Here is a 57,179-nt window from a genome sequence, read left to right on the forward strand (position 1 = left end):
CCGCACCTGCTGTCCGAGACGGGGACAGCTGAGCTGTCGATCGCCGATGCCTGGCGCACGGAAGGCGCGATCATCCTGCACGTCCTGATCGATCAGCAGGTCGCCGGAGCGCTGCGGCTGGCGGATGAGATCCGTCCGGAGTCCCGGCAGACCGTCGATGCGCTCCGTGCGCGCGGCGTCGAGGTCGTCATGATCACGGGTGACGCTGAGGCCGTCGCCCACCATGTCGCGGATGAGCTCGGTGTGACCCGGGTGTTCGCCGGCGTCCGACCGGAGGACAAGGCTTCCAAGGTGCGCGAGCTGCAGGCCGAGGGACGCAAGGTCGCGATGGTCGGCGACGGTGTGAACGACGCTCCGGCACTGGCCCAAGCAGACGTGGGGCTGGCGATCGGCGCCGGAACAGATGTCGCGATCGCGTCCGCCGGGGTGATCCTCGCCGGCGACGATCCGCGCAGCGTGATCTCGGTGATCGAGCTCTCCACATCGAGCTACCGCAAGATGACACAGAACCTCTGGTGGGCTGCCGGATACAACCTGCTCTCGGTACCGCTCGCCGCCGGGGTCCTCGCCCCGATCGGCTTCGTGCTCCCGATGTCGGTGGGTGCGGTACTGATGTCGCTCTCCACGATCGTGGTCGCTCTGAATGCGCAGCTGCTGCGTCGGATCGACCTCCGGCCCGAGTCCGTGCTCCGTCGGCACTGAGCGGAGACGCTCGACCGGGAGCCCTAGACTGACGAGGTGTCACTCGCGGTCTGGTTCTCGCTGCTCACCGCGTCCGTGGTGATCAGCTTCACGCCCGGCGCTGGGGCGATCAACACGATGTCGAACGCACTCAATCACGGGTGGCGCCGCTCCATCTGGGGCATCGTCGGCCAACAGCTTGCGCTCGTGGTGCACGTCGCCATCGTCGCCGCCGGCGTCGGGCTGCTCGTCTCGCGGTCAGAGATCCTCTTCAACGGCATCCGCTATGCCGGCGCGGCGTACCTCGTGTTCCTCGGCATCCGCCTGATCCTCGCGAAGCCCGCCGTCGCTGGCCCTGCGGAGCTGCAGACCGTCGAATCTCGCGAGGGTGCCTGGTCGATGGTTCGCCGCGGCTTCTGGGTCAATCTGCTGAACCCGAAGGCCGTCGTGTTCTTCCTCGCATTCATCCCCCAGTTCATCCGCCTGGATCAGCCGCCGCTCCCCCAGTACCTCGTCCTCATCGTGACGGTCATCGTGGTCGACGTGCTCGTGATGTGGGGATTCTTCGCCGCGGCCGCTCGCCCCTTCCGGCGGCTCACGCGATCGGCTCAGGGCCAGCGCGCCCTCAACACGGTGTTCGGGGTCCTCTTCATCGCTGTCGCGGCCATCCTCGTCTTCCTGCACTGACTCGCTCCGAGCGCGGCGCGTCTAGGCTGGAGAACGATGGAGATGGATGCCGCAGCCTTCGAGGTGCTCGTGATCGATGAACTCGACCGTCTGCCTGACGACATGGTGGACGGGCTCGACAACGTCGTCTTCGTCGTCGAGGACAGGCCGGAAGACGGCAGCCTCGACCTGCTCGGCATGTACGACGGGCTCGCGCTGACGGAGCGAACCCAGTACGGGATGGGTGAGCTTCCCGACCGCATCGTGGTCTTCCGCGAGCCGCACCTGGCGCAGTGCGACGACGCGGATGAGCTCCGCGACGAGATCCACACCACGCTGGTGCACGAGATCGCGCATTTCTACGGCATCGACGACGCGCAGCTGCATGAGATGGGATGGGCATGAACGCGCCACTCGCGACCCCTGACCTCGACGAGACGACGCTGCTCGAGGCCGCCCCGCTCGAGCCGTGGGAGGTCGTGGTCTGGAACGATCCGGTCAACCTCATGAGCTACGTCGTGCGTGTCTTCCGCACGTATTTCGGGTACTCGACCGACCGGGCCACCACGTTGATGCTCGCGGTGCACCACGACGGGCATGCGATCGTGGCGACCGGCCCCAGAGAGACCATGGAGGTGCACGCGCAGGCGATGCACGACTACGGGCTCTGGGCCACCGTCAGGAAGGCGACGCCATGACCGCTCGTGAGATCGTCTCCACGCTCGCACTCGTGGAAGGACTGCACCTGCTGCAGCTGATCGACGACTTCCGCGAGCTCGTCGGCGCCGAACGCGATGCGGCGGATCCCGCTGTGCAACGCCTCACACCGAGTCCCTACCCGGATGATGTGGATGCGTCCAGGGCGTTCTCCGAGGGAACCCGCGACGATCTGCTGGACCGCAGGCTGCTGGACGCCGACACGGTACGGCTCTCGCTGCGGGACTTCGACATCGACCCGGATGCCGTGACGGAGGATGCCGCCCTTGCGCCCGTCGACGTCGTCATCGCCGAGTCCCAGGTCGACGCCTGGTTGCGGACACTGACTGCGATCCGGCTCGTGATCGCGCAGCGTCTCGACATCACCTCTGATGACCAGCACGACGAGGACGACGCGCGCTTCGGCATCTACGACTGGCTCGGCTATCGCCTCGAGGTGCTGATCCAGGCTGCGGACGAGCTCGACGGCTGACGACGTTCGACCAGCATGGGGATCGGAGTCTCGGCTGCCGCTGTTCCCGGCGTCCCTATGGGATCTCGATCACACGTGTCGCGTGCGACCGAGGCGCATCGCGCTCAGCGTGGCGCTGCTCCTGCGCCGCCCACCGATCCCAGTGCGGTCGGTAGGCGTCACCGTCGCGGGCGAGCGCACGCGACTTGCGGCCCGGTTCAGCCGACTCGAGCCAGACGCGGATGTCGGCGAGTCCTGCTGTCTCCGGACGAATCACGCCGCTGCCCTCGAGAATCACGCCGAGTGCAGGGTCGACAGCATGCGTCTCGGCCTCTTCATCAGTGGTCCAGTCCCAGCGGCGCCAGCTGCCGAGATAGCCACGCCCGTGCGGCTTGAGGATGCCCTCGATGGCCTTCGCCACGCCGGCGTCGAGCCCGTCCCACCCCGGGTAGAGCGAATCGAGTGCGATGATCTGCACCCGACCGGTGAACGGCCATCTGGCAGCGAGCAGAGACGCCAGCGTCGACTTCCCCGCGCCGCTCCCACCGTCGATCAGGACCACAGGGTTGGCAGCGGCCAGAGCGCGGACGTCCGCTTCGATCAGGGCCGCGGCGCGTGCGAGCGCGATCGCGACCTGGTCGTCACTTCTTGAGGGCACGGATGATGCGAGAGAGCGCCCGACCGGCGACCCAGACGAACGGAATCCCGACGGCGAGCAGCGTCACGATGTTCGGCTCGAAGCGGAGACCTTCCTCGCGGCGCACGTAGACGCCGACCGGAACGGAGACTCCCCCGCCTCCGCCGCCCTCTGCGCCGTCGCCACTCCCTCCGCCGAAGCCGGAGTACGTGAACGCCACCGGAGTGATACTCACGCCATCGATGTCCTGCGGCTCTCCATAGGCGCTCTTGACCCCGAAGGACGCGGCCTGTTTTCCGAGTTCGAGTGCAATGTTCGGCATGCTTCCACGGTAGCCGACCGGAGCGGTCGAGTGCCATGGCTCGAGTCGGGTTCGCCCGACGCGTCAGATCAGTCGAGACCGTGCGCCTTCGGATGTTGTGCTGCCCCGCGCCCGGCACCTCGGCCGATATGACGTGCGCGCGTGATCGTCGAGTTGCCGAAGCGGGCGACGGCATCGTCCATCGCGCCTTCGACACGGCGCCAGTCCTCGTCGTCGTCCCACAGCCCGATCCCGCCACCGCCGGCCGGCCGCAGCTTCTCGGCGCGCACACCGACGAGCCGCACGGGGTCGTGCCGCTCGATCTGCTCGAACAGGGCCTGGGCGGCCTCACCGATGCGCTGGCCGACCGCGGTCGGCTCCGGCAGTGTCTGGGAGCGGCTGAGCGTGCGGAAGTCATCGAAGCGGATCTTGATCGACACGGTGCCGGCCTCCCACTGTGCGCGCCGCAGACGTGCGGCCACACGGTCGGCGAGCCGCAGCAGCTCGGCACGGAGGAAGACACGATCGGCCGTGTCCTGCTCGAACGTCTCCTCATGCCCGACGCTCTTCTCGATCCGATCGGTCTCGATCGCTCTGGCGTCTTCCCCATTCGCCAGCTGCCGCAGCCGCGCACTGAGCGCAGGCCCGACAGCGCGCTCGAGCATCGCCGTCGACGACTCCCTGATGTCGCGAATCGTGCGGATGCCCCGCGCCTCGAGCGACTCAGCGGCCTTGGGCCCGACGCCCCACATCGCCCTGACCGGTCGCGGCGAGAGGAAGTCGATGGTGTCTGCCGCCGCCACGACGAGCATCCCGTCCGGCTTCGAGATGGTGGAGGCCATCTTCGCGACGTGTTTGGTCGCGGCGACACCGACGCTGCAGCTGATCCCGACCTCCGCCTGGACACGTTCACGGATCAGGACCGCGATCTGGGCGGGACTCCCCCACAGACGGCGCACCCCCTGCACGTCGAGGAATGCCTCATCAACGGACAGCGGCTCGACGAGCGGGGTGAACGACTCGAAGATCGCCATCACCTGCCGCGAGACCTCCTGGTATCGCTGGAAGTTCGGCAGCACGATGCGCGCGGAAGGACACAGCCGGATGGCCTGCGCCACCGGCATCGCAGCACGCACGCCGTATCGACGTGCTTCGTAGGAGGCGCTCGACACGACGGAACGCCCGTCCGGCGCTCCGATGATCAGCGGGAGGCCGCGCAGGCTCGGATCGTCGAGCACGGCGACGGCGGCGTAGAACGCGTCCATGTCGACGTGGAGGATTCGGGTGCCGGTGTCGTCGGCGTCGGCCGCGGAGACGATCCGCCCACTGCCATCACCACGACCCATGACACCATTCTCTCTCGGACCACGGACACAGCGAGGGGCTCAGCGATCATCGATCGCTGAGCCCCTCGAGGACGTCCTACTGCGCTGCGCGCTCGAGGATCAACTCGCGCACGCGGGCCGCGTCGGCCTGCCCCTTCATGGCCTTCATGACAGCGCCGATCACGGCGCCGGCCGCCTGGACCTTGCCGTCCTTGATCTTCGCGAGCACGTCGGGCTGGGCGGCGAAGGCATCGTCGATCGCCGCGATCAGCGCGCCGTCGTCCGACACGACGGCGAGACCGCGGGAGGCCACGACCTCTTCCGGGGTGCCTTCCCCGGCGATGACGCCCTCGAGCACCTGACGCGCCAGCTTGTCGGTCAGCGTGCCGGCATCGACGAGCCGCTGCAGCGCCGCGACGTTGGCAGGAGAGATGAGCTCGGCGGCTTCTTTCTCCTGCGCGTTCGCGAGGCGCGCGATCTCGCCGGTCCACCACTTGCGGGCGGCGGCGGGTGCCGCGCCTGCCGCGATGGTCGCCTCGACCTCATCGAGGATGCCGCCGTTGCGGACATCCTGGAACTCGAGGTCGGTGAAGCCCCACTCGGTCATCAGACGACGACGACGGGCCACCGGCTGCTCAGGCAGCGCCGCACGCAACTCTTCGATCAGTTCGCGTGCCGGCTCGACGGGAAGCAGGTCGGGCTCCGGGAAGTACCGGTAGTCATCGGCATCCGACTTCGGGCGACCGGGCGACGTGGTGCCGGTGTCCTCGTGCCAGTGCCGCGTCTCCTGCGTGATGGTGCCGCCGTCGGCGAGGATCTGCGCCTGGCGCTGGATCTCGTACTTCACAGCACGCTCGACGGACCGCATCGAGTTGACGTTCTTCGTCTCGGTGCGGGTGCCGAGCTTCTCGGTGCCACGCGGACGCAGCGAGACGTTCGCGTCACAGCGCAGGTTGCCTCGCTCGAGTCGCGCTTCCGAGATGCCCAGACCGCGGACGATGTCGCGGATCGCCTGCACGTACGCCTTCGCGACCTCCGGGGCACGGTGCTCGGTGCCGTAGATGATGTTCGTCACGATCTCGACGAGCGGCACGCCCGCACGGTTGTAGTCGACCAGCGAGTACTCGGCGCCCTGGATTCGGCCGGTGGCGCCACCCATGTGGGTGAGCTTGCCCGCGTCCTCCTCCATGTGCGCCCGCTCGATCGGGATCGTCACGACCGTGCCGTCCTCGAGCTCGACCTCGACCGAGCCGTCGAAGGCGATCGGCTCGTCGAACTGCGAGATCTGGTAGTTCTTGCCGAGGTCGGGATAGAAGTAGTTCTTGCGCGCGAACCGGCTCGATTCCGCGATAGAGCAGCCGAGCGCGAGGCCGAGGCTGATCGACGAACGGATCGCCGTCTCGTTCACGACCGGGAGCGAGCCGGGCAGACCGAGGTCGACCGGAGCGATCAGCGTGTTCGGCGCGGCGGCGTGGTACGCCTCGTTCGCCGGGTTCGGAGCATCCGAGAACATCTTCGTGTTCGTGTTGAGCTCGACGTGCACTTCGAAACCGAGAACCGGTTCGAAGAGCTCGAGCGCCTTGTCGAAGTCCATGAGCTTGGCGGTGGCCATCAGCGGTTCCCTCCTGCGAGCTGGGGTGCGCGGGTGAGCAGCGGAGCACCCCACGAGTCGACGAGCAGCGTCTCGAGTGCAGCACCGACGCGGTAGAGGCGTGCGTCTTCCCGTGCAGGGGCGAGGAACTGGATGCCGACCGGAAGGCCGTCCTCAGCCGCCAGACCGCTCGGGATCGAGATACCGGGCACGCCGGCGAGGTTCGCCGGGATCGTGGTGATGTCGTTGAGGTACATCTGCAGCGGATCGTCGATCTTCTCGCCGATCTTGAACGCCGTGGTCGGAGCGGTCGGGGTCGCGATCACGTCGACGTTCGCGAAGGCGGCGGCGAAGTCCTGCTGGATCAGCGTGCGGACCTTCTGCGCGCTGCCGTAGTAGGCGTCGTAGTACCCGGCCGAGAGGGCGTAGGTGCCGAGGATGATGCGGCGCTTGACCTCATCGCCGAATCCGGCGTCGCGCGTCGCGGACATGACATCCTCGACCGTCGGGTTGCCATCCGGTGTGACGCGCAGACCGAAACGCACCGAATCGAACTTCGCCAGGTTGCTCGACGCCTCGGCGGGGAGGATCAGATAGTACGCGGCGACGCCGTACTCGAAGTGCGGGGCGTCGATCTCGACGATCTCAGCTCCCTGCGCCTCCATGAGCGCGAGCGAGGCGCGGAACGACTCGGCGACGCCGGCCTGGAAACCGCTGTCGGGGAGTTCGCGGATGACGCCGACCTTCAGTCCCTTGAGCACATCACCGCTGGCACCCTCGCGGGCGGCTGCGGCGAACGACGGCCACTCGTCGCGGAGCGAGGTGGAGTCCTTCGGGTCGTGGCCGCCGATCGCGTCGTGCAGCAGACCTGCGTCGAGCACCGTGCGGGTGACGGGTCCGACCTGATCGAGGCTCGATGCCAGCGCGATCGCGCCGTAACGGCTGACGCCGCCGTAGGTGGGCTTCACGCCGACGGTTCCGGTGACGTGCGCGGGCTGACGGATCGAGCCGCCCGTGTCGGAGCCGAGCGCGAGCGGCGCCTCGAAGGCGGCGACGGCTGCGGCAGAACCACCGCCGGAGCCGCCGGGGATCCGGTCGAGGTCCCAGGGGTTGCGGGTCGGGCCGTACGCGGAGTACTCCGTGGAGGAGCCCATGGCGAACTCGTCCATGTTCGTCTTGCCGAGGGGGATCAGCCCCGCCGCGCGCGAACGGGCGACGACGGTGGCGTCGTACGGCGACCGGTATCCCTCGAGGATGCGGGAGCCGCTGGTCGTGGGCTGGTCGTTCGTGACCAGCACATCCTTGATCGCGAGCGGAACACCGGCGATCGGGCCGAGCTGCTCGCCGGCGGCACGCTTCGCGTCGACGGCTGCTGCCGCTTCGAGCGCATGCTCGTTGACGTGCAGGAATGCGTGCACCGAGCCGTCGACCGTCGCGATGCGGTCGAGGTGAGCCTGGGTCGCCTCGACGCTGGAGATCTCTCGGGCCTCGAGCTTCGCGGCGAGCTCCGCCGCGGTCAGTCGGATGATGTCGCTCACTGCTCTTCTCCCAGGATCGCGGTCACGCGGAAGCGTCCGTCAGCGGCATCCGGTGCGTTCTGCAGCACCTGCTCGTGGGTGAGGGTCTCGCCGACCACATCAGGACGGAAGACGTTGCTCAGCGGGATCGGGTGGCTCGTCGCGGCGATGTCGTCGGTTGCGACCTCAGACACCTTCGCGATGTTGTCGACGATCGCGTCGAGCTGGCCGGTGAGCCGTGACACCTCGTCGTCGTTGAGCTGGATGCGCGCGAGCACGCCGAGATGACGTACTAGATCAGGGGTGATTTCAGACACACTCCGAGTCTAGTTGGCGCGTCCACTCCGACCGGTCCCGCCCGCGTCCCAGCCGCGGCCTATGCTGAGCGGGTGAACGCGTTCCAGCCTCCGCGCCCGTGGGTCGCCAGCTATGCCGCCGGCGTCCCGGAAGACCTCGACCCGGTCTCGGGCTCGCTGATCGACATCGTCGCCGCATCGGCAAGGGACTACCCGGATGCACCCGCGCTGCAGTTCTTCGAGAAGGAGACGAGCTACGCGCAGCTGCAGGAGGCGATCGAGCGCGCAGCATCCGGTCTCCGTGACCTCGGCGTCCGCGCCGGCGACCCGGTCGCCATCGTGCTGCCGAACTGTCCGCAGCACATCATCGCCTTCTACGCGGTGCTCCGTCTCGGCGCGGTCGTCGTCGAGCACAACCCGCTCTACACGCCGCGCGAGCTGCGCAAGCAGTTCGAGGATCACGGCGCAAAGCACGCGATCGTGTGGAACAAGGTCGTCGCCACCGTGCAGGACTTCCCAGCCGATCTCGCCGTGACGTCGCTCGTGTCCGTCGACGTGACCCGGGCGATGCCGTTCCTCACCCGTGTCGCGCTCCGGCTGCCGGTCGCCAAGGCCAGAGAGTCGCGTGCGGCGCTGACCGAGAAGGTGCGCGGCACCGTCACCTGGGATGCCCTGGTGACCTCGACTCCACTGCCTGCCTCGCACCCGTCCCCGTCGACCGATGACCTCGCGATCATCCAGTACACCTCTGGCACTACCGGTACCCCGAAGGGTGCGGCGCTCACGCACCGGAACCTGCTCGCCAACGCCGCGCAGGCGAGGGCGTGGGTGCCGTCGATCCAGCGCGGCAAGGGCTGCGTGGTCTACGCCGTGCTGCCGATGTTCCACGCCTACGGCCTCACACTGTGCCTGACGTTCGCCATGTCGATGGGCGCGCGGCTCGTGCTCTTCCCGAAGTTCGACCCCGATCTCGTGCTGACGGTGATGAAGAAGCATCCCGCCACCTTCCTGCCGCTGGTCCCGCCGATCGCGGATCGCCTGCTCGCCGCCGCGACTGCGAAGGGCGTCTCGTTGGAAGGCGTCGAAGTCGCGATCTCCGGCGCCATGGCGCTGCCGCACGAGCTCGTCGTGCCCTTCGAGGCCGCGACGCACGGCTACCTGGTCGAGGGGTACGGGTTGAGCGAGTGCTCACCGGTGCTCATGGCCAATCCCGTCGCAGCGCACCGTGTGCCTGGCACGGTCGGGCTCCCGATCCCGGGCACCGAGTGTCGCGTGGTCGACCCCGAGAATCCGACGCAGGATGTCGCGCAGGGATCTCCGGGTGAGCTGCTGGTGCGCGGCCCCCAGGTGTTCGCGGGCTACTACGGGAAGCCCGAGGAGACCGAGGCGGTCCTCGTCGGCGACTGGTTCCGGACCGGCGACATCGTGACGATCGACGAGGCCGGATTCGTCCGCATCGTCGACCGCATCAAGGAACTCATCATCACGGGCGGCTTCAACGTGGCACCGACCGAGGTCGAGAACGCATTGCGCCAGCATTCGCTGGTGTCAGACGCCGCGGTCGTCGGTCTTCCCAGCGAGCATTCCGGCGAGGAGGTCGTCGCAGCGATCGTCGTGGACGGCGCGAGCGACCTCGACGTGGAGCAGATCCGGGAATTCACGCGCACGATCCTCACGCCGTACAAGGTGCCGCGCCGCATCTTCGTGGTCGACGAACTGCCGAAGTCACTCATCGGGAAGGTGCTGCGGCGACAGGTCAGGGAGAAGCTCCTGTCCTTGACGACCGGTGCGTGAGGACGCCCTCACAGGCACGAACAGGCCGAGAGCGCTACCCTTGGGTAGTGACTCCTGAAGATGCAGTACTGACCGACGCCCCCGAGGACTCCCCCGCGACCCCCGGATTCGAGGAACTCGGCATCTCCGGGCCCGTCCTCAAGGCGATCCGTGATCTCGGATACGAGACCCCTTCCCCCATCCAGGCCGCGACGATTCCGACGCTGCTCGCCGGACGCGACGTCGTCGGCATGGCCCAGACCGGAACCGGCAAGACGGCCGCGTTCGCCCTCCCCGTGCTCGAACGGCTCGACGTGTCGCAGAAGTCGCCGCAGGCGCTCGTGCTCGCGCCGACCCGTGAGCTCGCGCTCCAGGTGTGCGAGGCCTTCGAGTCCTACGCCTCGAAGATGAAGGGCGTGCACATGCTGCCCGTCTACGGCGGACAGGCATACGGCGTGCAGCTCTCCGCACTGCGCCGTGGCGTGCACGTGGTCGTCGGAACTCCCGGCCGCATCATGGACCACCTCGCCAAGGGCACGCTCGACCTCTCGCAGCTGCAGTACCTCGTGCTCGACGAGGCCGACGAGATGCTGAAGATGGGCTTCGCGGAAGACGTGGAGCAGATCCTCGCGCAGACGCCCGTCGAGAAGCAGGTCGCGCTGTTCTCGGCGACCATGCCCCCGCAGATCCGTCGCCTCGCGCAGCAGTACCTGCGCGATCCGGAAGAGATCAGCATCAAGTCGAAGACCGCAACCGGCACGAACATCACGCAGCGGTATCTCGTGGTGTCGTACCAGCAGAAGGTCGACGCGCTCACGCGCATCCTCGAGGTCGAGAACTTCGACGGCATGATCGTCTTCGTCCGCACGAAGAACGAGACCGAGACGCTCGCCGAGAAGCTCCGGGCCCGCGGATACTCCGCAGCGGCCATCAACGGTGACGTCCCCCAGGCGCAGCGCGAGCGCAGCGTGAACCAGCTGAAGGACGCCAAGCTCGACATCCTCGTCGCGACCGATGTCGCCGCTCGTGGTCTCGACGTCGAGCGCATCAGCCACGTCATCAACTTCGACATCCCCACCGACACCGAGTCGTACGTGCACCGCATCGGCCGCACCGGTCGCGCTGGACGGAGCGGTGACGCGATCAGCTTCATCACCCCGCGCGAGCGCTACCTGCTCAAGCACATCGAGAAGGCGACGCGTCAGGTTCCGACCCAGATGCAGTTGCCGACCACCGACGATGTGAACACCACGCGTCTCGCCCGTTTCGACGATGCGATCACCGCTGCGCTCGGCGACGCCGCCCGCGTCGACAAGTTCCGCGACGTCATCGCCCACTACGTGCGCAACCACGACGTGCCCGAGGCCGATGTGGCCGCGGCTCTCGCCATCGTCGCGCAGGGCGACAGCCCGTTGCTGCTCGACCCGGCCGATGACCGCCTCGCCAGGGCGGTCGAGGCCGATGGCCGTCCGCCGCGCGAGCGTGCCGCCCGTGAGCCCCGCGAACCGCGCACCGAGCGTCGCGGGCGCGGCGACTACACCGCGTACCGCATCGAGGTCGGCCGTCGCCACCGTGTCGAGCCGCGTCAGATCGTCGGCGCGCTCGCGAACGAGGGTGGACTGGGACGTGACGACTTCGGCGTCATCAACATCCGTCCGGACTTCTCGACGGTCGAACTGCCCTCGAACCTGAGCCCGTCGGTGCTGGAGAAGCTGCGTGACACGCGCATCTCCGGACGCCTGATCGAGATCAAGCCGGACCGCGGTCCGGCGGGTCGTCGCCCGCGCGACACCGACGGCGGTGACCGTTTCGAGCGCCGCGACCGGGATGACCGTCCTGCTCGCACGGATCGCGACGAGAAGCCGTTCCGCAAGCCCCGCCACAAGAGCTGAGGCTCAGCACGACATTCGAATGAGCGGGGCCGGTTCGCCGGCTCCGCTCATTCGTCTTCTCCGGAGCCTCACTCCGTCGGACGCAGGACTTCGCGGCCTCGTGTCAGGCCGTGCCGCGGGTGAGCTGTGCGGCCACGTCGACCAGCTGCTCCGGGTGCACCAGGAGTGCGCGTTGCTCGGGATTCTCGATCAGGTGCGCCAACAGACGGCATCTGGAGTGAGGCGCAGGTGGTGTCAGCCAGGATCTCCGACCGCAAGCGCCTCAGGAACGGCGATCAGCGGCCCGTAGCGCTTCACGATCCGTCTGACGCGACCGGCGGCAGCGCATCGGGCCCTTCGGTCACGAGGATGTGGAACTGCGCGGCATCGAGGATGCGCAACCCCAGCTCCTCCGCCTTCGCGAGCTTGGAACCCGCGCCCGGCCCGGCAGCCACGAAGTCGGTCTTCTTGGACACGCTCGATGCGGCCTTGCCCCCGGCCTGGATGATCGCCTCCTGAGCACCATCCCGCGTGTAACCGTCCAGCGAACCCGTCGCCACGACGGTGAGCCCGTCCAGCACTCCTCCGGCAGCCACAGCCGCCCCCGGCCCGGGGTGCCCCGGCGTCGACCACTGCACACCGGCGTCCGCCCACGCCTGCACGATCTCCTGATGCCAGTCGATCTCGAACCAGTCCAGCAGCGAATCGGCGATGATCCCACCGACGCCCTCGACAGCCGCCAGTTCTTCGCGGGAGGCCGCGCGAATGGCATCGAGCGAGCCGAACCATTGCGCCAGCGCACGGGCAGCGACCGGACCGACGTGCCGGATGTTCAGCGACACGAGCAGCCGCCACAGCTCCTTGGTCTTCGCCTTCTCGAGCTCGGCGAGCAGTGTCAGCGCCTGCGACGACGGCTGAGCCGTGTGCAGGCCGGACTTCTTCTCGGCGGCCGTCGCGTTGCGGCGGAACGGCGCTCTGGTCTTGACGACACCATCATCGTCCTCCTTCGGCAGCCCCGTCTCGGCATCCCGCACGAACAGCTCGATCGGCACCAGCTGATCGAGCGTCAGGGCGAACAGACCGGCCTCGGTGACCAGCGGCGGCACCTCGGGCGTCGTCGGTTGCGTGAGGGCCGCCGCAGTGACCTCGCCGAGCGCCTCGACATCGAGCGCGCCACGGGATCCGATGTGCTCGACACGCCCGCGAACCTGAGCAGGGCACGACCGAGCGTTCGGGCAACGGAGGTCGATGTCGCCCTCTTTCATCGCCCGCAACGGCGTGCCGCACTCCGGACACTCCGCCGGCATCACGAACTCGCGCTCGGTGCCGTCGCGGCGCTCGACGACCGGGCCGAGAACCTCCGGGATCACATCGCCGGCCTTCCTGAGCACCACCGTGTCGCCGATCAGAACGCCCTTCGCCTTCACGACGTCCTTGTTGTGCAGGGTGGCCTGACGCACGACCGAGCCGGCGACCTGCGCCGGTGCCATGACGGCGAACGGCGTCGCGCGTCCGGTGCGGCCGACCGACACCACGATGTCGAGCAGCTTCGTCTGCACCTCTTCCGGCGGGTACTTGTACGCGATCGCCCATCGCGGTGCCCGGCTCGTCGCACCCAGCTCGTCGTGGAGCTCGAGCTCGTCGACCTTCACCACGATGCCGTCGAGCTCATGCTCGATGTCGTGCCGGTGCTCACCGAAGTACTCGACGAAGTCGGCGACCTCGTCGATCGTGGAGCACACCTTGGTGTGCGGACTCGTCGGCAGGCCCCACTCGGACAACAGCGCGTACACCTCGCTCTGCGAGGCGACCGGCGGGTTCTGCCACGCGCCGACGCCATGGACGTAGAGGGCGAGCGACTCGATGCGCAGCAGACCGGCCTCGAGCTCGAGCCCGTCCTTCTTGTCGATCTGCTGACGCAGTCCGCCGCTGGCGGCGTTCCGCGGGTTGGCGAAGGAGGGGAATCGTCGAGCGGCAGCAGTACGAGCCTTCTCTTCGTCGAACGGCCGCTTCGCCCCTCCTCTGGCTTCCCAACGAGCGAGCGCATCGGCATAGGCGCGCTCGCGGAACTCAGCCTGTGCCGCGTTGAGTCGCTCGAACGCCGCGACCGGGATGAAGACCTCGCCGCGGACCTCCACGATCGACGGATGACCCTCGCCCAGCAACTGTTCGGGAATCTCCGGCAACCGCAGCGCGTTCTCGGTCACGATCTCGCCGACCCGGCCGTCGCCGCGGGTCGCAGCAGAAGTGAGACGGCCCTTCTCGTAGCGGAGGTTGATCGCGAGGCCGTCGATCTTCAGCTCGGTCAGCCAGGCGACATCGCGACCTGCCGATGCGCGGGTCTTCGCGGCCCATTCCCGCAGCTCCTCGATCGAGAAGACGTTGTCGAGGCTCAGCATCCGTTCCGCATGCTCGATGGTGGCGAGACCTGTCGCCTCGGCGGCACCGACCATCTGCGTCGGGGAATCCTGTCCCTGCAGCTCGGGGTGCAGGCGCTCGAGTCCTTCGAGCCGATGCATCCAGCCGTCGTATGTGGCGTCGTCGACGATCGAGGTGTCGCGACCGTAGTACGCGTCCTTCGCCTCGAGGATGCGCGTCGTCAACGCCTCGGCTTCGGTTCGGGCGTCTTCCAGCGAGATGTTCTCCGGCACCCGGTCAGTCTACGAGCGGTCGCCGACATGACACCGGTGCGACGCCGACGAGGCGGGAAGCCCAGCAGCAGTGCGACTCAGACCGCCGCGGGAACCGCCGAGACGGTGCGGTCGATCGTGAACTGACCGAGTACACGGGTCGAGATGTAGAGCACGGCGGTCTGACCGGGAGCGACGCCGTCGAGCGGCTGATCCGGAACGACCCGCACGCCGTCGGTCGAGACGTACGCGGTCGCCGGAACAGGCTCGGCGTGCGCCCGGATCTGCACCTCGCACGCGAACTCGTCAGCGGTCGGCGCGGCTCCCGCCCAGCTGAACCGCTCCCCCGAGATCTCACCGATCGCGAGTGCTTCCTTCGGCCCGACGACGACCGTGTTCGAGACCGGACGCACTTCGAGCACGAACCGCGGCTTTCCATCAGCTGCCGGGACCCCGAGCTTCAGTCCGCGGCGCTGGCCGACGGTGAACGCGTGGGCTCCCTCGTGCGAGCCGACGACCGATCCGGCTCGGTCGACGATCTCGCCAGTGGCCGTGCCGACCTTCTCGGCGAGCCAACCACGGGTGTCGCCGTCCGGGATGAAGCAGATGTCGTGGCTGTCGGGCTTCTGCGCGACCGTGAGACCGCGCTCGGCGGCCTCGGCGCGCACGACGGCCTTCGACGGCGTCGTGCCGAGCGGGAAGTAGGTATGCGCAAGCTGCTCAGCGGTCAGGACGCCGAGCACATAGGACTGATCCTTCGCGTTATCGGCAGCGCGATGCAGCTCGAGTCCCTGCTCACCATCGATCAGCGTCGCGTAGTGACCGGTGCACACGGCGTCGAACCCGAGTTCGATCGCGCGCTCGAGCAGCGCAGCGAACTTGATCTTCTCGTTGCATCGCATGCATGGGTTCGGAGTGCGCCCGGCCTGGTACTCGGCGATGAAGTCGTCGATCACGTCGTCGCGGAACCGCTCAGAGAAGTCCCAGACGTAGAAAGGTATCCCGAGGAGATCCGACGCCCTCCGGGCATCCATCGCGTCCTCGATCGTGCAGCAGCCGCGGCTGCCGGTACGGAGCGTCCCTCCGGCACGCGAGAGCGCGAGGTGCACGCCGACCACATCATGACCGGCATCCACCGCGCGGGCAGCGGCGACGGCGGAGTCCACTCCCCCGCTCATGGCCGCAAGAATACGCATGAGTCCAGTCTACGAGCGAGAAGCTGGACCGGACCCGGATGCCCTGAGGTACGCGTCTCCGATCGCCGCGAGCACGGCATCCACATCGGCATCCGTCGAGGTGCGGCCCAGCGTGAAACGCAGCACACTCCTGGCATCGGCCTCGTCGCGACCCATCGCGATCACGACGTGCGAGGGCTCTGCGACACCCGCCTGGCAGGCTGACCCGGTCGAGGCTGCAACGCCTGCGACGTCGAGCAGGAACAGCAGGCTCTCCCCGACCGCGCCGGGGAACAGCACGTGCACGTTCCCCGGCAGACGGTCGACGGGATCGCCGAGCAGCACGGCGGTCGGGACCCGTGATCGGATGCCGTCGGCGAGCCGATCCCGCAGCGCGCGGAGCCGGACGCTCTCCGACACCCGCTCACGCTCCGCGAGTTCGAGCGCCGTCGCGAACGCCACAGCGCCGGGAACGTCCTGGGTACCCGCGCGCAATCCGCGCTGCTGGGCACCGCCGCGGAGCAGCGCCTCGAGACGAGCGGTCCGAGCCACCACGAGCGCGCCGATGCCGACGGGCGCCGCGATCTTGTGTCCCGCCACGCTCAGCGCGACCAGGCCCACGCCCGCTCCGGCGTCGCCGCGGAGCCGACGGAACGACACCGGGACATGTCCGAGGGCCGATACGGCGTCCAGATGCAGCGGGACGCCGGCCGACGCCGCGGCGGCGGAGAGCGTCGCGGCATCGTTGATCGTGCCCACCTCGTTGTTCGCGATCAGTGCGGTCGCCAGTGCCGCACCGGGGAGTCGCTCCGCGAAGAGCAGCGGATCGATCCTCGCCTGCGTAGACACGGGCACGGAGCGAACGTTCGCGCCGCGAGCCGCGAGTGCGGCGACCGTGTCCATGGTCGCGTGATGCTCGGCATCCGGCAGCACGATCGCATCGGTTTCATCTGCGCGTGCACTCCACAGCCCCTGCAGCGCGAGGTTGATCGACTCGGTGCCCCCGGAGGTGAACACGACCTCGATCGGGTCGGATTCGAGCACCGCTGCGACGCGTTCACGTGCCTCTTCCAGCACCCGGCGGGCGTCCTGCCCTGCACCGTGCGTCGACGATGCGTTCCCGACCGTGTCCGACGCCGCGAGCCAGGCGTCTCGCACTTCGGGGCGCAGCGGAGTCGTCGCCGCGTGATCGAGGTAATGCCGCATGTTCCCATGCTCTCTCATTTCGACCGGGTCACGGCGTGCACGTCTGTGCATCCGCCGTCCGTCCGGGCGTTCCGCGCCCTCTAGGGTGTATTCATGCCCGCGACCCGAGACTTCACCGCGCCCGGCGGAACCGCACTCGACAACCTCGGCGTGCGTCTGCACGACGGAGTCGGCACGCTCCGCGTCTGGTCGCAGAACGCCGCATCCGTCGAGCTCGTCGTGTTCGACGCCACAGACCTCGACTGGGCGACCGATCAGATCGCGCTCGATCGGCTGCCAGGCGGCATCTGGGAGGTCACCACTCCCCTGCTGCAGGCCGGTACCAGGTATGCGATCCGCGTGGGCGGCCCGCACGGGCCGGGCAACACCTTCAACCCGGAGACCATGCTCCTCGACCCGTACGCGCGCGGTCTCGCACAGGGCGACGGCTACGAGGAGTGGCGCAGCGTCGTGATCGTCGACGGCTTCGACTGGGGCGACTCGCAGAAGCCTCGCGTGCCGCTCGACCGCACGATCATCTACGAGGGTCACCTCAAGGGGCTCACGAAGCGGCATCCCGGCGTTCCGCCCGCGCTGCACGGCACCTATGCGGGGCTCGCGCATCCCGCGATGATCGAGTACTTCCATTCCATCGGCATCACCTCGGTCGAGCTGCTCCCGGTGCATGCATTCGTGCCGGAGCCGCGGCTCCTCGAGCGCGGGCTCACCAACTACTGGGGCTACAACACCCTCAACTTCTTCACACCGCACACGGCGTACGCGACCGATGAGGCCAGGAAGGAAGGCCCGGAGGCGGTGCTCGCCGAGTTCAAGGGCATGGTGCGGCTGCTGCACGAGGCCGGGCTCGAGGTCATCCTGGATGTGGTCTACAACCACACCTCCGAGGAAGGCATCGGCGGACCGCGATCGAGCCTGCGCGGCATCGACAATGCGAGCTACTACCGGCAGGACGACGCGGGCATCTACATCGACACCACCGGTTGCGGCAACACACTGAACACCTCGACGGATGCCGGCGCCAGGCTCGTGCTGGACTCGCTGCGCTACTGGGCGCAGGAGATGCAGATCGACGGATTCCGGTTCGACCTCGCGACCGCGATCGCCCGCGACGGGGCGCACACCTACACTCCAGAGCACCCGCTGCTCACGGCGATCGCGAACGATCCGGTGCTGCGCGACACCAAGCTCATCACCGAGCCATGGGACGTCGGCCTGGGCGGCTGGCACACCGGGAACTTCCCTGCCGGCTGGCATGAGTGGAACGACCGCTACCGTGACCGCGTCCGCAATTTCTGGCTCAGCGACATCGACTACGCGCGGCGAGCGTCCGCACCGGTCGGCATCGGCGGGTTCGCGACCCGGCTCGCGGGATCGTCGAACACGTTCTGCGACGAACGAGGGCCGCTCGCGAGCGTGAACTTCGTCACCGCCCACGACGGCTTCACACTGCACGATCTGGTGGCGTACGACGTCAAGCACAACGATGCCAACGGCGAGCAGAACCGCGACGGCGCCGACATGAACCGCTCGTTCAACCACGGCGTCGAGGGTCCGACCGACGACCCGACGATCCTGGCCGCACGGCGCAAGGCGATGCGCAACCTGCTCGGCACGCTGCTGCTCTCCGCCGGCATCCCGATGCTGACCGCGGGCGATGAGGTCGGACGCACGCAGCGCGGGAACAACAACGCTTACGCCCAGGACTCGGCGCTCACCTGGCTCGGTTGGGAGTTCGAGCCGTGGCAGGACGACCTCCGAGCCCACGTGACGCGCCTGATCCAGCTGCGCGCGGAGAATCCGGCCCTTCGGCCCAGTCGGTATGCGCGTCTGGGAGAGCACATCCCGAACGCTTCGGTGATGGACTGGTTCGACCAGAACGGCGAGACGATGGAGAGCAGCCGCTGGAACGATCCGCGAAATCGGACGCTGCAGTACGTAGCCGCCTCCACGCCGGAGAACGAGGACTACAACCGCATCCTCCTGATCGTGCACGGCACCGAGTCGCCGATCGACGTCACCCTGCCGGTGGAGATCGAGGACGCGACCCGATTCGTGTCGCTCTGGTCGAGCGCCGATGAGCGCCCATCGGATGCCGGCGGCGTGTTCGCGCCCGGCGATGTCCTGCCGATCCCCGGCACCTCGATGCACCTGTTCCGGGTGGAATGACACCGCTGCCGTCGAATTGACTTAAGGGGTGCCGACGCACCCTGTCAAGTCGTTTCCGCAGCTCGCCACGGACGGTACATTCGGGGTGTGGCTGCACGCAGTGGTACCCGATCCTCAGTTCTCCGGAGCTCCGCCCAGATCCCGACGCGCCCCCTGGGCGGCGCCGGCAACCTCGTCGCCGACGGCATCGACACCAGAGCGGGGCGCATCCCGCTGCTCGACGGAACCCCCGCGGTCCCGGGCGGCTACCCCGCCAAGGCATTCGTCGGCGAAGTCGTCCCTTTCACCGTCGTCTCGTTCCGCGAAGGACACGACTCGATCGGCGTGCACCTGCGGTTGACATCGCCTGAGGGCGAAGAGGCCCTGCACCGCCTCAGTCCGCGCGCCGATGGCACGGATCGGTGGGCTGTCGAGGTCTTGATCGACCAGCAGGGCACCTGGACGTATCGCTTCGAGGGCTTCGCCGACGACTTCGCCACGTGGGCGCATGCCGCGTCGCTGAAGGTCGCTGCCGGCGTGGATGTGCCTGTGATGGGCGCTCTCGGCGCAGAGATCCTGACGCGCGCGGCGGCAGAGACCGATCGACCCGCAGCGCAGCGCAAGCGGCTGAAGGCGGATGCCGAGGCCCTCAGTCGTGGCGAGGCCGACACGACACTCGCACTCTCGCTCGACCCGACCCTCGCCGCCGTCTTCGCTGAACGCCCCGTGGCGTCGCTGCGCTCCGCGGGCGAGGAGCAGCGGCTGCTCGTCGACCGCACGGCCGCCGGCGTCGCGGCCTGGTACGAGTTCTTCCCGCGGTCGGAGGGCGCCAAGCGTCTCAAGGACGGCACGGTGAAGAGCGGCACGTTCCGCACCGCGGCCAAGCGCCTGCCCGGCGTCGCCGCGATGGGCTTCGATGTCGTCTACCTCGTGCCGATCCATCCGATCGGCACGAGCAACCGCAAGGGACGCAACAACACGCTCACCACCGAGCCCGGTGATCCCGGATCGCCCTATGCGATCGGTGCCGCCGACGGCGGGCACGACGCGATCCATGCCGATCTCGGCACGGCGCAGGACTTCCGGGCGTTCGTGCGCGCTGCACAGAAGGTCGGCCTCGAGGTCGCGCTCGATCTCGCGCTGCAGGCGTCACCGGATCACCCGTGGGTCGCCGAGCATCCGGAGTGGTTCACGACTCTGCCTGACGGCTCGATCGCATACGCCGAGAACCCGCCGAAGAAGTACCAGGACATCTATCCGCTCAACTTCGACAACGACCCCGCTAGCATCTACGCCGAGATGTTGCGCATCGTGCAGCACTGGGTCGCCCAGGGGGTGAAGATCTTCCGTGTCGACAACCCGCACACCAAGCCGCTGCAGTTCTGGGAATGGCTGATCGCGACGGTCAACGCGCAGGATCCGGACGTGATCTTCCTCGCCGAGGCCTTCACACGACCTGCCGTGATGCGCTCGCTCGCAGCAGTGGGATTCCAGCAGAGCTACAGCTACTTCACGTGGCGCAACACCAAGGACGAGCTCGAGGAGTTCCTCACCTCGGTGTCGCAGGAGACGAGCGACTACATGCGCCCGAACCTCTTCGTGAACACCCACGACATCCTCACCGAGTACCTGCAGTTCGGCGGCCGCGCGGCGTATCGGATCCGGGCGTGCATCGCGGCCACGGCGGCTCCGCTCTGGGGCGTGTACGCCGGCTACGAACTCATCGAGAACGTCGCCCGTCCCGGCTCGGAAGAGAACATCGACAACGAGAAGTACGAATTCAAGTTCCGCGACTGGGAGGGTGCGGAGGAACGCGGCGAATCGCTCGCTCCCCTGCTGCGACGCCTCAACGCCATCCGTCACGAGCATCCGGCCCTCCGACAGCTGCGCAACTTCCGTGCGCACTGGAGCGACGACGATGCAGTGCTCGTCTACAGCAAGCATCTCGACGCGGCGTTCACCGGAACCGGCACGGCCGACACGATCATCGTCGTCGCCAACGTCGATCCGCACTCCGTCCGAGAGACCACGGTCCACCTCGACACGACTGTCTGGGGTGTACCCGAAGGGACCTCGTTCGAGGTCGAGGATCTGCTCACCGGCGACGTCTGGACCTGGGCGGATCACAACTACGTACGGCTCGACGCGTTCGCCGAACCCGTGCACATCCTGAAGGTGAGGGAACGAGCATGAGTTCCATCGAGGACATCACGGCATCCACCGAATGGGAGGCCGTCGCAGGCGGCTCCCATCACGAGCCCCATGCCGTGCTCGGCGCCCATCCGGTGACGGATGCCGCCGGCCGCACGGCCACCGTCGTCCGTGCCCGGCGTCCGCTCGCAGCATCCGTCGCAGCGGTGTTCGCCGACGGGACCCGTCTGGAGCTCGAGCACGCCGCGCACGGGATCTGGGAGGCACGTCACGACGGTCCGCCGGTGCCCTACCGTCTGGCGACCGCCTACGGCGACGACGCGGAGACGACCGCTGGAGACCCGTATCGGCACCTTCCGACGCTGGGAGAGCTCGACGTCCACCTGATCGCCGAGGGACGCCACGAGCGCCTCTGGGAGGTCCTCGGGGCCCATCCGCGCACCTCGGGCGGCGAAGACGGCGTCGCGTTCACCGTGTGGGCGCCCAACGCCACAGCCGTCCGCGTGGCGGGCGATCACAACGGCTGGAACGGCGAGGCCCACGCCATGCGTTCGATGGGCGTGAGCGGACTCTGGGAGCTGTTCATCCCCGATCTCGCGGCTGGCAGCAAGTACAAGTTCCAGATCCGCACGCGCGACGGCAACTGGATCCTGAAGGCCGACCCGATGGCGCTGAGCGCCGAGGTTCCGCCGGCGACAGCCTCGGTCGTGGCGAGCTCGACCTACGAGTGGTCCGACGGCGCGTGGATGACCCGCCGCGCAGCGACCCATGCCGTCGCCCAGCCCCTGTCGATCTATGAGATCCATCTCGGCTCCTGGCGTGGCGGGCTCGGATACCGCGATGCCGCCGATCCGCTGATCGAGCACGTGCTCGAGACCGGCTTCACGCACGTCGAGTTCATGCCGCTCGCCGAGCACCCCTTCGGCGGATCCTGGGGCTACCAGGTGAGCGGGTACTACGCGCCGACGAGCCGCTTCGGCGGTCCGGACGACCTGCGGTACCTGATCGACCGTCTGCACCGGGCAGGCATCGGCGTGATCATGGACTGGGTCCCCGGGCACTTCCCGAAGGACGCGTTCGCGCTCGCCCGCTTCGACGGTCAGCCGCTGTACGAGCACCCGGATCCGCGGCGCGGTGAGCACCAGGACTGGGGCACGCTGATCTTCGACTACGGCCGGTCCGAGGTGCGCAACTTCCTCGTGGCGAACGCGCTGTACTGGTTCAGCGAGTTCCACGTCGACGGGCTCCGCGTCGACGCGGTGGCGTCGATGCTCTACCTCGACTACTCCCGCAACGCCGGCGAATGGGAGCGGAACATCCATGGCGGCCGCGAGAACCTCGAGGCCATCCGCTTCCTGCAGGAGGTCAACGCGACCGCCTACCGGCTGCACCCCGGCATCATGATGATCGCCGAGGAGTCGACGAGCTTCCCCGGCGTCACGGCGCCGACCGATCACGCCGGTCTCGGCTTCGGCTTCAAATGGAACATGGGGTGGATGAACGACTCCCTCCAGTACATCGAGCGCGACCCGATGTACCGCGCGCACCACGAGGGTGAGATGACGTTCTCCTTCGTGTACGCCTTCGGCGAGAACTACCTGCTGCCGATCAGCCACGACGAGGTCGTGCACGGCAAGGGAAGCCTCATCTCGAAGATGCCGGGCGACCACTGGCACAAGCTCGCCAACGTGCGCTCGTACCTGGCCTACATGTGGGGGCACCCCGGCAAGAAGCTGCTGTTCATGGGGCAGGAGTTCGGCCAGCTCGCCGAGTGGTCGGAAGGGCGCGAGATCGACTGGTGGCTGCTCGACCAGCCGTCGCACCGTCAGCTCCAGAGCTTCGTGGGGGCCTTGAACCAGACCTACCGTGCACAGGCGCCCCTCTGGGTGCGCGACAACGAAGCGTCCTCGTTCACGCGCCTCGGCGCGCCGAGCTGGGACCCGACCGTCATCGCGTTCGAGCGTCGCGACGCGCACGGCGGGCGCCTTGTGGTGATCAGCAACTTCGCTGGCGTCGAGCACGCCGGATATCGCCTTGCACTCCCCCGCGAGGGCGTGTGGGAAGAGATCCTCAACTCCGACGCCGGCGAGTACGGCGGACGCGGCTCAGGCAACCTCGGCATGGTGATCGCGCACCAGGAGGGCGATGCTGCGGTCGCCACGCTCACGTTGCCTGCGCTGTCGACGCTGTGGCTGCGCTACCAGAGCGACCCGCACGTGCCGACGATCAGCCACGGCTGACGCGGGGCGCACGCCGAACGACACCGCCGCCACGCTCTCAGGCGTTGCGGCGGTGTCGTCGCCGGGAAGCCTGCGCGACGTCCTCTGTCAGAACAGCAGCGACGTGAGTCGGTTGCGCGCCGCGATGACGCGCGGGTCGGTCGCACCGATCAGCCCGAAGAGCTCCACCAGTCGCTCGCGCACCGGAGTGCGCTCATCGACGGGAAGCTGCGGGAACAGATCGAGCAGCCGCCCGAACGCATCCTCGACGTGGCCGCCGGCCAGGTCGAGGTCTGCGACGTCGAACTGCGCCTGCACGTCGAGCGGTGCGGCGGCGGCAGCGGCACGCGCTGCCTGAAGCTCGAGCCCCTGCACGCGGTGCAGCAGCCGAACCTGTCCGAGACCCGCGATCGCGTCCTCGTCACGCGGGTTCTCGGCGAGAGCCTTCTCGTAGGCGGCGATGGCAGCGGCGTAGTCGCCGCTCTCGATCGCGGCGAACGCCTCGGCATGCAGCGGCGGCAGCTCCGGTTCGGCGGGTGCCTCATCGGCGACGGCATCCGCTCCGCCGATCGGCAGGGTCCCGGAGACGCCGTTCTGCGCGGCGACCTGCAGCAGCTGGGCGAAGACCTCGCGCACCTGCTCCTCTGGGACGGCGCCCGTGAACATCGGAACCGGCTGTCCGGCGATCAGCGCGACGACCATCGGAATGGACTGCGCCCGGAAGCTCTGCGACAGCTGCGGGTTCGCGTCGACGTCGACCTTCGCGAGCAGCACACGTCCGCCGTACTCGCGCGTGACCTTCTCGATGATCGGGCTGAGCTGGTTGCACGGCCCGCACCATTCGGCCCACAGATCCACGACGACCGGAACCGTCCGGGAGATCTCCAGGATCTGTCCGAACGTCGCATCCGTCGCATCGACGACCACGTCGCCGACGGGCTGCTGCGGTGTGCCTGCAGCCGCAGCGGGCGCACCGGGGGCCGGGCGGTTGCGGAGGCTCGAGAGGTCGACGGCGCCGCGGAGGGCGGCTGGGGAGATATCGGTCACTTGATCACCTTCACGGAGATGAGGTCTTGATGGACGGCGAGCAGTCGGATCGACTCGGACGAGCCCTGAGCGGGGACTGCGAAGAACATCTGGAATTGGTAGGTCGTCTCGACGCCCTTGGCTGACTCCGAAGCACCGGTGAGCGCCTTCGCCAGCGGGTTTTCGCCGTACCGGATCACGACGTCAGCGCTCGTCGGCGTGACGGTCTCGGTGTCGGTCAGCGACACCGCGACGACCGCGCCACTGTCGAGCGTCGTCATCGCGATCGGCGACTCGCTGGTCGGCGCCATGTCGAAGGCAACACTCGAGGTCGTCGACGCTCCCTTGTCGGCGAGGTTCTGCACGATCACCTGGCGGCTGTCCTTCACGGACTGTGCGTACTTCAGCGCCTGCTCGTCGAAGAGTCCATAGGAAGCGCTGGTCTCACCGGCATCAACGACATCGGCGAACGCTGCCGCAAGGTCGGCGGGAGGCACGCTGAGGAACGCCGAGTCCGCCGGCACCAGGGACGTTCCCAGCCATGCGGCCGCGACCTCGGGAAGCGCGACATCGGCCGACATCTCGGCGATGTTCGAGACCTTGTAGTTCGACCACGGATCCTGCTGCGTCGCGGTCAGGATCACGGGCGGCACCGTGTCATCGCTCGTGCTCTTCGACAGCAGCAGCACTGTGCGCGGCCAGCGGTCGGTCGCTTCGGGGAGCACGACCTCGACCTTGTCGGTCGGGATCGCCGCCGGCGGCGTGGTCTCGGGCAGCGCGGTGCGCAGAGCGTACTCGGTCGTGCGAGCCGTCAAGGCGGGGCCATCGAGACGCGTGGCCGCGAGGTCGATGTCCATCTTCGTGTCGGCCTCGACGAGCGTGGCGGAGATGTCGTTCAGGATGCGCGTCGCCTGCGATTCGGTCACAGCCGGCGGCTTCTGGTTGTCCGGCGCGATCACAGTCGGCGTGGGCGAGGGCGTCGCCGCAGGGTCGGTCAGCTGCGGCCAGGACTCCGCCGAGCATCCGGCCGCGAGCAGCACGGTGAGGCCGAGGGCCGGAAGCGCGAGCAGACGCAGCCGTCGGCGCTTCGGACGAGCCGCCCGCACCGAGCGCTGGGTCCCGGCATCCTTCTCCTCGTCCACGATCTCTGCATCCTCCGCGTCGGCCGGCGCCTGTGCGGGCGCATCGTTCTTCGGGGCGTCGAGTGCGGCTCGCTCGCTCGGCGGCAGCGCCGCGACGTCGATGGGCTCTGTGACCGGCAGCGGTCCCGGGCCCTTGCGACGCGGACCACGGCCGCGGCGCTGGTGACGGATCCCGAGGACGTACAGGATCAAACCAACGAGGAGCACTGCGCCACCGGCAGCCATGAGCGGGCCGGCGAGTGGAGTGCTGGTGTCGAGGGGCCAGGAGACCACGACGTCGTCGGGGGCGCTCTTCGTGCCGTCGTAGGCGACGAGGACGCTGACGCCCTCGGGAAGCTGCATGTTGTCGGCGATCAACCTGTCGGTGTCGCTGAACGAGTCGAGCCAGAGGTCGGAGCCGATGGGGTTCCGGGCGACGGGATCATCCGCCGGCGCGTCGGTCCCCTCGCTCGGTGCCGCGGTCTCGGTGTCCGCGGGCTGCTGCTGCGCGGCGACATGCTCGACATCGAGCTTGTCGTCATCCCCGACCGTCACGTGGTTGTAGTCGGAATCGGCGAGCCACGCCTGCATGTCGGCGGTGCGACCGTACGCCGCGAAGATGTCCCCATCGCCACGGATCAGCAGGGTCTGCGAACCGGGGTGGCTGCGCAGCACATCGCCGTCCATCAGCAGGAACGGTGCCGGCTCTGCGACCTCGACCCTCGTCTGCTCGGAGGACGGACCCATGAAGATGGTTCGCTGAGCGATACCGGCTCCGATGAGCACTGCAGCCAGCACGAAGGCCACGACGGCCCATACGAAACGCACGAATAGTCTCCTCACGCGTCACGGACTGCCGTCCAGACGCAACACTCGACGTTCCAGACTAGCGAAAACCAGCTGTGTGTTGCCCACAAGATGGTTCGCGTCACCTTCGCACGGCACGTCGCAGGGTGCCACGCCTACCTCCTCGGTAGCCTGGCAGCAGCCGTATCGAGGAGCTCAGATGAAGATTCACAACCCCTTCCGCACCGCCCTCGTGGCGACGCTCGGCGTTGGTCTGGGCATCCTGCTCATCGGCAGCGTCGAGAACCTCTCGACGGTGCTGCTCTACGTCGGTACAGCGCTGTTCCTCAGCCTCGGACTCGACCCGCTGGTCACATTCCTCGAGCGACGCAGGCTTCCGCGTTGGCTCGCCGTCCTGGTCACGATCCTCGGCGTGCTCGCCGTTTTCGTCGGCATCATCCTGATCGTCATTCCCGTCCTGGTCGAGCAGATCTCGCAGCTGGTGACCGAGATCGCGGCGATCGTGCAGCGGCAGACCCTGCTCGACGACATCCGAGACTGGATGGTCGGCACCTTCCCCAACCTCAAGGTGGACGAGGTCTTCGCGTACGTGTCCGATTGGCTGACCACGAATATCGCATCGATCGGCGGGTCGATCGGCCAAGGAGTGCTGGCAGCGAGCGGCGCGGTGCTCTCCGGTATGTTCGGCGCCTTCATCGTGTTGATCCTCACGATCTACCTCACGGCGTCCACGCCGTCGCTCAAGCGCGCGGTCTACCAGCTCGCGCCGGCATCGAAGCGCGAGCGCTTCATCGACCTGGCCGATCAGGTCACGGACTCCGTGGGCTACTACGTGATGGGTCAGGTCTCGCTCGGCGTCATCAACGGCATCCTCAGTGCGATCTATCTGTCGATCATCCAGGCTCCGTTCCCGGCGGTGCTCGCCGTGATCGCGTTCTTCTTCTCGCTGATCCCGCTCGTCGGCACCCTGACCGGGTCGACGCTGATCGTGCTCATCTGCCTGATCCCGGGCCTCGGCTCACCGCAGACCGCGCTGGCCGCAGCGATCTATTACCTGATCTACATGCAGATCGAGGCGTACGTCATCTCTCCGCGCATCATGAGTCGGGCCGTGTCCGTGCCCGGCGCAGTCGTCGTCGTGGCAGCTCTCGCCGGCGGCAGCCTGCTCGGACTCCTCGGCGCGCTGATCGCCATCCCTGTGGCGGCCAGCATCCTGATCATGTACCGCCAGGTGCTGATCCCGCGGATGAACGAACTCTGAGCGGGATGCTCAGTCCGCGGCCGGCCAGTGGGTTGCGAGCGGCAGGGCAGTGGGGTTCACGGCTGCGACGATCTCCGTGAGCACGCGGCGCGTCTGGTTCTCGCCGACCCAGAGGTGCTTCCCGCCCTCGACCGCGATCACCGTGGCGTGCGGGATCGAGGCGAATCTCTCGGTCGCCTCCGCCGGACGCAGGTAGTCATCGAACTCCGGCACGAGCACGACGACCGGAACGTCGGTCTCAGCCCACGCCGCGACCTCCTGGTCGGTCGCTCGATGCAGTGGCGGAGAGAGCAGGATCACTCCCTCGATGTCGTGCTGCCGTCCGTACTTGAGTGCGAGCTCAGTGCCGAATGACCAGCCGAGCAGCCACGGCCGCGGAAGGGACCGGTCCTTCACGAACGCCATGGCGGCGGCGACGTCGAACTGCTCGGCTGCTCCCCCATCAAAGGCACCATCGCTGGTGCCGCGCGGCGAGGTCGTCCCCCGCGTGTTGAAGCGAAGAACCGCGAGGTCTGCGAGCGCGGGAAGGCGACCGGCGGCCTTGCGCAGGATGTGCGAGTCCATGAATCCGCCGGCGGTGGGGAGCGGATGCAGCGTCACCAGTGTCGCCACCGGTGCATCGCTCTCCGGCAGGGCGAGCTCGCCGACGAGGCGCAGCCCGTCCGCCGTCTCCAGGACGATGTCCTCACGCTGAGCCGGAAGCTCGATCGGTCCGCGGATCTCGATGCTCACGCCATCCTCCAACAGTGTGTGTGCCAATGTCTGCGAGCTGCCAGGTCGGCGGCGTCACCCAGGACACCATCGGCCCTCCACGCGACGAGATGCGCGGTGGCTTCGGCGATCTGCCTGCCGCAACCAGGGCAGAGGTACTCCTTCTGCGCCTGCGCTGCAGAAACCGGCTGCACGATCCATTCCGTACCACGACGGGTCTCGGTGCGCTTCCATCCGGCGATCAGCCGATCGAGCGAGTCTTCGGCGTCAGGGCGCACCTGAGGCCGGCGTCGGGAGCGGGGCATGACGCCGGCTCACCACCAGTGGTTGTTGACCCAGAAGTTGTACGCGCCGGCCCAGCTGCCGTATCGGCCTGTGGCGTACCCGGTCGCCCAGCGAAGGTTGTCGACCGGGTCGTAGCCGTTCCCGGGAACCTTGCTGCACGGGAGCGCCTGCACCAGACCGCACGCACCGGACGACTTGTTGGTCGCGTTCGGATTCCAGCCGCTCTCGCGCGACACGATGTAGTCGACGTAGCCCTGATCCGCGGCAGCGATCCCGGCTGCGGACATCCACTCACCCGGGGCACCTCCGCCCGTGTAGAAGAGCGGTCCGCCCCCGCCGGTGCTGGTGCCTGAGTTCGACTTCTTCGTGGTCGAAGCGGGCTCGGGTGGCGGCGTCGGCTTCGGGGTCACGTAGACCTCGAACGTGCCTCGGACGATGGGCGCGATGTCGGCGCCCTCCACGGTGACGGTCAGGTTCTGGGTGTCATCGAGCGCAGCGGAGTACGCCGACTCCGGGGAGTCGGGTGCGACCGGATCTGCCAGTGCGATACCGGCCGGAGCGACGATCGCACCGGCGAATCCGACGACCGCGAGAGACGCGAAGACGGCGACCACACCTCGGCGACGGGACCAGCGGCGAGTACCGGAGCGCGATGGACGAGCCGTCGCTGTCGGCACCAGCGCGGCATCGATTCGTTCAGGAGTCATGTCGTTTCGGGAGTTCACGATGAAGGACAGTCTACGCAATGCCGCCTGAGACGGCCATGGGAGCGGTCAACGGACCGCCAGGATGACGTCGATGGTCGCATCGAGCAGGGCATCGACCTGCTCCTCGCGGTATCCGCCGCGCTGCATCCTGAAGGCCGCTGAGCGCAGCTGCTCTGCCGAGAGCGGCTCGCCGTCGCGCAGGTACCGAAGGATCCTGGTGGTCACGTGGTCGACCTCGTCGATCCGGTATCCGAAGGTCAGGACACCGGTTCGCGCGAACCGGTGGCGGCGCGGGCGGGTCAGGTGATCGAGGATGACCTGCGCGTCCTCGCGTGCTTCCTCGACCCAGGCATCAGCACCACGCGTGCGGACGACGCGCTCACGCTCGCGCGCGGCGAAGGCATCCTCCACGCGGCCGAGAGCCGCATCGACATCGCTGACGACATAGCCGTTCTTGACGAGAGGGAACGATGCCGTCCGCACGTCCGCAGCGTCGAGCTGCTCTCCCCCGGTCTCGAACTCGCGTCGCGCGGACGCGAGGAACGTGTCCACCGCGGCGCGGTGGTACCCCAGCGTCCGCCCGCTCGTGAGCGCGAACGCCGGAGGCGCCTGCGGTTCGGTCTCGTCGAGTGATCGTTCTGTCATCACAACACCACCCAGGGTGAGAAGAGGAAGTAGAGAGCCAAAGCGGGAATCGTCGACGGCAGGATGCTGTCCAGACGGTCGAGCAGGCCACCGTGTCCGGGGAGCCAGGAACTCATGTCCTTGATCCCGATATCGCGCTTCAGCATCGACTCGCCGAGATCGCCGAGCGTCGCCGTCAGCAGGATCGATCCGCCGAAGACGAGTCCCATCCACCACGGCAGATCGAGCAGGAACAGGGCGAGCAGGACGCCGGCGATCAAGGATGCCGCGACCGCGCCGGCGAAGCCCTCCCAGGTCTTCTTGGGGCTGATCTTCGGGGCCATCGGATGGCGGCCGAACGCGAGACCTGCCGCGTATGCACCGGTGTCAGCGGCGACGGCGACCGCGATGAATCCGAGCACCCACCACTGGCCGCCTTCCTGCTTCAGCAGGATGAGCGCCACGCCGGCGAGGAACGGGACATAGATCTGGACGAATCCGCCGACGATCGCATCCGCCAGGACGTCGCCGTAGGTGCGACCGTCCTTCTCGATCATCTGCGACATCAGACGCCAGACGATCACGAACGCGACCGCGAGGAACAGCATGATCCAGCACAGCCAGATCTCGGCGAAGTAGGCCGAGAGCACCAGCAACGTTGCAGCGATCAGTTGCGGGACGACGTCGACACGACGACCGGCAGTGCGCAGTGCACGTGACAGCTCCCAGACACCGAGCAGCGCAGCAGCGAGAGCGAAGGGCACGAACAGGATCTTGATGAACAGCAGCGACCCGAGGAGCGCCGCCCCGAAGGCCAAGCCGATCAGGATGGCGAGGATGAGGTCGCGTCCGGTGCGCTCCTTGATCCGCTCGTTGGCCTGGTCGAGCTGATCTCGGGCATACGACACGTGGGTCCCGAGCTCGTCCCTGGCAGCGCGCCACTGCTCGCGGATCGCGTTGTGATCCGCGGTGTCGAGCAGATCGATCGCGGGCCCCTCGGCGCCGCCGGCGTTCACGGTGCTCGCCGGCATGGGCGGACGCGGCGGGATGCTGGTGGTGTCGAACCCGGGGAACGCAGCATCAGCCAGCGGCGCACCCGCATCGGGGACGGCCTGCTGGCGCGAGTCTCCCCGCGCCGGCTTGCCCTCCTCAGGGTCTCGCGTGTCGTCGGACATCGCCATTACACCTCGAGGAGTTCGGCCTCTTTGCGCTTGAGCGCGTCGTCGATGAGGTCGACGTGCTGGCGGGTCAGAGCGTCGAGCTCCTTCTCGCCGCGGGCGATCTCGTCTTCGCCCAGCTCGCTCTTCAGCGCGTCCAGTTCGTCTTTCGACTTGCGACGGATGCCACGGACGTGCACCTTCGCGTCCTCCGCCTTGGTCTTGACGAGCTTCACGTACTCCTTGCGGCGATCAGCCGTGAGCTCAGGCATCGTCACGCGCACCAGGTTGCCATCGTTCGTCGGATTCGCACCGAGGTTCGGCATGTCGCGGATGGCCTGCTCGATCGCCTTCAACGCCGACTTGTCGTACGGCGTGATGATGAGCGTGCGGGCTTCCTGGTTCGCCATCGAGGCGAGCTGTCCGATCGGCGTCGGCGTGCCGTAGTAGTCGACGAGCACCTTCTGGAAGAGCTGCGGGTTCGCACGACCGGTGCGCACCGTGGAGAAGTCCTCCTTGGCAGCTTCGACCGCCCGGTTCATACGAGTGGTGGTTTCAGCGAGGACGTCCGCGATCACGGTGGCTCCTATCGTCGGGGTGTTCTGCAAATTCTATCGGGCGAAGTCTTCTCCGCCGCGTCACACGCTCAGGCGGTGACGAGTGTGCCGATCGGCTCGCCGAGGAGCGCACGGGTGACGTTGCCCGCCGGCTCCATGCCGAAGACGCGCATGTCCATGCTGTTGTCCATGCACAGGCTGAAGGCGGTCGAGTCGACGACCTTGAGGCCGCGCTGCAGCGCATCGCGGTAGGTGACCCGCTCGATGCGCTCCGCGTCGGCGTGCTTGTTCGGGTCGGCGGTGTAGATCGCGTCCACGCCGTTCTTGGCGACGAGCACCTCATCCGCACCGATCTCGAGTGCGCGCTGCGCGGCGACCGTGTCGGTCGAGAAATACGGGAGACCGGCGCCGGCGCCGAAGATCACGACGCGGCCCTTCTCGAGGTGCCGCTCGGCCCGGCGCGGAATGTACGGCTCGGCGACCTGGGTCATCGAGATGGCGGACTGCACGCGGGTCGCGGCTCCGGCCTGCTCGAGGAAGTCCTGCAGGGCGAGGGCGTTCATGACGGTGCCCAGCATGCCCATGTAGTCGGCGCGACCGCGGTCCATGCCGCGCTGGCTGAGCTCGGCGCCACGGAAGAAGTTGCCGCCGCCGACGACGATCGCGACCTCGACGCGATCGACCGCTGCTGCGATGTCACGCGCGATCTGAGAGACCACATCGGGGCTGACCCCCAGCTGACCTGCTCCGAAAGCCTCTCCGGAGAGCTTGAGAAGGACGCGGCGGCGTCCGGTGCGTTCAGTCATATCAGGGGGTGTCCTCTCGTCCCGATTCAAGATAGTGCCTTGTGGGCATGAAGAAGGGGTTCGGATCTCGACGATCCGAACCCCTTCGACTCTGCTACGCGCCGACCTTGAAGCGCGCGAAGTCCGTCACGGTGATACCGGCGTCCTTCGCCACCTGGGCGACAGAGAGCTTGTTGTCCTTCGCGTAGTCCTGCTCGAGCAGGGCGACCTGCTTGATGAACGCAGACACGCGACCTTCGACGATCTTCGGGAGAGCCGCTTCCGGCTTGCCCTCGTTGCGGGAGATCTCGGTGACGATCTCGCGCTCCTTCTCGACAGCCTCGGTCGGCACGTCCTCACGGGACAGGTACGACGGGTTGGCGAACGAGATGTGCTGCGCGATGCTGCGAGCGGTCTCGGCGTCGTCACCCGTGTAGGCGACGACGACACCGATCTGCGGCGGCAGGTCCTTGCTCGTGCGGTGCAGGTAGACCTCGACCTTGTCGCCGGTCACCGTGCGAACACGACGCAGTTCGACCTTCTCGCCGATGATGGCTGCCTCTTCCGAGATCAGCTGCTCGACGGTCTGGCTGCCTGCCTCGGCGGCGAGGCCTGCCTCGACGGAGTCCGCCTTGATGGCGGACACGGCGTCGGCGACCTTCTCGGCCAGCGTGATGAAGCGGTCGTTCTTCGCGACGAAGTCCGTCTCGCAGGCGAGCTCGATCAGCGTCACTGCGCCGTCCTGCTCACGAGCGACGATCAGTCCTTCGCTGGTCGAACGGTCGGCACGCTTCGCGTTGCCCTTGGCACCCTTGAGACGCAGGATCTCGGTTGCCTTCTGGACGTCGCCGTCAGCCTCCTCGAGCGCCTTCTTGGTGTCGACCATTCCGGTTCCGAGCTGCTCACGCAGCGCCTTGAGGTCGGCGATGGTGAAGTTGGCCATGTGTGGTGGCTCCTTGCTTGGTTGAAAAGTGTGTACGAGGTGATTACTTGGCGTCTGCGGCTTCGGCGGCGGCGACCTCAGCGGTCTCCTCACCGGAAGCAGCGGCGACGGCCTCGTCGTGAGCCTCGGCACCGGCCGCGTCAGCAGCGGTCTCGTCGGCGGCGGGCGTCTCGACGACAGCAGCCTCGTCGGCAGCGGCCGGCTCGACGGCGGCCGCGTCAGCGGACTCCTGGACCGGGGTCTCGAGAAGTTCCTTCTCCCACTCGGCCAGCGGCTCTGCGTCGCCCGACTCCGGGTTGTGCTTCTGCTGCAGGCCCTCGGCAGCGGCGTCGGCGATGATGCGCGTCAGCAGCGAGACGGAGCGGATCGCGTCATCGTTGCCGGGGATCGGGTACTGGAAGTCATCCGGGTCGGCGTTCGTGTCGAGGATGCCGATCACGGGGATACCGAGCTTCTTGGCCTCATCGATCGCGAGGTGCTCACGCTTGGCGTCGACGACCCAGATGGCCGAAGGCGTCTTGGTGAGGTTGCGGATACCACCGAGCGACTTGTGCAGCTTGTCGAGCTCGCGCTTCTTGAGCAGGAGCTCCTTCTTCGTGAAGCCGCTGTTCGCGGGGACCTCGTAGTCGAGCTCCTCGAGCTCCTTCATGCGTGCAAGACGCTTGGAGATCGTCTGGAAGTTGGTGAGGAGTCCACCGAGCCAGCGCTGGTTCACGAACGGCTGGCCGACGCGGGTCGCCTGCTCGGCGAGAATCTCCTGCGCCTGCTTCTTGGTGCCGACGAAGAGGATCGTGCCACCGTGGGCGACGGTCTCCTTGACGAAGTCGTAGGCCTTGTCGATGTAGCCGAGCGACTGCTGCAGGTCGATGATGTGGATGCCGCTGCGCTCGGTGAGGATGAAGCGCTTCACCTTCGGGTTCCACCGGCGAGTCTGGTGTCCGAAGTGCACGCCGCTGTCGAGCAGCTGGCGGATGGTGACCACAGCCATGGTCGTCTCCTTGTTCTGGCGCGTCGTGCGCCGTTGAGGTTGTTCAAGCCGATCAGAGGATCGGACTTCCTGGTGCCCGGCGCACACCCGCCTTCTCACGAAGGACCTGAGGGAGTGGATGCCACGACCGAAGTCGCTCTGGGCACGCGTAGTCACCCCGATTTCGAGGTGCTCCCCCAGCATACAGGATGCGGCGGCCCTCGCTGCCTGGGTGCGGCGTGCACCCTGCCTGCACATGGAGCCGGTCTCAGTGGCTCTCCCCCACTCCCGTCAGCGAGTTCGCGCGGGGAACCCGATGGCCGATTCGACCGTCAGGATGCCGGAATGAAGAATCATCTGCGCGCTCTCGGCATTCTCGGCGGGCTCCTTCTGACAGGGCTCGCCCCACTTCCGGCCGCCGACGCCGCTCCGGCTCCGACGCACGTACTCTCGGCCACCGATGCGCCCGCATCTGCTGCTGCTCCTGCTGACACCGAAACCGACACCGAAACCGAGCAGTGGACATGGCCCGGGCCGGGCGCACGTGTGATCCTCGAACCGTTCCGCGCACCCGCCCACGCCTATGGTGCCGGCCATCGAGGCATCGACATCGAGGCGCCGATCGGCTCTCCGGTGGTCGCGCCGGCGCCGGGCACCGTCATGTTCCGCGGCGTCGTCGTCGATCGCGCGCTGCTCACGATCGAGCACGACGGCGGCCTGGTCACGACATTCGAACCTGTCGACTCACCGCTGAGGCCCGGGGATTCAGTCGCTGCGGGCGATGCGATCGGCATCGTCACGACCGGAGGTCACAGCGAGCCGGGCGCGATGCACCTCGGCGTCCGGCTGGAGGGGGTGTACATCAATCCCCTGCTGCTCTTCGGAGATGTCCCCCGTGCGGTTCTGCTGCCGTGCTGCACGTGAGCGAGGTCACGGTGTCACGCGCGCGGGTGCGCCAGGCGGTAGGTGGTGGTGAGTCGCTCCGCCGACACGTGGGTGTAGATCTGGGTCGTGCCGAGGCTCGCGTGCCCCAGGATCTCCTGCACCGCCCGAAGATCCGCTCCGCCGTCGAGGAGATGGGTGGCCGCGGTGTGCCGCAGCGCGTGCGGGCCGACGGTGTCCTCGCCGACCAGGGGTGAGAGCACGCGCGCCACGAGATCGTAGACGGCACGAGGCCCGATCCGCGCGCCGCGCGAGCCGAGGAACAGCCCAGGTGTCGCCGATGCTGCGCGAGCGATGAGCGCAGTTCGACCACGGGTGAGGTACGCGGACACGGCGTCACGGGCAGGCGCACCGAACGGGACGACCCGTTCCTTCGCTCCCTTGCCGAGCACTCGCGCGGTACCGCGGTCGAGGTCGAGATCATCGACATCGAGTCCGCACAGTTCTGAGACTCGGATGCCGGAGCCGTACAGCAGCTCGAGGATCGCATGGTCGCGGAGCGCGACGGGATCTCCGGACACGGCGGCATCGCGGTGCGCGTCGAGCAATCCCGCCATCGCGTCGCGCGACGCGACCGTCGGCAGGGATCGGCCACGCTTCGGAGCGATCAGTCGGAGACTCGGGTCGTGGTCGATGAGCTCGTTCTCGTGTGCCCAGCTGAAGAACGAGCGAGCCGCCGCGGCCCGCCTGGCGAGCGTCGATCGTGCATCACCGCGCTGCGTCGCCTTCCAGAGCCAGTCCCGCAGCGTCTCGAGGTCGACTGCGCCGAGATCGATGTCACCGGCTGCGGTGTGGAGGTCCTGCAGGTCTGAGCGGTACGCCCGAGCGGTCGCCGGGGACAGTCGACGCACCTGCTCCAGGTGCTCGATGAATGCCTGTGCGGCTTCCCCGAGGTCCATTTCTCCAGCATGCCGTCGACCGTCCGTCTTGAGACGATGCCTCGCCGCCGTGGACGAGCCCCGCGCCGGGATCGACGCGGGGCTCTCGACAGGCGGCGCCCGTGCCCACCCGCCTCAGCCCTTCGAGCGCCCCCTGCCGACGCGCCGCCATCCCTCACCCGCTCGCTCGACGATGCCCTCCAGTTCGAGGAGACCGAGCATCGACCTGATGGTGTCGGCAGCAAGACCGGATCGCCGAGAGAGTTCGGCTGATGTCACGGCGACGCGAGCACCCAACGCGTCGAGGAGTCTGGTCCGTCGAGGGTCGTCGCTCGCCTCGGTCGGACCGTTGCCTTTTCCCAGCCCACACAGCTCGCGGACGTCGGCGGAAGAGGTCACGCACACGGCGTCGTACTCGCGGAGCAACCGGTGACAGCCCGCCGAAGCGGCCGAGGTCACCGGCCCCGGCACCGCACCGAGCGGACGACCGAGCGCCGAGGCATGTCCTGCGGTGTTGAGCGATCCGCTGCGCCACCCGGCCTCGACCACGACTGTGGCGTCTCCGAGAGCAGCGATCAGCCGATTGCGTGACAGGAACCGCCACTTCGTGGGTGCCGCGCCACAGGGCAGCTCACTCACGACCGCCCCCTGCTCGGCGATGCGGCGGAACATTGAAGCGTGCCCTGCGGGATACGCCCGATCCACCCCACCCGCGAGGAAGGCCACCGTCGAACCGTCGACGCCCAGAGCCGCACGATGGGCCGCACCGTCGATGCCGTACGCGCCTCCTGACACGATCACCGTGCCGGAATCCGCCAGGTCGCCGCTGATCTCGGCGGCGATCAGCTCGCCGTAGCTGCTCGATGCGCGCGCGCCGACGACCGAGAGGTGCGGCCCGGGCGCGAGGAGTCGTATGTCGCCGCGCACCCAGAGGGCGCTCGGCGCATTCGCGCCGAGATCGTCGAGCGACGTCGGCCAGCTCGCGTCGCCCGGCAGCAGCAGCGACGCCCCCACGTCTCGCGCACCCTCGAGCGCATCGCGGACGGTCTGGGTCGATGCACGAGGACGCCACCGCTCTCTGGCCTCCTTGAGGGCCCGTTCTGCGCGCGGGAACGACTCTCCGCCGACCGATCCGCCGTGCCAGCGGTCATCGAGCGCGAAACGCAGCGCCTCCACCGCTCCGAATTGGCTGATGACCGATCCGGCGACGCCGTCACCCGGTTCAGCGATCACACTCCACGCAGCCCTGGCGATCGCGTCGTCCAGCTCAGAGCCGTCGGCGCGGACGCTCGATGCAGCGGCGATGACACCCGAATCGTGCAGCAGTTCGTCGATCACGGTGTCCACCCCCGGCGCAGGTGCAAGGCACGACCGACCTCGTCGAGTCCTGGACGCTCGCGCTCTGCGAGATCAGCCATCGTCCACGCCAAGCGAAGGACTCTGTCATACCCGCGGAGCGTGAGGAGCCCCCGTTCGAGCGCGCGATCCAGGGGCGCGCGGTCAGCGATGCTGAGCCGGAGCGATCCCTGACGCATCCATGTGCCGGGTATCTCCGCGTTCCGGCGCCACGGCGTCCCTTTCCAGCGTTCGGCGGCCCTCCCGCGCGCTGCCAGCACCCGAGTCGCCGCATCAGCGCTCGAAGTGCGAGCCGAGTTCCCGGCGGTGGCCGTCCGTGCGGCCACCCGTGCGACCTGGAGGTCGATGTCCACCCGGTCACGCAATGGCCCGGACAAGCGGGTCGCGTAGCGACGGATCGCCATCGGCGGGCACATGCACTCGGCACCCCGTACGCCATGATTCCCGCACGGACACGGGTTCATCGCGAGCACGAGCTGGAATCGCGCGGGGAACCGGGCGGTGAAACCGGCACGGTTGATCTCGATCGCACCGGACTCCAACGGTTGCCGCAGCGCATCGAGCGCGACGCGCGAGAACTCCGCAGCTTCGTCGAGGAACAATACGCCCCGGTGTGCCCGGGCGATCGCACCGGGACGTGCCGTCCGCGATCCACCACCGACGAGCGCCGCGACCGATGCACTGTGATGCGGCGCCTCCAGCGGCGGACCGGTGTCCAGGCGCACAGGGGCTCCCCCACTCAATGATCGGATCGAGGCGACCTCGAGCGCTTCATCCTCCGACAGTCGAGGAAGGATCCCGGGAAGTCGGCGCGCGAGCATCGTCTTCCCCGCCCCGGGCGGACCGCTCAGCAGCAGGTGGTGGCCACCCGCCGCAGCCGTGATGAGCGCCTCGACTGCTTCATCCTGACCGACCACATCCTCGAGATCGAGCAGCTCCTCACCCGCGTGCTCGACCGCAGTGGCTCCCACCGGCTCGACGTCCGGCACCTCCACGTCAGCGCCGTGCCACACCGCGACCTCAGCCAACGAACCGGCCGCCTTCACCTCGACACCCGGCACCAGCCGCGCTTCCGCCTCGTTCGCCTTGGGGACGACGACACGTTGGAATCCGGCACGCGCGGCCGCGAAGACCGCGGGCAGCACACCCGGTACGGGACGCACCCTGCCATCGAGCCCGAGCTCTCCGATATGCACGGTCTGGGCGATCGATCGCGGACTGATCGAACCGCCGGCGGCCAAGGTCGACACCGCGATACTGAGGTCGAAGCCCGAGCCGTGCTTCGGCAGGCTCGCCGGGGACAGGTTCACCGTCAGACGTCGACGTGGCAGATCCAGCCCGGCGTTCTTGCAGGCGTTGTGCACGCGCTGCACGGCCTCGCCGAGCGACTTGTCCGGCAGGCCGATGATCCGGAACTCGGGAGTCTGATTCGAGAGGTCCGCCTCGACTTCGACGAGGTGTCCGTCGACGCCGGTCAGGGCCACCGCCCAGGTGCGGGCCGTGGTCACGCGATGTCCTCGAGGTGCTCGATCTCGGCCGACGCGGGGTTCGATCCGGTGATGCCGATCGCCTCGAGGCGCACCGTGCGTCCGCCGACCTGCTCGCGATGCGCGTCGCACCAGGCATGGGCGAGCTGCCACAGCCGTCGGCGCTTCCGCTGGTCGATCGCTTCGAACGGGTGCCCGAACGCAGACGACCGACGAGTCTTGACCTCCACGATCGAGAGGAGCTCACCGCGGATCGCGACGATGTCGATCTCGCCCTGCGCGCAGCGCCAGTTGCGATCGATCACGGTGTAGCCATGTGCTGTCAGGTACCGTGCTGCACGTTCTTCGCCCGCACGACCGAGGATGTCTTTCGCTGCCATATCGACAGCTTCGCCACAGTCGCCCTCACGAGACGGCGGCGGTCATCGAAACGACCGACGTGCGCTCAGAACCCGAAAAGACACGCGCCTGTGCAGAACGAGATCCGGTCAGACCGCAGCCGGGAGAGAATCACTCTCCGTCGAGCGAGAGCTCCTGCGGGATCTCGAACTCGCGGCGCTGCAGCTCCTCGACGTTCACGTCCTTGAACGTCAGCACCCGCACGGCCTTCACGAAGCGATCGGCGCGGTAGATGTCCCACACCCAGACGTCGCTCATCGAGATCTCGAAGTAGAAGTCATGCTCCGTGTCGCGGCGGACAACGTTGACCTCGTTCGCGAGGTAGAAGCGGCGTTCGGTCTCGACGACGTACTGGAACTGCGACACGACATCCCGGTACTCCCGGAACAGCGCCAGCTCGAGTTCGCGGTCGTAGTCGTCGAAGGCTTCCTCATCCATGATGTCTCCATCCTAGAGTCGCGACGACCCAGTGCAGCACTCAGAAGAGCGTAGGCGCCGATGCGATGACCCAGGAAGCACGGTGGAACGGAGAGAGACCGCGCTCGCGGATCGCGTCCTGATGCTGCGAACTGGCATAGCCCTTGTTCCGATCCCACTGGTACGCGGGGTGATCGAGGTGCAGCTCGGCCATGTGCGTGTCGCGTGCGACCTTGGCGATCACAGATGCCGCCGACACCGAGGCGCAGTCACGGTCTGCCTTGATCACCGGGCGAACGCGAAGCGGATCGGGATGCACGGCGGAGACATAGTCGTGGTTGCCATCGAGCAGCACCAGCGCTCCCTCCGTCGACACGCCCTGCGCGGCGACGGCGAGCACGGCGCGCGATGCCGCCAGACCCAGCGCGCGCATGATCCCGACGGCATCGACCTCGGCTGCGGTCGCCCAACCGACAGCCGATGCCTGCACCCACGCGGCGGCGCGCGCCGCGACGTCCGGTCGGCGCTTCTCCGTCACGAGCTTCGAGTCGCGCAGGCCTTCCGGCACACGACGCCGAGCCCCCGCGGCATCCATCACGGCAGCGCCGACCGCGACCGGCCCTGCCAGCGCTCCGCGACCGACCTCGTCGAGCGAGATGATCAGCTCGCACTCCCCCAGCAGCCGGCGCTCCAGGGTGAGCTTCGGTGCGACGACGGTCATTCGGGGTCCGGGACGCCGTTGAACGTCTGGTGGTGACCGTCGATGGTCCCCATCCGGTCGAACGGCCAGGTCGTGAGGAACGCCTTGCCGACGATGTTGCCCAGCGGCACGAATCCACCGCTCGGGAGATCCTGATGCGCGCGCGCGTCGCGGGAACGGTCGCGGTTGTCGCCGAGCAGCCAGACCGACCCCTCCGGGACGACGACGTCGAAGGGTTCGTTCGATGCCTGGGTGTCGCCGTCCGGCAGGTTCAGATAGCTGAGTTCGTCGATCGGGGCTCCATTGATGGTGATCTGCCCGAGCGCGTTGCAGCAGATCACGTGATCGCCAGGCAGTCCGATGACCCGCTTCACGAGGTGGTCCTGGGAATCGGATGCCGAGATGCCGACGAAGTTCAGCACCCAGTCGAGTGCTTCCACCAGCGGCGGACCCGCCGGGGTCTGCGGCATCGCATCCAGCCATCCGCCGGGATCCTTGAACACGACGACGTCACCCCGCTCGTAGCCGGTCCACCGCGGGGTGAGCTCATCGACCAGGATGCGGTCGTTGACGAGCAGCGTGCGCTCCATCGAAGCGGAGGGGATGTAGAACGAGCGGACGACGAAGGTCTTCACGACGAAGGAGACGACCGCAGCGATCAGCACGATCACCAGCACATCGCGGAGGAAGACGAGCAATCCGCGGCGGCGCCTGCGCGTGGTGGCCGCCGGAGTGTCAGTCGTCATCAGGTTCCTTCGAGAATCATGCACCGCGTGCCGGCGGCAGTACCAAGGTTCGCACACCCAGGGGGAAACACAGCACCCCGGGACATCGTGTCCCGGGGTGCTGTGGAAAAGCTGCGACTCAGCGGTCGCGCTTCTCCTTGATCTTCGCCTTCTTGCCACGGAGCTGGCGGAGGTAGTAGAGCTTCGCGCGACGCACGTCACCGCGGGTGACGACCTCGATGTGGTCGATCACCGGGGAGTGCACCGGGAAGGTACGCTCGACGCCGACCTGGAAGCTGATCTTGCGGACCGTGAAGGTCTCGCGCACGCTGTCGCCCTGGCGGCCGATGACGATGCCCTGGAAGACCTGGATACGAGAGCGGGTGCCCTCGGTGATGTTGACGTGCACCTTGACGGTGTCGCCGGGGAAGAAGTCGGGGATGTCCGACCGGAGGGAAGCCGCGTCAACGGCGTCGAGGATCTGCATGATCGTCTCTCTCTGCACTCGCCACAGGTCGCATGCATGATGATGGAAGGAACAAGAAAGTGTGTGTGCCGTACGGCGCTGATGCGTCCGCGGGCTCCCCTGTGGCAGAGCCGGTCACGGCACAAAGATCTATTCTGCCACGGATGGGACCGCCGGACAAAACGCCGTGGCTCAGTCCCTGGTATCGGCCTCTCGCACGACGATGATCTCGTGTGCTCGGGTCGGCGGCGCCTGTTCCTCGGCCGTGGGGATCGTCTGCCAGGTGATGGTCTCGCGCAGACGCGCACCGCTTCCCTTCGCCTCGTTCCACAGCTGCCACAGCTGCAGCCAGAACAGAGCGAGCCCCGCGACGATGGCGGCGGTCAAGAGCCATCCGAAAGCGCCGTCGATGAAGCATCCGACGGCGATCGTGAGACCATGCCAGACCGTGAAGCCGGCGACATCCCACCACGAGACCGCGCGTTCGGCACGCACGGACGGTCGTGAACGGGTGAGCAGCGTGAGCAGGAGCTGTCCGACGAGTACCGAGGGGATCGCGATGAACAGCACCCAGAGGATCGCCCAACCGCCTTGGAACACGCCCCAGCCGACCAGGAGCCAGAGCGGCAGCAGGAACGCCGCCGGGAGAAGCCAGCGGAAGAACGCCTGTCGCAGCCACATGGTGAAATCGTACGACGCGGGGCTGTGGAGCGCCCCGGTGTTCGCTGTGAGCGCTCGGCGGCCGAGGCCCCGCACATCGGGGAGAATGGTCACGACGAGAGGACACCCGATGATCGAATTGCGCACCCCCGCCGAGATCGAAGAGATGCGCGCGGCCGGACGCTTCGTTGCCGAGACCCTGGCGACGCTTCGCGCCGAGACGAAGGTGGGCACGAACCTGCTGTCGATCGATCGTCACGCGCACGACCTGATCCGCAAGGCCGGCGCCGAGTCCTGCTACATCGACTACCACCCCTCCTTCGGAGCCAGTCCGTTCGGCAAGGTCATCTGCACCTCGGTCAACGATGCAGTGCTGCACGGACTCCCCCACGACTACACGCTGCGCGACGGGGACCTCGTCTCACTGGACTTCGCGGTCTCCGTCGACGGGTGGGTCGCCGACTCCGCCGTCTCGTTCGTCGTCGGCACTCCCCGTGACGAGGATCTGCGCATCATCGACACCACAGAGCGCGCGCTCGACGCCGCGATCGCCGCGGCCGTGGTCGGGAACAGGATCGGCGACATCTCCGCCGCGATCGCCGAGATCGCGCACGCAGAGGGCTACTCCATCAACACCGATTTCGGCGGCCACGGCGTCGGGCGCACCATGCACGGGGACCCGCACGTCGCGAACGACGGCCGCGCGGGCCGCGGCTTCCCGTTGCGGGACGGCCTCGTCCTCGCGCTCGAGCCGTGGTTCCTCGCGACGACCGACGAGCTCATCACCGATCCGGACGGTTGGACCCTCCGCAGCGTCGACGGCTCCCGTGGCGCGCACTCCGAGCACACGGTCGCCATCACGGCCGATGGACCGATCGTCCTGACGGATCGGTCGTTCCTCGGCGTGGACTGAGCCGCGGCCCTCCGGGGTCCGGTGCCTCGACGGCTTCAGAGGCGTCGATACACGAAGACGTCAGTGACCTGCGGCACATCGAATTCGGCGCGCCCCCGGGTCTCGTCGGACGCATCGAGCACGGTCTCCACGGCCTGGAGCATCTCAGCCCGACGCTCCTCGTCCGCGACGAGGAAGCTGCTGACCGTGCCCCAACGGCGGACGTACGTCATCCTGGCGATCCGCTCCCGCCACCGCACCGTCTCCTGACCCACGAATTCGAAGCCAGGAAGCTCATCGGCCGCACTCGATGTGGTGGCGTCCGCATCGCCGACGGCAGGGTGCGCGATGCGATGACACGCCCGGTCCCACGCGCACGACGGATCCGAGTGGTTCCAGAGCAAGCCGAGTGCGCCGCCAGGGGCGAGGACCCGTGCGATCTCGCGGCACGCGGGATCACGATCGAACCAGTGGAACGCCTGCGCGACGGTCACGGCGTCGATCGAGCCGTCCGCCACCGGGATGCGTTCCGCTGATCCGAGCATCGCCTCCGCCGTCGGCAGCTTCCGACGGAGCACATCGAGCATCGCCTCCGACGGTTCGACCGCCACGACGCGTGCAGCCCGTTCGGTCAGCAACTCCGTGAACTTTCCTGTCCCTGCCCCGAGGTCGAGCACTGCGTCGACCGCTGTCGGCAGAATGATCTCCGCGGCACGATCGGGGAAGCCCGGGCGATAGCGGTCGTAGTCCGCGCCGATCGACTCGAAGGAGCGTGCGAGCGCGTCATCCACCATGCCTCGACCGTACCAGCGCACGAAACCGGGCTCGAGGACCTCGGTTGTGCCATCCTGAGCACATGATTCCGCAGGATCGTCACGTACCGGAACGCGTGTTCCTGGTGCGTCATGGACAGACGGTCTGGAATCTCGAGCACCGGTTGCAAGGACAGCTGGACTCAGCGTTGACCGCGGACGGCATCGCGCAGGCGACTTCGATGGCCGATCGCCTCGCAGGACTCGGCATCCGCACCGTGTGTTCGAGCCCGCTGGGCAGGGCGCTGCGGACCGCGGTGATCATCGCCGAACGGCTCGGCGCTGACCTCGTCGAGGTGCCGGAACTGGCTGAGGTGCATCATGGCGAGCTCGCCGGAATGACCTGGGACGAGATCGATGCGGCGTACCCGGGCATCCGCGAGGAACGGGCATCGAACCGCTATGGCTGGGCGTTTCCGGGCGGCGAGAGCTATGCGCAGGCGCGAGCGCGCGCACGGAAAGCGCTCTCGAGCTGCGGATGGGCATCAGCGGGCCTGCCGTTGCTCGTCAGTCACGAGATGATCGGTCGGATGCTGCGCGCGGAACTCCGCGGACTGGATGCTCCTGGTGCGCTGGCGCTCCGGCATCCGCACCAGGTGGTCTTCGAGATCGACCACGGCATCGAGACGATGCGTTGAGGCGACGCCGGTCGTCCATCGGTCTTGCTGCTAGACCGACTCGTTCTCCGGCGGGAGGAGGTCGGGGCGACGGCGACGCGTGCGCTCGATCTGCTGCTCGTGCCGCCAGGCGGCGATCACGGCGTGGTTGCCGCTGAGCAGAACATCCGGCACCGCATGATCGCGCCAGACCGAGGGCTTGGTGTACGACGGGTACTCCAGCAGGCCGTCCTCGTGCGATTCCTCGACGAGGCTCTCCGGGTTGCCGACGACCCCGGGGATCAGACGACCGATGGCCTCGATCATCGCCATCGTGGCCACCTCACCACCGTTGAGCACGTAGTCGCCGAGGCTGATGAGTCGAACCTCGCCGAGCGTCGACGCATAGTCGAACACGCGCTCGTCGATGCCCTCGTACCGCCCGCAGCCGAACACGAGATGCTCACGCGTGGACAGGTCACGAGCCGTCGCCTGCGTGAAGACCTCACCGGCAGGAGACGGGAAGATGATCGTCGGGCGGGAGTCCGCGCTGATCTCATCGAGTGCGAGGCCCCACGGCTCGGGCTTCATGACCATACCGGCGCCGCCACCATAGGGCGTGTCGTCGACGGTGCGATGACGGTCCGTCGTCCACTCGCGGAGGTCGCGCACACGCAGATCGATGAGACCCGTGTGCTGCGCCTTGCCCAGCAGGGAGAGCGTCAGACCGTCGAAGTACGACGGGAAGATGGAGAGGACATCGATACGCACGAGGGAACCGTACCGGCGGTCACTCGGATGCAGCAGCAGCGTCGGAGGGTGCCGCATCCTCGTCGTCCGTCGCGTCCGGGAGCTCCTCGAAGAGTCCGGGCGGCGGGGTCACGATGACCTGCCCGAGGGCGACGTCGACCTTGGGGACGATAGCCTCCACGAACGGGACCATGACTTCGCGATCGCCGGACTTCACGATCAGCAGATCCTGGGCCGGGAAGTGATCCACGCGGACCACTCGACCGACGACGGTGCCGTCACGGACCACATCGAGGCCGACCAGCTGGTGGTCGAACCAGGCGTTGTCCTCGACTTCGTCATCGTCCTGATCGATCCAGAGGATCGCCCGGACAAGGCTCTCGGCGGCTTCGCGATCGTCGACATCGTCGAAGAAGACGACGGGATTGCCGTTCATCACCCGGTATTCACGTACGGTGACGTCCTTGCCATGCCACGGAGATGCCTCAGGCACCTGCAACGTGAACTCGGCCCCGGGGTGGAATCGCCGCTCCGGGTTGTCGGTGTAGAGCTCCAGCTTGAGCGCGCCCTTCAGGCCGTGAGCCTTGACGAGGCGTCCGACACGCAGCTGGTTCTTGCCGTTGGTGCTGTCCTGCTGCACCACGGTCAGTCGTCCGCGACGTCGACGCGGACGCGACGCCCATCGGCGAGGGCCGTGACGAGCGTCCGCAGCGCTTTCGCGGTGCGGCCGCCGCGCCCGATCACACGTCCACGATCATCGGGGTGCACACGCACCTCGAGGAGGTCGCCTCGCGGCGATGTGGATTCGTTGATGCTGACATCTTCAGGGTGATCGACGATCCCCTTGACGATGTGTTCGAGCGCGGCGGCGAGCACGACGGATTACTCCGAGTCGGCGGCGGGAGCCTCAGCGGCCTCCGCGTCAGCGGCGGGAGCCTCCTCAGCGGGGGCCTCCACCTTCTTCTCGACCTTGGGCTTCACGACGGACTTCTTGGAGCCGTCGATCTCGAAGGGAGCCTTGGGCTCCTTGACCTTGAGCGTGGACTTCGCGTCGGCGTCGCCCTTGAACTTGCCCCAGTCGCCCGTGATCTTGAGGATCGCTGCGACCTGCTCGGTCGGCTGCGCGCCGACGGAGAGCCAGTACTGCGCCCGCTCGGAGTCGACCTCGATGAACGAGGGCTCCTCGGTCGGGTGGTACTTGCCGATCTCCTCGATGACGCGGCCATCGCGCTTGGTCTTCGAGTCGGCGACGACGATGCGGTAGTACGGCGCGCGGATCTTGCCCAGGCGCTTGAGACGAATCTTTACAGCCACGATTCTCCTGAATTGTGTGGAAGGAAGGAACTGGTCGCCTGGAGCGTGGGGTGCACACCCGGCGGAAGCTCAAAGGGAGGACAACTGCTGGATAGAGGGTCGAGCAGGTCGTCCGACCTTCTATTCTGCCAGATCCGAGGGCCAGGCGCGAAACGTGGCGACACGGCGGTTGCCGCGCGATCCGAGCTGCGTGTCAGACTGTGCTCGTGACGCTCGACTTCGCTCCGTCTGCCCGCTCGACCGTCGGCCTCGAGTGGGAGATCATGCTCGCCGATCCCGTGAGTGGCGACCTGGTCGGTCGCGCGCCGGAACTGCTCGACGCCCTCGAGGCCGAGAGCGAGAGCGAACGGCACACCGTGACCGGCGAGTTGCTCACGAACACCATCGAGGTGACCAGCGGCATCGGCGACTCCGTGGCGCACGCGGTCGACGACATCGCGCAGGCGATCTCCGCGGTGCGTGCGGCGACGGATCCGGCCGGCATCGAACTGCTCTCGGCCGGAAGCCATCCGTTCGCGCAGTGGTACGAGCAGCAGGTCACCGACAAGACCCGCTACCACACCCTCATCGAGCGGACCCAGTGGTGGGGCCGCAACATGATGATCTGGGGCATCCACGTGCACGTCGGCGTCGAGGACGCGACCAAGGTCTTCCCGATCATCAACGCCCTGACCGGCTACCTCCCCCATCTGCAGGCGATCGCCGCCTCGAGTCCCTTCTGGGCCGGAGAGAAGACGGGCTACGCCTCGAACCGCGCGCTGGTCTTCCAGCAACTGCCGACCGCCGGGCTCCCCTGGCCCCTGCAGGACTGGACGCAGTTCGAGAGCTACCTCGCCGACATGGTGACCACCGGCGTGATGGCCGATGCCTCCGAGGTCCGCTGGGACATCCGACCGGCTCCGCGCTGGGGCACCATCGAGATCCGCGCCTGCGACGGCGTCTCGACGCTCCCCGAGCTCGCGGCCATCGCCGCACTCGTACAGGTGCTGGTGGAGCACTTCTCGCGCGAGCTCGACGCGGGACGCACCCTGCCGCAGATGCCTGCCTGGTTCCACCGCGAGAACAAGTGGCGTGCCGCGCGCTACGGCCTGGATGCGCGCGTGATCGTCGACGACAGCGGTTCTCAGCGCGGGGTGCGTGAGCACCTCGCGCAGACGATCGATGATCTGGCGCCGATCGCGGTGGAGCTCGGATGCGCCAGGGAACTCGGCAGCATCCACACCACGCTCACAGAGGGAGCGAGCTATGCGCGTCAGCTGGCGGTGGCGGATGCCACCGGTGGCGACCTCCGTGCCGTCGTGCACCATCTGATCCGCGAGTTCCGTTCCGGTCCTGTCGCGTCGACCGACGAGCCCTGACGACGAGCCCTGACGTCGAGTTCGAACGCGTGTCGTCCCCCTCGAGCGGCGCTCAGTCCTCGAGCAGCTGCCGCGCAAGCCCCTCGTCGAGCACGACATCGGTGACGAGATCGGCTGCGATCGCGGCTCGCAGGCTGACGAGCTTCGGAATGCCGGACACGACGCACACCCGCCGCGGCACACGGCGAAGCCGGTCCAGTCCCGGCCCGGTGGCTCTCGCGTTCACCCGGATGTCCCGCCACGAGCCGTCCGCCCGGAAGAACACCGTCGCCACGTCGCCGATCGCGTGGTCCTCCCGGAGACTCCGGTAGTCATCTCGCCCCAGATACCCGCCGACGTAGACGCGGCTCGGCACCTCCGCGGCCGGTGAGCCGAGGCTGAAGACGGCGATGTCCATCTTCGACTGCAGATCGAGCACGCGTCGGGTGCTGCGCTCCCGCCACATCGCTTCACGAGTCGCCGGGTCGTCGAAGAACGCCGGCACCGGGAACTGCTGCACCTGTGCGCCGAACGCGCTGCCGAACCGCTGCAGGATGTCGCTCGAGTACTCCACGCCACTGGTCTGCGTGTTGCCGGCGCCGTTGAGCTGCACGAACGTCGTGTTGTGCGTCTCCTTCTGCGTGAGTCCACGGCTCACCGCACTGATCGTCGATCCCCAGGCGACCCCGACGATCATGTTCGAGTCGACGAACTGCGACAGCAGCCGGCCGGCGGTCAGTGCGACGCGTTCGAGCCGTTCGACTTCGCTGACGATCTCGGACATCGGCACGACGTGCGCCGCGACGCGATGACGATCTCTGATGCGCTGCTCGAGGATACCGAGCCGCTCGAGAGGCGAATTGATGCGGATGTCGACCAGCCCGCTCTCGCGCGCGTAGCTCAGAAGCCGCGAGACCGATGAGCGAGAGGTGCCGAGCTCCTGGGCGATGACCTCCATGGTCTTGTCCTGCATGTAGTAGAGCTGCGCAGCGGTGAGCGCCGCGATCAGCTTGTCGTCACGGAATTGCGCGCTCACTCCGGTCATGATGACCTCCTCGTTCTCGATCCTTGCACATATGTGCAGTCGACTTGCGCGCAGCCAGAGACAGGTCGATGCTGAGGGCAAGCAATGAAAAGAGGTCGAGGATGATCGAGTCGACACACTCATCACCCGAACGCGCCGCAGTCGGTGCGCTTCGTGAATCCGGACGCACGAGCGTCCTTCTCATCGGCGGCGGGATCAACGGCATCTCGGCGTTCCGTGACCTGGCTCTGCAGGGAGTCGATGTCGTCCTCGTCGAACGCGGCGACTTCGCATCCGGTGCATCCTCGGCATCGAGCCACATGATCCACGGCGGCATCCGCTATCTGGAGAACGGCGAGTTCCGTCTCGTCCGGGAGTCCGTGGAAGAGCGCAACGGTCTGCTGAAGATCGCGCCCCACTACGTGAAGCCGTTGCAGACGACGATCCCGATCTACTCCACGTTCTCGGGCATCCTCTCCGCACCCCTGCGTTTCCTGACGCACAAGAGCGGCAAGCCCCAGGAGCGCGGCGCCTTCCTGATCAAGATCGGTCTCACGATCTACGACACGTTCTCTCGCGACGGCGGCTCGGTACCGCGCCACCGCTTCCTCGGACGCAAGCGCTCGCTCGCGGAGCTGCCGGCACTCGACCCGAACATCAAGTACACGGCGACGTACTACGACGCGTCCATGCACGACCCGGAGCGCCTCGCGCTCGACGTGCTGCAGGACGGACTCGCAGCGCACCCGGGCGCCACGGCGCTGAACTACGTCGAGGCGATCGGTCGCGACGGACGCAACGTCCTGCTGCGCGACCGTGAGAGCGGCACCGAGTTCTCGGTCGCGGCCGACGTGGTCGTGAACACGTCCGGGCCGTGGACCGACCTGACCAACGACGCCCTCGGCGCCGACACCAGGTTCATGGGCGGGACGAAGGGGTCGCACATCGTGCTCGACCACCCCGAGCTGCTCGAGGCCACCCGCGGACGCGAGATCTTCTTCGAGCACTCCGACGGACGCATCGTCCTGATCTACCCGCTCAAGGGCCGCGTGCTCGTCGGCACCACCGACATCGACGCAGACCCGAGCGAGGTCGCCGTGTGCACCGAGGAAGAGGTCGACTACTTCTTCGACCTCATCCACCACGTGTTCCCGCAGATCGACGTCGACCGCAAGCAGATCGTGTACCGCTTCTCCGGCATCCGCCCGCTGCCCCGTCACGAGGACACCGCCCCAGGGTTCGTGTCGCGCGACTACCGCATCGAGGTCGACCAGAAGGGCGCAGTTCCGCTCGTCAGCCTCGTCGGCGGCAAGTGGACCACGTTCAGGGCGCTCGGCGAGTCGCTGTCCGACATCGTGCTCGGTCTCATCGACCGTACGCGCACCGTCTCGACCGCCGGTCGCGCGATCGGTGGCGGCCGGGACTTCCCTCGCACCGAGAAGGCCAAGCGCATCTGGATCCAGGAGTACCTGCCCGGTGCAGGTGATCGCGCCGAGAAGCTGCTGACCCGCTACGGCACGCGTGCCGCACAGGTGTGGGAGTACATCGAGCACGGAGACGACGCCCCGCTCGCCGGCGGCGACCTCTCGACGCGCGAGCTCGAGTGGATGGTGGAGAACGAGATGGTCGCACGCCTGCAGGACGTCATTCTGCGGCGCACGAGCATCGCCTTCATCGGAAACGCCGACGAGCCCGTGATCGAGGAGATCGCTGATGCGCTGGCACCGCTGCTGGGATGGGATCGCGCTCGTCACGATGCCGAGCTCGACCAGACGCGAGAACTCCTGAACGATCGGCATGGACTTCACCTCTCGTCCCGCGCACGCGGCTGACGGGGGGATCCGACCGTCGCCCTCCTTGCGACGCACTCCCAATAATGGGTCAGGGCAGAGGGGCCCTGACCCGCAAGAAAGGTCAATGAAGACATGGCTGATGTCAATCTCGGTCTCTACTTCCTCTCGGAGTTGGTAGGAACGGCGATGCTCGTGCTGCTCGGTTGCGGTGTCGTGGCGAACGTCGCGCTCGCCAAGAACAAGGGCTTCGGTGGCGGCTTCCTGATGGTCAACTGGGGCTGGGGCCTCGCGGTCTTCGCCGGTGTCCTGGTGTCCGCGTACTCCGGTGCCATCCTCAACCCCGCCGTCGGTATCGGACTGCTGATCTCCGGCACCATCGACTTCCCGATGTTCCTGGTCGCCACCGCCGCTGAACTGGTCGGTGCCATCATCGGTGCGATCGTCGTCTGGCTCGCGTACAAGCAGCACTTCGACGAGGAGCCCGAGGCCGCCAACAAGCTCGGCGTGTTCTCGACCGGTCCGTCCATCCGTTCCTACGGCTGGAACCTCGTCACCGAGATCATCGGCACCTTCGTGCTGGTCTTCGTGATCCTCGCGTTCGCCGACTACGGCGACATCGAGGTCGGCACTCCCGGAGGCCTCGGACCGCTCACGGCGCTCCCGGTCGCACTGCTCGTCGTCGCGATCGGCGCCTCGCTCGGTGGACCGACGGGCTACGCGATCAACCCGGCACGTGACCTCGGACCGCGTATCGCTCACGCCATCCTGCCGATCAAGGGCAAGGGCTCCAGCGACTGGTCCTACTCGTGGGTCCCCGTGGTCGGCCCGCTCATCGGTGGTGCGATCGCCGCCGCTGCAGCGCCCGTCCTGCTGCACCTCGCCTGAACGACCTGATTTCAAAGGAGAACACTATGGCTGACTACATCCTCGCCATCGACCAGGGAACGACCTCGAGCCGCGCGATCATCTTCGACAAGAAGGGCAGCATCATCGCGACGGGCCAGAAGGAGCACGAGCAGATCCTGCCGAAGGCCGGCTGGGTCGAGCACGATGCATCCGAGATCTGGCGCAACGTGCAGGAGGTCATCGGTCTGGCGCTGAGCCGCGCCGACCTCACGCGTCACGACATCGCAGCGGTCGGAATCACCAACCAGCGCGAGACGGCTGTCGTCTGGGACAAGACCACCGGCAAGCCCGCGTACAACGCCATCGTCTGGCAGGACACGCGCACGCAGGACATCGTCGACCGCCTGGCGGCCGACGGTGGCGTCGAGCGGTTCAAGCCGGTCGTCGGCCTGCCGCTCGCGACGTACTTCTCCGGAACGAAGATCGCGTGGATCCTCGAGAACGTCGACGGCGCACGCGAGAAGGCCGAGGCCGGTGACCTGATCTTCGGCACCACCGACAGCTGGGTCCTCTGGAACCTGACCGGCGGCGTCGACGGCGGCGTGCACGTCACGGACGTGACCAACGCGTCGCGCACGATGTTCATGGACCTCGAGACGCTCGAATGGCGCGACGACATCCTCGAAGCGTTCGGCGTGCCGCGCTCGATGATGCCGGAGATCCGCTCCTCCTCCGAGGTCTACGGCGCGGCCGAGGACTCCTCGCTGCTCCGCGAGACGCCGATCGCCGGCATCCTCGGTGACCAGCAGGCGGCGACCTTCGGTCAGGCGGCGTTCCAGAAGGGCGAGAGCAAGAACACCTACGGCACCGGCTGCTTCCTCATCTTCAACACGGGCGAGGAGATCGTCCACTCGAAGAACGGGCTGCTCACGACGGTGGGTTACAAGCTCGGCGACCAGCCGACGCACTACGCGCTCGAAGGCTCCATCGCCGTCACCGGATCGCTGATCCAGTGGCTGCGCGACCAGCTCGGGATCATCTCCTCCGCCCCCGAGGTCGAGGAACTGGCCGACAAGGTCGAGGACAACGGCGGCGTCTACATCGTCCCCGCGTTCTCCGGTCTGTTCGCGCCGTACTGGCGTCCTGATGCCCGCGGTGCGATCGTCGGCCTCACCCGCTACGCGAACAAGAACCACATCGCTCGCGCAGCGCTGGAGGCCGTCGCCTTCCAGACGCGGGATGTGCTCGACGCCGTGAATGCGGATGCCGGTGTGGATCTGACCGAGCTCAAGGTCGACGGCGGCATGGTCGCCAATGACGCGCTCATGCAGTTCCAGGCGGATGTCCTCGGCGTGCCGGTCGTCCGGCCGGTCGTCGCGGAGACCACCGCGCTCGGTGCCGCATATGCAGCAGGCCTCGCGGTCGGTTTCTGGAACGGTCTCGATGACCTGTCCGCGAACTGGCAGGAGGACAAGCGCTGGGAGCCGTCGATGGAGGACGGCGAGCGGGACCGCCAGCTGCGCCTGTGGCGCAAAGCCGTCACCAAGTCGATGGACTGGGTCGACGAAGACGTGAACTGACGTCAGCGCAGTGACGAAGGCGGGTCCGGGGCATCCCGGGCCCGCCTTCGTCGTCTGAGGGTCAGTCTTCGCAGCTCACGCCCAGGTGCTCGAGGAACGCGCGGGCGACGTTGCGCGGAGCGCGATCATGCCGGGCCACGTACTCGATCCGCCGCGGTCCGTCGTCGACGTTCGCCGTGATCAGGTCTGCACTCGATGCGGAGACGACGCCGGGCGCAAGCAGTGTGATCGCGAGTCCCGCCGCGACCAGCCCGAGGATGAGCGCTGCCGAGTCGGCCTCGAAGGCCACGTCGCGCTCGACCCCGGCCGTCGCGAACGCGACATCGCTCTGCTCCCGGCCCGAGGTGCCGGTTGGGAAGTCGGCGAAGGTCTCCCCGGCCGCATCGGCGAGCACGAGCGAGCTGCGTCCGGCGAGTCGGTGAGACGGCGTCATCACCAGCACCAGTGCGTCGCTGGAGAGCACGTGGGAGCCGACACCGCTCGGCGTGCTCCCTTCGCGAAGTCCGAGCAGAGCGACGTCGATCTCGCCGCGACGCAGGGCGGACATGAGGTCATCGCTGTTCCCGCCCTGCAACTCGACCCTGACCGCCGGATGCGCGGCACGGAAGCGCGCGAGCACCTCAGGCACATCGACCGCCGTCACGGTGGGGATGATGCCGAGCCGCAGCGTGCCGACGACCTCGCCGCCGGCTGCCGCCGCGTCTTCCGCCGCACGGTCGGCTGCCACCACCGAGATCCTCGCCTGCGCGAGAAACGCCTCGCCAGCCTCGGTGAGCTGCACGCGTCGACTCGATCGCAGGAAGAGCCGCTGTCCGATCTCGCGTTCGAGTGCGGCGATCTGATGACTCAATGCGGATTGCGTCACGAAGCACCGCTCAGCTGCGCGGGTGAAGCTCGATGTCGACGCGACCTCGACGACATATCTGAGCTGTTGGAGGTCCATCTCACTCATGATCCTCGCTCATGAAAGCGATGACAAGAATGCGTTGGACTCATGAACAGAGACCGCGGAGGCTGGACTCATGAATCCGCTCGCCACCCTGCTCCTCACAGCGCTCGCCCCGATCAGCTGGGGCACGACGTATCTCGTCACCACCGAACTGCTGCCGCCGGGGCACCCGCTGTTCGCAGGACTGATGCGCGCGCTGCCAGCGGGCCTGCTCGCGATCGCGATCGGTCGCCGGCTTCCGAGCGGCGGGTGGTGGCTGAGGGCTGCGGTGCTCGGCATCCTCAACATCGGCGCATTCTTCCCGCTGCTGTTCCTGGCGGCAGAACGCCTGCCGGGCGGGGTCGCGGCTGCCGTGGCGGGAGCGCAGCCGCTCATCATCCTGGGTCTCGGTGCACTGGTCCTGCGCGACCGGATCCGCCCGCTCACCGCGGCCATCGCCACAGCCGGCGCCGGCGGGGTCGCACTCGTGGTGCTCTCCCCCGCTGCCGGGCTCGACACCCTCGGGATCATCGCAGCCCTCGGTGGGGTCGTCGCCACAGCAGCCGGGATGGTCCTCACCAAGCGCTGGGGCCGCCCTGCAGGGGTCGGCCCCGTCGCATACGCAGGCTGGCAGCTCACCGCAGGCGGACTGTTCCTCCTGCCACTGACACTGCTCTGGGAGGGCGTACCTGCGCAGATCGACGCCGGCGCCCTTCTCGGGTACCTCTGGCTCGGCATCGTCGGCGGCCTCATCGCGTACACGCTCTGGTTCCGCGGCATCCAGGCATTGCCGGTCATCGCACCGGGACTCCTCGCTCTGCTCTCACCCGTGGTCGCAACCGTTCTGGGCGCGACCATCGCGGGCGAATCGTTCACCGCCATCCAACTGATCGGCATCACTGTCGTGCTCGCCGCGCTGATCACGGGACAGATCGTGACCGGCCGCGCAGCTCGATCACGAACACTCCATCCAGTCGCAGGGCCTGCATCGTCGAGTCCCACACCGACGCGGAGCTGAAGCACCTCGTGCTCCCGCCCCGGCTGGAGGGAGTGGAGACTTCTCCCCATTTCGTATTCCTCCATCGCATGGATGAATAGGGCAGGAACAACCGTCGGTCCGACACCGATGGCAGGAACGAATCGTGAAGGAGTTCAGATGAGAATCAAGACTGCCCCAGCGGGCGTGCTGCTCGCAGCCATCGCCGTCCTCGGGATCGCAGCACCTGCATCCGCGATGCCGGGTCCGGGAACAGGTCCAGGAGGCTACATCATCGCCACGACCAGCGCCGTATGCGCTCAGGAGCGAGCGATCAAGGCGAGCCAGGGCTATCAGGTGACGAACTGCGTGCCCGGCCGCGGCGGCTGGACGTTCAACTACCGCAACCCGTTCTAGAGAGCGTTCGGGCCCGGGTGCTCAGCCGTCGGCACTGATACCGATCGGCGCGGAACACCCGGGCCCGTCTCACCTGCCTGAACCGGCTCAGCTCTTGCCGAACAGCTTCTGGATCTCGGCGAGCTCTTCCGCACTCGGGGCGGCCTTGGCACCGCCGCCGAGACCGAAGCCGGAGCCGGTGGGCGTGGCGCTCGCCGTGATCCCGGCGTTCTCAGCCGCACGCTTCGCCGGGTTGCCGGACCGCGAGCCTGCCGAGGACTTGCCCTTCTTGCCACGCTTCGAGGATGCGCCTGGGCGGCCCATACCCGGAACCGGACCCATGCCCGGAATGTTCGGCGTGCCGCCGCGGGCGACCGTCTTCATCATCTTCGCGGCCTGCTCGAAGCGCTGCACGAGCGCGTTGACGTCGGTCACGGTCATACCGGAACCGCGGGCGATACGCAGTCGGCGTGAACCGTTGAGCACCTTGGGGTTGCGGCGTTCGCCAGGCGTCATCGAACGAATGATCGCTTCGGTACGGTCGATCTCGCGCTCGTCGAAGTCCTCGAGCTGCTGCTTCATCTGCCCCATGCCGGGGAGCATCCCCAGCATCTTCTTCATCGACCCCATCTTCTTCATCTGCTGAAGCTGATCGAGGAAGTCCTCGAGCGTGAACTGCTCGGTCGCGAGCTTCTCGGCCATCTTGACGGCCTCTTCCTCATCGAAGGCCTGCTGGGCCTGTTCGATGAGGGTGAGGATGTCACCGAGGTCGAGGATGCGGCTCGCCATGCGGTCGGGGTGGAAGGGCTCGAGGTCTTCGAGGCGCTCTCCGGTCGAGGCGAAGATGATCGGGCGGCCCGTGACGGATGCCACGGAGAGCGCTGCACCACCACGAGCGTCACCGTCGAGCTTCGACAGCACGACACCCGTGAAGTCGACGCCCTCCTGGAACGCCTTGGCGGTGTTCACGGCGTCCTGACCGATCATCGCGTCGATGACGAACAGCACCTCGTCGGGGTCGACCGCCTTGCGGATGTCGGACGCCTGCTTCATCAGCTCGGCGTCGACACCGAGACGACCGGCGGTGTCGATGATGACGACGTCGTGCTGCTGGCGGCGGGCGTGCTCGACCCCGTCGCGCGAGACCTTGACGGGGTCGCCGACGCCGTTGCCCGGCTCTGGGGCGTAGACCGTGGCTCCGGCCTGTTCAGCGACCACCTGGAGCTGGTTGACGGCGTTCGGACGCTGCAGGTCGGCGGCGACCAGGAGCGGGGTGTGCCCTTCGCCCTCGAGCTGCTTGGCGAGCTTGCCGGCGAAGGTCGTCTTTCCGGAACCCTGGAGGCCGGCGAGCATGATCACCGTGGGGGCGGTCTTGGCGAACCGCAGACGGCGCTGCTCGCCACCGAGGATCTGCACGAGCTCCTCGTTCACGATCTGGACGACCTGCTGCGCCGGGTTGAGCGCCTTGTTGACCTCGTCTCCGAGCGCCCGCTCTCGCACCTTCGCTGTGAATTCCTTCACGACGGTGAGCGCGACGTCTGCATCGAGCAGGGCGCGACGGATCTCGCGCACCGTGCCGTCGACGTCGGCCGCGGTGAGCTT

General features: G+C 67.6%; 57 protein-coding genes (2 of these 57 running past the window's edge). 20 read left to right on the forward strand and 37 right to left on the reverse strand.

Annotated features, from left to right (window positions below):
- The 5 genes in view from RS83_RS15360 to RS83_RS15380 are tightly spaced (at most 36 nt apart) and all read left to right on the forward strand, a layout consistent with a single transcriptional unit that may run on beyond the window.
- On the forward strand, positions 1-702 hold the final stretch of the coding sequence (locus tag RS83_RS15360; RefSeq protein ID WP_156153228.1) for a heavy metal translocating P-type ATPase. The gene continues 1,362 nt to the left of window position 1, outside the view; only the last 702 of its 2,064 coding nucleotides appear in the window; the start codon falls outside the window, past its left edge; its stop codon occupies positions 700-702.
- A 36-nt stretch (positions 703-738) separates the two neighbouring features.
- Positions 739-1,368 (forward strand): LysE family transporter, encoded by a 630-nt coding sequence (locus tag RS83_RS15365; RefSeq protein ID WP_045280351.1) that lies wholly within the window; start codon positions 739-741, stop codon positions 1,366-1,368.
- 36 nt (positions 1,369-1,404) lie between these two features.
- Positions 1,405-1,752 (forward strand): metallopeptidase family protein, encoded by a 348-nt coding sequence (locus tag RS83_RS15370; protein ID WP_045280352.1) that lies wholly within the window; start codon positions 1,405-1,407, stop codon positions 1,750-1,752.
- On the forward strand, positions 1,749-2,045 hold the full coding sequence (clpS, locus tag RS83_RS15375; protein WP_419760993.1) for an ATP-dependent Clp protease adapter ClpS: 297 nt from the start codon (positions 1,749-1,751) through the stop codon (positions 2,043-2,045). Before RS83_RS15370 ends, clpS begins: the two co-directional genes overlap by 4 nt.
- Entirely contained in the window at positions 2,042-2,536 is a 495-nt protein-coding gene (locus tag RS83_RS15380) for a DUF2017 family protein (RefSeq protein WP_045280354.1), read from the forward strand. Before clpS ends, RS83_RS15380 begins: the two co-directional genes overlap by 4 nt.
- Positions 2,537-2,591: 55 nt before the next feature.
- Here RS83_RS15380 and RS83_RS15385 read toward each other — a convergent pair whose 3' ends face one another.
- From RS83_RS15385 to gatC, 6 genes are all read right to left on the reverse strand, one after another.
- Positions 2,592-3,173, reverse strand: coding sequence for an aminobenzoate synthetase (locus RS83_RS15385; protein WP_052679142.1), 582 nt, complete (start codon positions 3,171-3,173; stop codon positions 2,592-2,594).
- Complete coding sequence (locus RS83_RS15390; protein ID WP_045280355.1) at positions 3,157-3,474, reverse strand: hypothetical protein; 318 nt, start codon at positions 3,472-3,474, stop codon at positions 3,157-3,159. The genes RS83_RS15385 and RS83_RS15390 overlap by 17 nt, the downstream gene beginning before the upstream one ends.
- Positions 3,475-3,542: 68 nt before the next feature.
- On the reverse strand, positions 3,543-4,799 hold the full coding sequence (gene dinB / locus RS83_RS15395; protein ID WP_045280356.1) for a DNA polymerase IV: 1,257 nt from the start codon (positions 4,797-4,799) through the stop codon (positions 3,543-3,545).
- Between the two features lie 76 nt (positions 4,800-4,875).
- Positions 4,876-6,390: an Asp-tRNA(Asn)/Glu-tRNA(Gln) amidotransferase subunit GatB gene (gatB, locus tag RS83_RS15400; protein ID WP_045280357.1), complete on the reverse strand. Its 1,515-nt coding sequence runs from the start codon at positions 6,388-6,390 to the stop codon at positions 4,876-4,878.
- Complete coding sequence (gatA, locus tag RS83_RS15405; RefSeq protein WP_045280358.1) at positions 6,390-7,907, reverse strand: Asp-tRNA(Asn)/Glu-tRNA(Gln) amidotransferase subunit GatA; 1,518 nt, start codon at positions 7,905-7,907, stop codon at positions 6,390-6,392. Before gatA ends, gatB begins: the two co-directional genes overlap by 1 nt.
- Entirely contained in the window at positions 7,904-8,203 is a 300-nt protein-coding gene (gene gatC, locus RS83_RS15410) for an Asp-tRNA(Asn)/Glu-tRNA(Gln) amidotransferase subunit GatC (RefSeq protein WP_045280359.1), read from the reverse strand. Before gatC ends, gatA begins: the two co-directional genes overlap by 4 nt.
- Positions 8,204-8,275: 72 nt before the next feature.
- Here gatC and RS83_RS15415 point away from each other — a divergent pair, with 72 nt between their 5' ends.
- Together RS83_RS15415 and RS83_RS15420 are read left to right on the forward strand one after the other, a co-directional pair.
- Positions 8,276-9,976: a long-chain-fatty-acid--CoA ligase gene (locus tag RS83_RS15415; protein ID WP_045280360.1), complete on the forward strand. Its 1,701-nt coding sequence runs from the start codon at positions 8,276-8,278 to the stop codon at positions 9,974-9,976.
- A 47-nt stretch (positions 9,977-10,023) separates the two neighbouring features.
- Positions 10,024-11,847, forward strand: coding sequence for a DEAD/DEAH box helicase (locus tag RS83_RS15420; protein ID WP_419760994.1), 1,824 nt, complete (start codon positions 10,024-10,026; stop codon positions 11,845-11,847).
- A gap of 293 nt (positions 11,848-12,140) precedes the next feature.
- On the opposite strand, the gene ligA is transcribed toward RS83_RS15420, so the two are convergent.
- The 3 genes from ligA to RS83_RS15435 form a co-directional block, all read right to left on the reverse strand.
- Complete coding sequence (gene ligA / locus RS83_RS15425) at positions 12,141-14,477, reverse strand: NAD-dependent DNA ligase LigA (RefSeq protein WP_045280361.1); 2,337 nt, start codon at positions 14,475-14,477, stop codon at positions 12,141-12,143.
- A 77-nt stretch (positions 14,478-14,554) separates the two neighbouring features.
- Positions 14,555-15,652 (reverse strand): tRNA 2-thiouridine(34) synthase MnmA, encoded by a 1,098-nt coding sequence (gene mnmA / locus RS83_RS15430; protein ID WP_082071693.1) that lies wholly within the window; start codon positions 15,650-15,652, stop codon positions 14,555-14,557.
- 9 nt (positions 15,653-15,661) lie between these two features.
- Positions 15,662-16,837 carry a cysteine desulfurase family protein gene (locus tag RS83_RS15435; protein WP_045280363.1) on the reverse strand — a complete coding sequence of 392 codons (1,176 nt, stop codon included), beginning with the start codon at positions 16,835-16,837 and terminating at the stop codon, positions 15,662-15,664.
- 93 nt (positions 16,838-16,930) lie between these two features.
- Here RS83_RS15435 and glgX point away from each other — a divergent pair, with 93 nt between their 5' ends.
- The 3 genes from glgX to glgB all read left to right on the forward strand — a co-directional run bounded on the left by glgX (position 16,931) and on the right by glgB (position 23,373).
- Positions 16,931-19,003, forward strand: coding sequence for a glycogen debranching protein GlgX (glgX, locus tag RS83_RS15440; RefSeq protein ID WP_045280364.1), 2,073 nt, complete (start codon positions 16,931-16,933; stop codon positions 19,001-19,003).
- Positions 19,004-19,090: 87 nt separating this feature from the next.
- Positions 19,091-21,175, forward strand: a complete 2,085-nt coding sequence (locus tag RS83_RS15445) for an alpha-1,4-glucan--maltose-1-phosphate maltosyltransferase (protein ID WP_052679143.1) — start codon at positions 19,091-19,093, stop codon at positions 21,173-21,175.
- The gene (gene glgB / locus RS83_RS15450) at positions 21,172-23,373 is read left to right on the forward strand and encodes a 1,4-alpha-glucan branching protein GlgB (RefSeq protein WP_045280365.1); all 2,202 of its coding nucleotides are present in this window, start codon (positions 21,172-21,174) and stop codon (positions 23,371-23,373) included. Before RS83_RS15445 ends, glgB begins: the two co-directional genes overlap by 4 nt.
- Before the next feature lie 87 nt (positions 23,374-23,460).
- Here glgB and RS83_RS15455 read toward each other — a convergent pair whose 3' ends face one another.
- Together RS83_RS15455 and RS83_RS15460 are read right to left on the reverse strand one after the other, a co-directional pair.
- Positions 23,461-24,399, reverse strand: coding sequence for a tetratricopeptide repeat protein (locus RS83_RS15455; protein ID WP_045280366.1), 939 nt, complete (start codon positions 24,397-24,399; stop codon positions 23,461-23,463).
- Positions 24,396-26,327 (reverse strand): hypothetical protein, encoded by a 1,932-nt coding sequence (locus RS83_RS15460; protein WP_045280367.1) that lies wholly within the window; start codon positions 26,325-26,327, stop codon positions 24,396-24,398. Before RS83_RS15460 ends, RS83_RS15455 begins: the two co-directional genes overlap by 4 nt.
- A 178-nt stretch (positions 26,328-26,505) precedes the next feature.
- Here RS83_RS15460 and RS83_RS15465 point away from each other — a divergent pair, with 178 nt between their 5' ends.
- Positions 26,506-27,567 (forward strand): AI-2E family transporter, encoded by a 1,062-nt coding sequence (locus RS83_RS15465; RefSeq protein WP_045280368.1) that lies wholly within the window; start codon positions 26,506-26,508, stop codon positions 27,565-27,567.
- Between the two features lie 9 nt (positions 27,568-27,576).
- On the opposite strand, the gene RS83_RS15470 is transcribed toward RS83_RS15465, so the two are convergent.
- From RS83_RS15470 to rpsB, 9 genes are all read right to left on the reverse strand, one after another.
- A complete protein-coding gene (locus tag RS83_RS15470; protein ID WP_045280893.1) occupies positions 27,577-28,293 on the reverse strand; it encodes an alpha/beta hydrolase in 717 nt (238 codons plus the stop codon).
- Positions 28,294-28,295: 2 nt separating this feature from the next.
- A complete protein-coding gene (locus RS83_RS19160; RefSeq protein ID WP_082071694.1) occupies positions 28,296-28,583 on the reverse strand; it encodes a hypothetical protein in 288 nt (95 codons plus the stop codon).
- 9 nt (positions 28,584-28,592) lie between these two features.
- Entirely contained in the window at positions 28,593-29,270 is a 678-nt protein-coding gene (locus RS83_RS15475; RefSeq protein WP_156153229.1) for a transglycosylase SLT domain-containing protein, read from the reverse strand.
- 66 nt (positions 29,271-29,336) lie between these two features.
- Positions 29,337-29,915, reverse strand: coding sequence for a DivIVA domain-containing protein (locus RS83_RS15480; protein WP_045280370.1), 579 nt, complete (start codon positions 29,913-29,915; stop codon positions 29,337-29,339).
- Entirely contained in the window at positions 29,915-31,069 is a 1,155-nt protein-coding gene (locus tag RS83_RS15485) for a phosphatidate cytidylyltransferase (RefSeq protein ID WP_052679187.1), read from the reverse strand. Before RS83_RS15485 ends, RS83_RS15480 begins: the two co-directional genes overlap by 1 nt.
- Before the next feature lie 5 nt (positions 31,070-31,074).
- Positions 31,075-31,629 carry a ribosome recycling factor gene (gene frr, locus RS83_RS15490; RefSeq protein WP_045280371.1) on the reverse strand — a complete coding sequence of 185 codons (555 nt, stop codon included), beginning with the start codon at positions 31,627-31,629 and terminating at the stop codon, positions 31,075-31,077.
- A 68-nt stretch (positions 31,630-31,697) separates the two neighbouring features.
- A complete protein-coding gene (gene pyrH / locus RS83_RS15495; RefSeq protein ID WP_017830711.1) occupies positions 31,698-32,414 on the reverse strand; it encodes a UMP kinase in 717 nt (238 codons plus the stop codon).
- Positions 32,415-32,508: 94 nt separating this feature from the next.
- Positions 32,509-33,336 carry a translation elongation factor Ts gene (tsf, locus tag RS83_RS15500; RefSeq protein ID WP_045280372.1) on the reverse strand — a complete coding sequence of 276 codons (828 nt, stop codon included), beginning with the start codon at positions 33,334-33,336 and terminating at the stop codon, positions 32,509-32,511.
- Positions 33,337-33,379: 43 nt separating this feature from the next.
- Positions 33,380-34,324, reverse strand: coding sequence for a 30S ribosomal protein S2 (rpsB, locus tag RS83_RS15505; protein ID WP_045280373.1), 945 nt, complete (start codon positions 34,322-34,324; stop codon positions 33,380-33,382).
- Positions 34,325-34,648: 324 nt separating this feature from the next.
- On the opposite strand from rpsB, the gene RS83_RS15510 reads away from it, so the two are divergent.
- On the forward strand, positions 34,649-35,227 hold the full coding sequence (locus tag RS83_RS15510; protein ID WP_052679144.1) for a murein hydrolase activator EnvC family protein: 579 nt from the start codon (positions 34,649-34,651) through the stop codon (positions 35,225-35,227).
- Between the two features lie 14 nt (positions 35,228-35,241).
- On the opposite strand, the gene RS83_RS15515 is transcribed toward RS83_RS15510, so the two are convergent.
- From RS83_RS15515 to RS83_RS15555, 9 genes are all read right to left on the reverse strand, one after another.
- Complete coding sequence (locus RS83_RS15515) at positions 35,242-36,144, reverse strand: tyrosine recombinase XerC (RefSeq protein WP_045280374.1); 903 nt, start codon at positions 36,142-36,144, stop codon at positions 35,242-35,244.
- A 114-nt stretch (positions 36,145-36,258) separates the two neighbouring features.
- Complete coding sequence (gene dprA / locus RS83_RS15520) at positions 36,259-37,461, reverse strand: DNA-processing protein DprA (RefSeq protein ID WP_082071734.1); 1,203 nt, start codon at positions 37,459-37,461, stop codon at positions 36,259-36,261.
- The gene (locus RS83_RS15525) at positions 37,458-38,987 is read right to left on the reverse strand and encodes a YifB family Mg chelatase-like AAA ATPase (protein WP_045280375.1); all 1,530 of its coding nucleotides are present in this window, start codon (positions 38,985-38,987) and stop codon (positions 37,458-37,460) included. The genes dprA and RS83_RS15525 overlap by 4 nt, the downstream gene beginning before the upstream one ends.
- A complete protein-coding gene (locus tag RS83_RS15530) occupies positions 38,984-39,346 on the reverse strand; it encodes a YraN family protein (protein WP_045280376.1) in 363 nt (120 codons plus the stop codon). Before RS83_RS15530 ends, RS83_RS15525 begins: the two co-directional genes overlap by 4 nt.
- 130 nt (positions 39,347-39,476) lie before the next feature.
- On the reverse strand, positions 39,477-39,803 hold the full coding sequence (locus tag RS83_RS15535) for a DUF2469 family protein (RefSeq protein ID WP_045280377.1): 327 nt from the start codon (positions 39,801-39,803) through the stop codon (positions 39,477-39,479).
- A 40-nt stretch (positions 39,804-39,843) separates the two neighbouring features.
- A complete protein-coding gene (locus RS83_RS15540) occupies positions 39,844-40,503 on the reverse strand; it encodes a ribonuclease HII (RefSeq protein WP_045280378.1) in 660 nt (219 codons plus the stop codon).
- A complete protein-coding gene (gene lepB / locus RS83_RS15545; RefSeq protein WP_045280379.1) occupies positions 40,500-41,228 on the reverse strand; it encodes a signal peptidase I in 729 nt (242 codons plus the stop codon). The genes RS83_RS15540 and lepB overlap by 4 nt, the downstream gene beginning before the upstream one ends.
- Positions 41,229-41,346: 118 nt before the next feature.
- The gene (gene rplS, locus RS83_RS15550; RefSeq protein ID WP_045280380.1) at positions 41,347-41,694 is read right to left on the reverse strand and encodes a 50S ribosomal protein L19; all 348 of its coding nucleotides are present in this window, start codon (positions 41,692-41,694) and stop codon (positions 41,347-41,349) included.
- Between the two features lie 171 nt (positions 41,695-41,865).
- Positions 41,866-42,447, reverse strand: coding sequence for an MFS transporter permease (locus RS83_RS15555; protein ID WP_230113536.1), 582 nt, complete (start codon positions 42,445-42,447; stop codon positions 41,866-41,868).
- Positions 42,448-42,463: 16 nt separating this feature from the next.
- Between RS83_RS15555 and map the strand changes: the two genes are divergently transcribed.
- On the forward strand, positions 42,464-43,246 hold the full coding sequence (gene map / locus RS83_RS15560; RefSeq protein WP_045280382.1) for a type I methionyl aminopeptidase: 783 nt from the start codon (positions 42,464-42,466) through the stop codon (positions 43,244-43,246).
- Positions 43,247-43,281: 35 nt separating this feature from the next.
- Here the strand turns inward: map and RS83_RS15565 are convergent, their stop codons facing one another.
- Positions 43,282-44,019 (reverse strand): class I SAM-dependent methyltransferase, encoded by a 738-nt coding sequence (locus RS83_RS15565; protein WP_052679145.1) that lies wholly within the window; start codon positions 44,017-44,019, stop codon positions 43,282-43,284.
- A gap of 62 nt (positions 44,020-44,081) precedes the next feature.
- On the opposite strand from RS83_RS15565, the gene RS83_RS15570 reads away from it, so the two are divergent.
- Entirely contained in the window at positions 44,082-44,675 is a 594-nt protein-coding gene (locus RS83_RS15570) for a histidine phosphatase family protein (RefSeq protein WP_045280383.1), read from the forward strand.
- A 30-nt stretch (positions 44,676-44,705) separates the two neighbouring features.
- Here RS83_RS15570 and trmD read toward each other — a convergent pair whose 3' ends face one another.
- From trmD to rpsP, 4 genes are read right to left on the reverse strand one after another with little or no spacing between them, the layout of a single operon-like run.
- The gene (gene trmD / locus RS83_RS15575) at positions 44,706-45,404 is read right to left on the reverse strand and encodes a tRNA (guanosine(37)-N1)-methyltransferase TrmD (RefSeq protein ID WP_045280898.1); all 699 of its coding nucleotides are present in this window, start codon (positions 45,402-45,404) and stop codon (positions 44,706-44,708) included.
- 19 nt (positions 45,405-45,423) lie between these two features.
- Positions 45,424-46,026 carry a ribosome maturation factor RimM gene (rimM, locus tag RS83_RS15580; RefSeq protein WP_045280384.1) on the reverse strand — a complete coding sequence of 201 codons (603 nt, stop codon included), beginning with the start codon at positions 46,024-46,026 and terminating at the stop codon, positions 45,424-45,426.
- Between the two features lie 2 nt (positions 46,027-46,028).
- Positions 46,029-46,259: an RNA-binding protein gene (locus tag RS83_RS15585; protein ID WP_045280385.1), complete on the reverse strand. Its 231-nt coding sequence runs from the start codon at positions 46,257-46,259 to the stop codon at positions 46,029-46,031.
- 6 nt (positions 46,260-46,265) lie between these two features.
- Positions 46,266-46,697, reverse strand: coding sequence for a 30S ribosomal protein S16 (rpsP, locus tag RS83_RS15590; RefSeq protein WP_045280386.1), 432 nt, complete (start codon positions 46,695-46,697; stop codon positions 46,266-46,268).
- 206 nt (positions 46,698-46,903) lie between these two features.
- On the opposite strand from rpsP, the gene RS83_RS15595 reads away from it, so the two are divergent.
- Positions 46,904-48,055 carry a glutamate--cysteine ligase gene (locus RS83_RS15595; protein WP_045280899.1) on the forward strand — a complete coding sequence of 384 codons (1,152 nt, stop codon included), beginning with the start codon at positions 46,904-46,906 and terminating at the stop codon, positions 48,053-48,055.
- A gap of 52 nt (positions 48,056-48,107) precedes the next feature.
- On the opposite strand, the gene RS83_RS15600 is transcribed toward RS83_RS15595, so the two are convergent.
- A complete protein-coding gene (locus RS83_RS15600) occupies positions 48,108-49,079 on the reverse strand; it encodes a sugar-binding transcriptional regulator (RefSeq protein ID WP_045280387.1) in 972 nt (323 codons plus the stop codon).
- A gap of 101 nt (positions 49,080-49,180) precedes the next feature.
- On the opposite strand from RS83_RS15600, the gene RS83_RS15605 reads away from it, so the two are divergent.
- The 3 genes from RS83_RS15605 to glpK all read left to right on the forward strand — a co-directional run bounded on the left by RS83_RS15605 (position 49,181) and on the right by glpK (position 53,277).
- On the forward strand, positions 49,181-50,890 hold the full coding sequence (locus tag RS83_RS15605; protein WP_045280388.1) for a glycerol-3-phosphate dehydrogenase/oxidase: 1,710 nt from the start codon (positions 49,181-49,183) through the stop codon (positions 50,888-50,890).
- A gap of 93 nt (positions 50,891-50,983) precedes the next feature.
- A complete protein-coding gene (locus RS83_RS15610; RefSeq protein ID WP_045280389.1) occupies positions 50,984-51,736 on the forward strand; it encodes an MIP/aquaporin family protein in 753 nt (250 codons plus the stop codon).
- A 26-nt stretch (positions 51,737-51,762) separates the two neighbouring features.
- Complete coding sequence (glpK, locus tag RS83_RS15615; protein WP_045280390.1) at positions 51,763-53,277, forward strand: glycerol kinase GlpK; 1,515 nt, start codon at positions 51,763-51,765, stop codon at positions 53,275-53,277.
- Between the two features lie 61 nt (positions 53,278-53,338).
- On the opposite strand, the gene RS83_RS15620 is transcribed toward glpK, so the two are convergent.
- Complete coding sequence (locus RS83_RS15620; protein WP_231587794.1) at positions 53,339-54,229, reverse strand: LysR family transcriptional regulator; 891 nt, start codon at positions 54,227-54,229, stop codon at positions 53,339-53,341.
- Between the two features lie 70 nt (positions 54,230-54,299).
- Here RS83_RS15620 and RS83_RS15625 point away from each other — a divergent pair, with 70 nt between their 5' ends.
- Positions 54,300-55,223 carry an EamA family transporter gene (locus RS83_RS15625; RefSeq protein ID WP_045280392.1) on the forward strand — a complete coding sequence of 308 codons (924 nt, stop codon included), beginning with the start codon at positions 54,300-54,302 and terminating at the stop codon, positions 55,221-55,223.
- 138 nt (positions 55,224-55,361) lie between these two features.
- Complete coding sequence (locus tag RS83_RS15630) at positions 55,362-55,598, forward strand: hypothetical protein (protein WP_045280393.1); 237 nt, start codon at positions 55,362-55,364, stop codon at positions 55,596-55,598.
- Positions 55,599-55,685: 87 nt separating this feature from the next.
- On the opposite strand, the gene ffh is transcribed toward RS83_RS15630, so the two are convergent.
- On the reverse strand, positions 55,686-57,179 hold the 3' portion of the coding sequence (gene ffh, locus RS83_RS15635) for a signal recognition particle protein (RefSeq protein ID WP_045280394.1). The gene runs 66 nt beyond the window's last position; only the last 1,494 of its 1,560 coding nucleotides appear in the window; the start codon falls outside the window, past its right edge; it ends in the stop codon at positions 55,686-55,688.

The sequence above is a fragment of the Microbacterium oxydans genome, from assembly GCF_000956525.1.
GTDB classification, from domain to species: Bacteria; Actinomycetota; Actinomycetes; order Actinomycetales; family Microbacteriaceae; genus Microbacterium; species Microbacterium oxydans_A.

Bases quoted from the DNA above. Each gene is read 5' to 3' on its own strand.
- RS83_RS15370 (WP_045280352.1), top strand. From the start codon at position 1,405: ATGGAGATGGATGCCGCAGCCTTCGAGGTGCTCGTGATCGATGAACTC.
- clpS (WP_419760993.1), top strand. From the start codon at position 1,749: ATGAACGCGCCACTCGCGACCCCTGACCTCGACGAGACGACGCTGCTC.
- RS83_RS15380 (WP_045280354.1), top strand. From the start codon at position 2,042: ATGACCGCTCGTGAGATCGTCTCCACGCTCGCACTCGTGGAAGGACTG.
- RS83_RS15390 (WP_045280355.1), bottom strand. From the start codon at position 3,474: ATGCCGAACATTGCACTCGAACTCGGAAAACAGGCCGCGTCCTTCGGG.
- dinB (WP_045280356.1), bottom strand. From the start codon at position 4,799: ATGGGTCGTGGTGATGGCAGTGGGCGGATCGTCTCCGCGGCCGACGCC.
- gatB (WP_045280357.1), bottom strand. From the start codon at position 6,390: ATGGCCACCGCCAAGCTCATGGACTTCGACAAGGCGCTCGAGCTCTTC.
- mnmA (WP_082071693.1), bottom strand. From the start codon at position 15,652: ATGCGTATTCTTGCGGCCATGAGCGGGGGAGTGGACTCCGCCGTCGCC.
- RS83_RS15435 (WP_045280363.1), bottom strand. From the start codon at position 16,837: ATGCGGCATTACCTCGATCACGCGGCGACGACTCCGCTGCGCCCCGAA.
- glgX (WP_045280364.1), top strand. From the start codon at position 16,931: ATGCCCGCGACCCGAGACTTCACCGCGCCCGGCGGAACCGCACTCGAC.
- glgB (WP_045280365.1), top strand. From the start codon at position 21,172: ATGAGTTCCATCGAGGACATCACGGCATCCACCGAATGGGAGGCCGTC.
- RS83_RS15465 (WP_045280368.1), top strand. From the start codon at position 26,506: ATGAAGATTCACAACCCCTTCCGCACCGCCCTCGTGGCGACGCTCGGC.
- RS83_RS19160 (WP_082071694.1), bottom strand. From the start codon at position 28,583: ATGCCCCGCTCCCGACGCCGGCCTCAGGTGCGCCCTGACGCCGAAGAC.
- RS83_RS15475 (WP_156153229.1), bottom strand. From the start codon at position 29,270: ATGACTCCTGAACGAATCGATGCCGCGCTGGTGCCGACAGCGACGGCT.
- RS83_RS15480 (WP_045280370.1), bottom strand. From the start codon at position 29,915: ATGACAGAACGATCACTCGACGAGACCGAACCGCAGGCGCCTCCGGCG.
- RS83_RS15485 (WP_052679187.1), bottom strand. From the start codon at position 31,069: ATGTCCGACGACACGCGAGACCCTGAGGAGGGCAAGCCGGCGCGGGGA.
- pyrH (WP_017830711.1), bottom strand. From the start codon at position 32,414: ATGACTGAACGCACCGGACGCCGCCGCGTCCTTCTCAAGCTCTCCGGA.
- tsf (WP_045280372.1), bottom strand. From the start codon at position 33,336: ATGGCCAACTTCACCATCGCCGACCTCAAGGCGCTGCGTGAGCAGCTC.
- rpsB (WP_045280373.1), bottom strand. From the start codon at position 34,324: ATGGCTGTGGTCACCATCCGCCAGCTGCTCGACAGCGGCGTGCACTTC.
- RS83_RS15510 (WP_052679144.1), top strand. From the start codon at position 34,649: ATGAAGAATCATCTGCGCGCTCTCGGCATTCTCGGCGGGCTCCTTCTG.
- RS83_RS15515 (WP_045280374.1), bottom strand. From the start codon at position 36,144: ATGGACCTCGGGGAAGCCGCACAGGCATTCATCGAGCACCTGGAGCAG.
- RS83_RS15530 (WP_045280376.1), bottom strand. From the start codon at position 39,346: ATGGCAGCGAAAGACATCCTCGGTCGTGCGGGCGAAGAACGTGCAGCA.
- RS83_RS15535 (WP_045280377.1), bottom strand. From the start codon at position 39,803: ATGGATGAGGAAGCCTTCGACGACTACGACCGCGAACTCGAGCTGGCG.
- RS83_RS15540 (WP_045280378.1), bottom strand. From the start codon at position 40,503: ATGACCGTCGTCGCACCGAAGCTCACCCTGGAGCGCCGGCTGCTGGGG.
- lepB (WP_045280379.1), bottom strand. From the start codon at position 41,228: ATGACGACTGACACTCCGGCGGCCACCACGCGCAGGCGCCGCCGCGGA.
- rplS (WP_045280380.1), bottom strand. From the start codon at position 41,694: ATGCAGATCCTCGACGCCGTTGACGCGGCTTCCCTCCGGTCGGACATC.
- map (WP_045280382.1), top strand. From the start codon at position 42,464: ATGATCGAATTGCGCACCCCCGCCGAGATCGAAGAGATGCGCGCGGCC.
- RS83_RS15565 (WP_052679145.1), bottom strand. From the start codon at position 44,019: ATGGTGGATGACGCGCTCGCACGCTCCTTCGAGTCGATCGGCGCGGAC.
- RS83_RS15570 (WP_045280383.1), top strand. From the start codon at position 44,082: ATGATTCCGCAGGATCGTCACGTACCGGAACGCGTGTTCCTGGTGCGT.
- RS83_RS15600 (WP_045280387.1), bottom strand. From the start codon at position 49,079: ATGACCGGAGTGAGCGCGCAATTCCGTGACGACAAGCTGATCGCGGCG.
- RS83_RS15605 (WP_045280388.1), top strand. From the start codon at position 49,181: ATGATCGAGTCGACACACTCATCACCCGAACGCGCCGCAGTCGGTGCG.
- RS83_RS15610 (WP_045280389.1), top strand. From the start codon at position 50,984: ATGGCTGATGTCAATCTCGGTCTCTACTTCCTCTCGGAGTTGGTAGGA.
- glpK (WP_045280390.1), top strand. From the start codon at position 51,763: ATGGCTGACTACATCCTCGCCATCGACCAGGGAACGACCTCGAGCCGC.
- RS83_RS15620 (WP_231587794.1), bottom strand. From the start codon at position 54,229: ATGAGTGAGATGGACCTCCAACAGCTCAGATATGTCGTCGAGGTCGCG.
- RS83_RS15625 (WP_045280392.1), top strand. From the start codon at position 54,300: ATGAATCCGCTCGCCACCCTGCTCCTCACAGCGCTCGCCCCGATCAGC.
- RS83_RS15630 (WP_045280393.1), top strand. From the start codon at position 55,362: ATGAGAATCAAGACTGCCCCAGCGGGCGTGCTGCTCGCAGCCATCGCC.